Genomic DNA, 57,671 nt, shown 5'->3' with positions numbered 1-57,671 from the left:
TGCAGTTTGATCTGGAGGCGGTGCAATGATTGGGTTGCGCGAAGATCAGCAGATGAAAGCCAGGCTTGTCGATTATCTCAACCACGCCACCGGACAATGTGGGAGGGGGCTTGCCCCCGATAGCGGTGGGTCAGTTAGCCCATCTGGTGCAGATACACCGCCATCGGGGGCAAGCCCCCTCCCACATTTGATAGCGTTGGGCTTTAGGCCGGAGGCTGGGTCTGCTGCATCGAAGGCCGCTGGCTGACCTCGGCGTACCACGCCGCAAGCTTCGGGTTATCCAACCGCCATTGCATATCCGGATGGCGGAAATCCAGATAGCCCAATGCGCACGCGACGCTGATCGCGGCGATGTCGAAGTGGCTGGCCAGCTCGGCAATCGCGTCGGCTTCCAGTTCGGCGAGGGTGCGGCGGATCTTGTTGCGTTGCTCATCCAGCCATTGGTCCCAGTGTTTTTCCACCGGGCGCAACGCACTTTCATAGCGCACCAGCACGGCGGCATCCATGATGCCGTCGGCCATCGAGGCCAGGGTCAGGCGGCGCCAGCGCGCCGAGCCGTCGCGGGGGATTAGCGGGTTGCCGACGTGCTGGTGGTCGAAGTAATCGAGGATCACCCGGCTGTCATGCAGTACCGAGCCGTCGGCCAGGCGCAGGGCCGGGATCTTGCCCACGGGGTTGCCTTGTACCACGTTGCTGTCCGGGGTGACCGGGGTTGGCATGCAGGCGTGCAGGGCTACGCGGTCCTGCTGGCCGGTTTCCAGCAGCAGGACTCGGACTTTGCGTACGAAGGGGGAGGCGGGGTTGTGGAACAAGGTCATGGTGGACATGGGCATTCCTCAAGATGGGCAGCCGCTAGCCTAGAGGCATTGAGGGTGTTTTTGAAGGCCTCATCGGGGGCAAGCCCCCTCCCACATTGGATAGGCGCCGCGGTCAAAATGTGGGAGGGGGCTTGCCCCCGATAGCACCATCAGCCACGCCGCCGCAACAACCCCCATAAACCGATGACCGCCGGCACCCCCAACCCCACCCAACTCAACGAATCCCACCACCCATCCCCCAGCAGCGCCGCAAACAACCCGGCAGCACTGAGCAGGCCAATCCCCAGTGGAATGCCAAACACCTTCCAGAAACTCGACTGACGCGGCTTCATGTTTTACGCCTGACTATCCACAGGTAAACCCCGCTGCCCAGCACGATGATCGTCAGCACATCCAGCACCGCCCACAAAATCTTCATCGGCATGCCGCCGTAGTCGCCAAAGTGCAGCGGCTGGGACATGCCCATGGCGTCCATGTACCACGGCCGTTCGGCGATGGCGGTGACGGCCAGGGTGCTGGCGTCGATCAGCACCGGCGTGAGCAGATGAGAGGTCAAATGCGTGCTGCCCTTCATGAATACCGCGTAGTGATGCTCACTGGAAAACCGTGTGCCGGGGAAGGCGATAAAGTCCGGCTCCATGCCGGGCGCGGCCTTGGCGGCGATGGCCAGCAACTCGGTGGCCGGTGCGCGTTGAGTCAGCGGCGGCGCATTTTTGTATGGCTCGATCATCGCGCTGAGGCTGTCCTGGCGCCAGGCGGCGATGATCAGGTCGGCGCAGGCACTGATCACACCGGTCACGCCCACCACCAAGGCCCAGGTCAGGGTGACCACGCCGATCAGGTTATGCAGGTCGAGCCAGCGCAGGCGCGTGGACTTGTCCTGGCGCACGGTGGCGAACTTCAAGCGGCGCATAAACGGCAGGTACAACACCGTGCCCGAGACAATCGCCACCACAAACAGCAGGCCCATAAACGCCAGCAGCAACTTGCCCGGCAGACCGGCAAACATATCCACATGCAGGCGCAGCAAGAACAGCGTGAAACCGCCATTCGCCGAGGGCATCTCCACCGCCTCACCGGTGCGCGCATCCAGCATGAAGGTGTGGGACGCGTTGGGCTCGGTGCCAGCGGTAGCAGCCATGATCGCGATCACGCCGTTCTTGTCGTCCTCATCCCAGGCCAGGTACTGCATGGCTTCGCCGGGACGATGGGCCTGAGCCTTGGCCACAAGCTGTTCCAGGTTCAACTGTGGCGTGTCGGCCGGCATCTGCGCCAGTTGCGGCTCGTTGCCCAGCAGGTGATCGATCTCATGGTGAAACACCAGCGGCAGGCCGGTGAGGGCGAGCAACAGCAGGAACACCGTGCAGATCAGGCTGGTCCAGGTGTGGATAAAGGACCAGCGGCGGATGGTTTTGCTTTTCATTTTCCAGCCTTCAGATACACCAAAGCCGCCCCGGGTGGGCGGCCTGGTTGTTAGCTCAGCGGATTACCACTGGTAGGTGGCGCTGGCGACGACGCTGCGTTGATCGCCGAAGTAGCAATAGTTGCCGTCGCAGGTAGAAAGGTAGTCCTTGTTGAACAGGTTGGTGGCGTTGAGTTTCACCGAGGCGCCTTTGAGGCTGTTGTCCAGGCGGCCGAGGTCGTAGTGCACCGACCCGTCGAATACGGTGTAGGCGTTGGCCTTGCCGGTCCAGGTGTTTTCCTGGTTGCCGTAGGTGTTGCCGGTGTAGCGGGCGCCGAAGCCAATGCCGAAGCCGTCAAGCGGACCGGTATGCCAGGTGTAGTCAGTCCACAGCGAGGCTTGTTGGTTGGGTATCAGTTGCAGGCGGTTGCCTTTGTGGATACCGGTTTGCACCTCGGATTTGGCCAGGGTGTAGGCGGCGATGACCTTGAGGTTCTCGGTCACATCGGACACCGCTTCCAGTTCCAGACCCTTGACCTTCACTTCGCCGGCCTGGTCGGTAATCGACTCGCCACCCGAACCGATCCGGGTCACCAGCACGTTCTTCTGGGTCAGGTCATACACCGCAGCACTCAGTAGGGTGTTGGAGCCTGGCGGTTGGTACTTGATCCCCAACTCCCACTGTTTGCCTTCGGTGGGTTTGTAGGAGATGACCGGATCGACGCTGGCGTTGCTCGCCGGCTGGAACGACTCGGCATAGGACAGATACGGGACAAAGCCGGAATCGAACACGTAGCTGAGCGCTGCGTTGCCGCTGAAGTTCTTGCTGCGGTCGGTGTTGGTGGCGTCCTGCTTATTGAAGTAGGTGGTGCCCTGGTGCACCCAGTCTTCACGACCACCCAGGGTCAGGCGCCAGTTGTCCAGGGCCATCTGGTCTTGAACGTAAAGGCCAGTCTGGATGGTTTTCTGGTTGTAGTCGTAATACGGCGTGACGCCGACCGGGCGCAGGGTCGGTGTGGTGTTGATTGGGTTGTAGATGTTGATGTTGGAGGCCGTGCCGTAGATGGTCCGATAGGAGGTATCGGTGCGCTGGTGATCCAGGCCAAGCAACAAGGTGTGGGTGATGTCGCCGGTGGCGAAGTCTGCCTGGAAGTTGTTGTCCACGGCGAATTGACCGATGTTCTCGTCAACGTTGGTGGACGAACGGCTGATATCGCCCGCAGCGTTCGCCGGCGAGTAGATGAAAGAGCCCACGGTCAGTTGTTGGAACGACAACTCCGACTTGGTGTAACGCAGGTTCTGCTTGAACTGCCAGGTGTCGTTGAAGCGGTGCTCGAACGCATAGCCCAACGCATAGTAGGTACGGTCGTAGAACTCGTAGTCCGGGTCGCCCAGGTTTTTGTGGTGGGACACCTTGCCCAACGACGATTTGATCTTGGTGCCCTGGATCGGCATGAACTGGCTGGTAGCCCCGGTATCGTCACGGGTGAACTGCGAAAGCAGGGTCAGCTTGGTATCGGTATCGATGTTCCAGGTCAGGCTCGGCGCGATGTTGTAGCGCTTGTTGTCGATGTGATCGACCTGGGTGCCGGCATCGCGCACCACGCCGCTGACGCCGTAGAGGAATTCCCCCTCATCATCGATCTTGCCGGTGCTGGCGAAGTTGATCTGGCGGTAGTTGTCACTGCCGTATTGCACTTGGATCGCATGGCTGGACTCTTCGCTGGGACGCCGGCTGACCATATCCAGCAGACCGCCCGGCGGGGTTTGGCCGTACACCGACGAGGCCGGGCCACGCAGCAGGGCGATGCGGTCGAGGTTCCAGGTCTCGGCTTTCGGGTTGGCGTACACGCCGCGCGGCAGGGGCAGGCCGTCGAGGAATTGGGTCGGTTCGAAACCGCGCACGCGCATCCAGTCATAGCGGGTGTCGCTGCCGTAGCTGGCGGAGACGATGCCGGGCATGTATTTGACGGCGTCATCCAGGTTTTGGACGTTGCGGTCTTGCATCTGCTCGCGGGTGGCAACGGAAATCGAGCGCGGCGCTTCCACCAATGCGGTATCGGTCTTGGTGCCGGCGGCGGTGCGGCTGGCCAGGTAGCCTTGCACCGGGCCCCAGGCACTTTCCAGGTTGGCATCTTGCCCGGTGATATTGGTCACCGGCAGCGCCATCACGCCCTCCGGAACCGGCACCAACGTATAAGTCCCAGCACTGCTCTGCTCCAACTGCAAACCCGTACCCCGCAATGCTTCACGCAATGCGCCCTGTGGGTCGAACTGGCCCTGGACCGGGGCCGAGGTCTTGCCCGAGGCGAAGGCCGGGTTGAGGGTGAGTGCGATGCCGGCCTGGCTGGCGATTTGGTTCAGGGTGCTGGCCAATGGCGCGGCTGGCAGGTTGTAGGCGCGCACGCTGGAGGCCTGTTCGGCGGCGATCAGCGAGGTACTGGCCAACGGTGCGCTGAGGGCGATGGCCATGGCTAACAGGCTGGGGCGCAACAGGGTGTCTAGCGTGCGGGACATGAGGCGGCTCCTGAATGGAAATATTTCGCAATTGCCTAGGTGCCGGATGAGAATTGAAAAGTGATAGGGCGGGATGAAAATATTTTTTCTGGGGTGTTCTTGAGGGCCTCATCGGGGGCAAGTCGAATCGTCGCACCGCCCCTCCCACAGGAGAGCGCATTTCAAGTGTGGGAGGGGGCTTGCCCCCGATAGCTATTGCCCAGGCACCCCAGAACCTAAGGCTTGGCGCTGACCGTCACCCACCACGGCATACGCTGCTCAATCTGCACCGGCAACGTCGGCAGCAACGCATTCAACGCCAGTGTGGTGTCATGCAGTGGGAAACTGCCGGTAATGCGCAGGTCTGCCACGTTCTTGTCCACACCCAAATGCCCGGTGCGATAACGCGCCAACTCCGCCACCACATCCCCCAGGCGCGCGTTGTCCACCACCAGCATGCCGCGGGTCCAGGCATCGGTTGCCGGGGTGACCGCCAGCGTCGGCCCCAGGCCATCGCTGCGCATCAGCACTTGCTGGCCTTCCTTGAAGATCTGTTCTTTTTGCAGTGCCTCGGGCTGCGCGCCCACCGCCGATTGCAGCACGCTCAAGCGCGTGGCGTCGTCTTCGCGCTTGACGATAAACCGCGTACCCAGCGCCCGCAGGTTGCCGTCGCGGGTTTGCACATAGAACGGCCGCGCATCGTTGTGGCCGGTCTCCACCAGAATTTCGCCTTCCTGCAACACGATCAGCCGGCGTTTTTCATCGAACCGCACGTCGATGGCACTGTGGGTGTTGAGGTTGATCAGCGTGCCATCCGCCAGTTTCAACGTGCGTTGTTCGCCGGTGGCGGTGCGTTGATCGGCCAGCCAATAGTTGATCGGCACGTAGCGCTCACCGGCAAACAACGCCAGGCCGATGACCACTGCAATGCTTGCCAGGCCGCGACCCAGCTTGCGCACCCGCTGGCGAATGCCTTCGCGCGACTGCATCAGCGCCACCCGCGCCGGCCCTGCGGCCACGCTGAAACGCTGGTCGAGCATGCCCAATTGGCGCCAGGCGCGGGCGTGCTCTTCATCGCTGGCCAGCCATTTGCTGAATTCTTCGCGCTCAATCGGGCTGCCGTCGCCCGAGTCGAGGGACAGCTGCCAGGCAATCGCCGCATCCAGCACGCGGGATGAAACCGGACCGGAGCCCGTCACGACGGCTCGCCATACAGCGCGATGTAGCACTGGCGAATGCCCTGGGCCAGGTATTGGCGCACGCGAGGCACCGACACACCCAGGCGCTGGGCGATCTCGGCGTGGCCCATGCCATCGAGGCGGTTATAGAGGAAGGCGGCGCGGGCCTTGCTCGACAGCTTGCCCAGCAGGCGGTCGATGGCCTTGAGGTCTTCGAGGATCAGTTGCTGTTCTTCCGGCGAGGGGTGTTCGCTTTCCGGGATCAGCATCAGTTCGGTCAGGTAAGCCTGTTCCAATGCGGCGCGACGGAAGTAGTCGAACAACAGCCCCTTGGCGATGGCCACCAGGAATGCGCGCGGTTCGCGGGGTTCGCGCAGTTCGTCACGGCCCAGCAGGCGCATGAACGTGTCCTGGCTCAGGTCTTCGGCGCGGCTCGGGCAGGCCACATTGCGTCGCAGCCAGGCCAACAGCCAGCCACGATGGTCGCGATACAACGCGCCAACAAGCTCACTGTGTGGGTTCTGGATCGACGACAAAGCATCACCTGGCAAACAAAGCGTTTAAACTAACGAGAATTATTCGCGATTGTGTCAGAGCCGTGGGGTGGGCGCAATTGGCGTTTGTCGGGTGATCGTTCCCACGCTCTGCGTAGGAATGCCTTACTGGACGCTCCGGTGATCGTTCCCACGCTCTGCGTGGGAATGCCTCACTGGACGCTCCGCGTCCTCTAGAAAGTGGGCGCTTGTTTACGCCGTTTCCATTGGCTCAAACGCGCCTGCAACGTCTGCGGGGTGTCGATGTGTTGCTGGCGAGCTCGGCTAAACAGGATGAGCATCAGCTCCGCCGTGGCCAGGGCGTCGGCGCTGGCGTGATGGCGTTCACCGATGTGCAAGTGGAAGTGGTCGATCCAGTCGTCCAGCCCGGCTTCGCGGATAGACGCCTCTGGGCACACCAACGGAGCGATATCCGCAACATCCAGAAAAGGATGAGCCAGGCGATACCCCAGGCTGTCCTTGAGCGCCCGGCACAACATGTGTTGATCGAACGGCGCGTGGAACGCCAACAGTGGGCTGTCGCCGACAAACTCCATGAAGTCCAGCAGTGCCTCCACCGGATCGCTGCCGGCCGCAATGGCGCTAGGGCCGAGACCGTGGATCAACACGCTGGGGCTGAGCTTGGACTCGGCCCGCAGCAGGGTGCGTTCGAACATCTGCGAGAAATCCACCGCGCCGTCTTCAATCACCACGGCGCCGATGGACAGTACCTGATCGCGGTTGAGGTTCAAGCCACTGGTTTCCAGGTCTACCACCACCCAACGTTGAGCGCGCAAATCGCCGTCGCCCAGCACTGCGGGTTTCGGCAACTGGGCCAGGCGTTGCTGTTGAATGGCATCGAGGCCGGGTTTTTTCGCACGTAACCAACTGAACCAACTCACAGTTGATACCGCAACGTCAGGCTGCTTTGCAGGCGTTGGGCCTGACGCAGGGACTCACGCAGGATGCGCCGGTCCAGATGGTTGAGGCTGTCGGGGTCGACACGGTTGGAATACGCCTGGTTTTCACGGGTTTGCCGTTGGTGCTGCTGCATGCGGGTTTGCTGGATAAAGTGATACGCCTCTTCATACGCGGCGCCATCCAGGGGCTCGATGACTTCCTTGACCACCAGCTGGCGCAGGCGCTCCAGGGTGTTGTTGGCGTGGATACCGTTGGCCAGGGCCAGTAGGCGGGCGCCGTCGACAAAGGGCGTGAGGCCCTGCACTTTCAGATCCAGCGTGGCTTTTTCGCTGCCTTTACGCGTCAGCACGAATTCGCGGAAACGCCCTACGGGCGGTCGCTGGCGCAGAGCGTTCTCAGCCAGCATGCGTTGGAACAGGCGGTTATCCCCGACCTGATCGAGAATGCCCTGGCGCAACTGCTCGCATCCTCGTTCATCACCCCACACCACGCGCAGGTCGAAATAGATACTTGAACCCAGAAGATTCTCCGGCGTCGCCTCACGGATAAACGCCGCGAAACGCCGCGCCCATTCGCCCCGCGACAGGCACAGCTCGGGGTTGCCGGCCATGATATTGCCCTTGCACAGGCTGAACCCGCACAACGCCAGGCTTTGGTTGATCTGTTGCGCCAGCGGCAGCAGCCGGGCCCGGATCGCCGCCGCTTCGGCGGCATCCCTGGCGTCGAACAGGATGCCGTTGTCTTGGTCGGTGTACAGCGTCTGCTCGCGCCGGCCTTCGCTGCCGAAACACAGCCAACTGAATGGCACGCCAGGGTCACCTTTGTCGGCCAGCGTCAGTTCAATCACGCGGCACACGGTGTGATCGTTGAGCAAGGTAATGATGTGGGTGATCTGGGTGGACGAAGCGCCATGGGCCAACATGCGCTCCACCAACTGGCCGATCTCGCCGCGAATCGCCACCAGGTGTTCCACCCTTGGCGCATTGCGGATGGTACGGGCCAGGTGCACCAGGTCGACCCGTTGCAGGGAAAACAGATCGCGCTCGGACACCACGCCACACAGGCGCTGGTCTTTCACCAGGCAGACGTGGGCGATATGCCGTTCGGTCATGGCGATCGCCGCGTCAAAGGCGCTGTGGTCCGGGCTGAGGAAAAACGGTGCCTGGGTCATGTGGCTTTCGATGATCTGGTTGAAATCACTGGTGCCATCGGCCACCACCTGGCGCAGGTCACGCAGGGTGAAAATCCCCAGGGGCGCCTTGTGTTCATCGACGATCACGATGCTGCCGACCTGTTGCTCATGCATCAGCGTCACCGCTTCACGCAGCGGGGTGGTGGGGCTACACGTCACCGGGTGGCGCATGGCCAATTCGCCCAGGCGGGTGTTCAGCGAGTATTGGGTGCCGAGGGTTTCCACGGCTTTTTGCTGCACCTGCTGGTTGACTTGGTCCAACAGGCTACTGACCCCGCGCAGGGCGAAGTCGCGAAACGGGCTGGAAAGGGCGAACAGTTTGATAAACGCCGGTTTGTTCAGTTGCAGGCAGAAGGTGTCTTCGGCGGCCTTATGCTCGGTGCGGGTGGCCCGTTCACCGAGCAGCGCGGCGAGGGGGAAGCACTCGCCGGTGGTGATCTCGAAGGTGGTCTCGGTGGAGTCGGGGCGTTCGCCGACCACGCGGCCCTGCTTGACGATATAAAAGTGCTCAACCGGGCCGCCCGATGGTTTTAGGATGCTCTCGCCGGGGCCGAAGAAGCGCAGTTGGCATTGCTCGACCAGAAACGCCAGGTGCGCGTTTTCCATCTGGTTGAACGGGGGGAAACGTTGCAGGAACTGCAGGGTGCCGTGGATGTTCTGCAAAACAGCAGTTTTTCCCGCCTGGGCGAAGGCATCAGCTTTACTCATAACCATGACCGCAATTTTTTTGTCGTTATCGTGCCTCATGGTCGGCCCCTGCGCGGCAGGTGCCCATTGGACGTAAGTCTAGGTCGATACAAAGGGTCTAAACCTAGGGAAAAACCTTACATCACTATCGGCTAAAACCCGTAGAACGCCCACTAGGCAAACTTTCCGACGAAGTGCACATTGTTCGCCCTTCCGCAGATGTCTGACGAGTGTGCTGGGAGATTGATGAGAACTGCCGAGAACCGTATGTCCGACCACGATATTTTGAGTGATGCCGAGCGCGAGGCGCTGAGCGCCGTGATGCTGGAGCCTGATTTACCGCCGCAACGGGTGCTGATCGTCGACGACGACAAGGACGCCCGCGAACTGCTGGCGGAAATCCTGGGCCTGGACGGTATTCGCTGCATGACCGCCGACAGTGGTAAGACGGCGTGGGACCTGTTGGAGTCCAGCAGCTCGATTGGTTTGTTGATCACCGACTTGCGCATGGCGCCGAGCAATGGCCTGGAATTGATTCGTCAAGTGCGCAGTTCTACGCGGGCGGCGCTGCCGATCATCGTAATGTCGGGGGACGCGGAAGCACCGGATGTGATCGATGCGATGCATTTGAGCGTGGTGGACTTTTTGCTCAAGCCGATTGATAGCGTGAAGTTGGCGAAGTTGGTGAAGCGGGAGTTGGGGATGGCTTCCTGAATTTTGTGTTGTTGGTACTGGCCTCATCGGGGGCAAGCCCCCTCCCACATTTACTGTATTTACACATTCTGATTTGTGAACACATTCAAGGGTGGGAGGGGGCTTGCCCCCGATGAGGCCAGTCCAGCCACCACAAGCCCCAAAGAAAAAGCCCCGGTCTCTCAACCAGGGCTTTTTTCATTTACAGGCCATTCTTGGCCTTGAACTCCCGACGCCGACGGTGCAACACCGGCTCGGTGTAGCCGTTCGGTTGCTTGGTCCCTTCAATCACCAACTCCACCGCGGCCTGGAACGCGATGTTGCTGTCGAAATCCGGTGCCAGTGGGCGGTACAACGTATCCCCGGCATTCTGACGGTCCACCACCGGCGCCATGCGCTTGAGGCTTTCCATCACCTGGGCTTCGTTGACGATGCCATGGCGCAGCCAGTTGGCGATGTGCTGGCTGGAGATACGCAGGGTGGCGCGGTCTTCCATCAGGCCCACATCGTTGATGTCCGGCACCTTGGAGCAGCCGACGCCCTGGTCGATCCAGCGCACCACATAGCCAAGGATACCCTGGGCGTTGTTGTCCAGTTCGTTGCGGATTTCTTCGTCAGACCAATCGGTGTTGGTGGCCAGCGGAATGGTCAGGATGTCGTCCACCGATGCACGCTCACGCTTGGCCAATTCGGCCTGGCGCGCGAACACGTCAACCTTGTGATAGTGCAGCACGTGCAGGGCAGCGGCAGTCGGCGACGGCACCCAAGCGGTGTTGGCGCCAGCCAATGGGTGGGCGATTTTCTGTTCGAGCATCGCCGCCATCAGGTCGGGCATGGCCCACATGCCTTTGCCGATCTGCGCACGCCCTTGCAGGCCGGTGCTCAGGCCGATATCGACGTTCCAGTTTTCGTAGGCGCCGATCCATTTTTCCGCCTTCATGGCTGCTTTGCGCACCATGGCGCCGGCTTCCATGGAGGTGTGGATCTCGTCGCCGGTGCGGTCGAGGAAGCCGGTGTTGATAAACACCACGCGCTCGCTGGCCGCCTTGATGCAGGCCTTGAGGTTGACCGTGGTGCGGCGCTCCTCGTCCATGATCCCGACTTTGAGGGTGTTGCGCGGCAGATTCAGCACGTCTTCGATGCGACCGAACAGCTCGTTGGTGAACGCCGCTTCTTCCGGGCCGTGCATCTTCGGTTTGACGATGTACACGGAGCCAGTGCGGCTGTTCTTGCGGGTGCTGGTGTCGTTGAGGCTGTGGATCGCCGCCAGGCTGGTGATCAGCCCGTCGAGGATGCCTTCCGGTACTTCGTTGCCGTCTTTGTCGAGGATCGCGTCGATGGTCATCAAGTGACCCACGTTGCGCACGAACAGCAGCGAACGGCCGTGCAGGGTCACGTCCTGGCCATTCACGCCGGTGTAGACACGGTCGGCGTTCATGGTGCGGGTGAAGGTCTTGCCGCCCTTGGCCACTTCTTCGGCCAGGTCGCCCTTCATCAGGCCGAGCCAGTTGCGGTAGATCACCACTTTGTCATCGGCATCGACGGCGGCGACGGAGTCTTCGCAGTCCATGATGGTGGTGAGCGCGGCTTCCACCAGCACGTCTTTGACGCCAGCGGCGTCGGTCTGGCCGACCGGGGTGCTGGCGTCGATCTGGATTTCGAAGTGCAGGCCGTTGTGCTTGAGCAGGATCGCGGTCGGCGTGGCGGCAGCGCCGTGGAAGCCGATCAGTTGTGCGTCATCGCGCAGGCCGCTGTTGCTGCCGCCCTTGAGGCTGACAACCAGCTTGCCATCCACCACTTTATAGCCGGTGGAGTCCACGTGGCTGCCGGCGGTGAGCGGTGCGGCTTCGTCGAGGAAGGCGCGGGCGAAGGCAATCACCTTGTCGCCGCGTACCTTGTTGTAGCCCTGGCCCTTTTCGGCGCCGTTGGCTTCGCTGATGGCGTCGGTGCCATACAGCGCGTCATACAGCGAGCCCCAGCGCGCATTCGAGGCGTTGAGGGCGAAGCGGGCGTTCATCACCGGCACTACCAGCTGCGGGCCGGCCATGCGGGCAATTTCGTCGTCGACGTTTTGGGTCGTGGCCTGGAAATCCGCAGCTTCTGGCAGCAGGTATCCGATGTCTTGCAGGAAGGCCTTGTAGGCCACCGGGTCGTGGGCCTGGCCAGCGTGTGTCTGGTGCCAGGTATCGATCCGTGCCTGGAAGTCGTCGCGTTTGGCGAGTAGGGCTTTGTTCTTCGGTGCCAGGTCGTGGATGACCTTGTCGGCACCGGCCCAGAACTGCTCGGCAGTAATGCCGGTGCCGGGAATGGCTTCGTTGTTCACGAAGTCGAACAGGACTTTGGCGACCTGCAGGCCACCGACTTGAACGTGTTCAGTCATTGCTTGCCTCACTCTGCACAGCTTAAGCGCTTTTTAGATTTTCATTATGTAGTGCCAGGTTGCGCATACTACATGATGACTTGCGGTTGTGAAAATTAGACTAAATACGTCGTTTAGCGACCCACTTTGGTCGTACGGTCACAGCGGAGAACGGGATGTTCTCAAAAAACTATTGGATTGTTCCAGATAAATATAAAAATGGTACACGATTTGTTTTCGCGGGCTCCCCAGTCCACCTTGTAGATTGAATTCCAGAGGGCTTCGCCATGGACCATCTTGTACTCACAATTATTGCCGCCGACAAACCCGGCCTGGTTGAACGCATCGCGCAGAACATCGCCGCCCACGGCGGTAACTGGCTGGAAAGCCGCATGGCCCATATGGCCGGGCAGTTTGCCGGGATCCTGCGGGTCAGCGTGCCGACAGAGAGCCGCCAGGCCTTGGTGGGCGCGCTGGAGGACTTATCCACACACGGCATCCGCGTGCTGGTGGGCGAGGGCAGCAGCGGGCAGGCGTCGGCGTCCAAAGCCATCATGATGACGCTGGTGGGCAATGACCGGTCGGGCATCGTGCGTGAGATCACCGCGTTGCTGAGTCAGCAGGGCGTGAACCTGGAGAGCCTGAGCACGGATGTACGCCCGGCGCCCATGAGCGGTGACCCGCTGTTTACCGCCGAGGCGGTGTTGCAGGTGCCGGCCACGCTATCGCTGGATACCTTGCAGGCATCCCTGGAAACCCTGGCGGACGATTTGATGGTGGAACTGCACACCGAGGAATGATCTATCCACAGGGGTTATGCATGGAAAACCTGCATGAGCCTGTGGATAACCTTGGGGTGAATGCCTGCAAGCCACGCCAATTGTGGCTTGCAGAGAGTTGAGTGTTATTTGATCAGCTTTTCCGCACGCTCAGCCAGATATCCACGCTGTACACCACCAGGCCGGCCCAGATGAACGCGAAGGCGGTCAATGTGCTTGGCGCCAGGTGTTCGCCGAACAGCAACACTGCTTCCAGCAGCACCAAGGTTGGCGCGACGTACTGCAAGAAGCCCAGGGCGGTGTAGGGCAAATGCCGTGCGGCGGCGTTGAAACACACCAGCGGGATCAGCGTCACCGGGCCTGCGGCCACCAGCCACCAGGCTTCTGACGTGCTCCAGAACTCAAGCTGTGCGCTGTGGGCCGTGGGGTTGAACAGCAGCCACGCCGCCGCAATCGGCACCAGCATCCAGGTTTCCACCACCAGCCCCGGCAGGGCCTTGACCGGCGCTTGCTTGCGGATCAGCCCGTAGAAACCGAAGGTCAACGCCAGCACCAGCGACACCCACGGCAAGCTGCCCACTTGCCATACTTGCTGCGCCACACCCACCGCCGCCAGGCCGACCGCGACCCATTGCAGGCGGCGCAGGCGCTCACCCAGGATCAGCATGCCCAGCACCACATTCACCAGCGGGTTGATGTAGTAACCCAGGCTTGCTTCCAGCATGCGCCCACTGTTGACCGACCACACGTAGGTCAGCCAGTTGCCCGCAATCAACGAGCCGCTGAGGGCCAGGATCGCCAGGCGCTTGGGGTTGTCGCGCAGCTCGCGGAACCAGCCGGGGTGCTTCCACACCATCAACAGCAAACCGCCGAACAGTGCCGACCACAACACGCGGTGCACGATGATTTCGGCGGCGGGAACACTGGCGATGGCTTTGAAGTAGAGCGGGAACAGGCCCCAGATGACATAGGCGCTCAGGCCCAGGATGTAACCCTTGCGGGGGTTGGCGGCTTGCATTGCAGAATCCTTGCTTAGGCAGCTAACAAAGGCGTGATTGTAAGTACATTTGGTGGGCAATGTGATCTGCTTTGCTTTGCTTTGCTTTGCTTTGCTTTGCTTTGCTTTGCTTTGCTTTGGGTGGGAGGGGGCTTGCCCCCGATTGCTGTGTGTCAGTCACAGATGTATCAACTGGCAGACTGCAATCGGGGGCAAGCCCCCTCCCACATTTAACTCGACAGGTCAGAAGAGTTTCAGGGGTTCTTCGTTGAGGGCCGCCAATTGCTCGCGCAACGCCAACACCTGATCCCCCCAATACCGCTCACTGCCAAACCACGGGAAGCTGTGGGGAAACGCCGGGTCATCCCAACGCCGCGCCAGCCAGGCGCTGTAGTGCATCAGGCGCAGGGCGCGCAGCGGTTCGATCAGTGCCAATTCGCGCGGGTCGAAGTCATGGAATTCTTGATAACCGTCCATCAATTCCGACAGCTGCCCCAGGCATTCCTGGCGATCCCCGGCGAGCATCATCCACAGGTCCTGCACCGCCGGGCCCATGCGGCAGTCGTCCAGGTCGACGATGTGGAACATCTCGTCGCGGCACATCATGTTGCCGGGGTGGCAATCGCCGTGCATGCGGATGTTCGTGTGCGGGGTGGCGTTGTAGACATCTTCCACGCGCTTGAGCAGGTCGCGGGTGACAGACTCATAGGCGGGCAGCAGGCTCTTGGGAATGAAATTGCCTTCCAGCAACGTGGTAAGGGAGTCGTGACCGAAGTTCTTCACCCCCAGGGCTTCGCGGTGTTCAAACGGACGGGTGGAACCCACCGCATGCAAACGGCCCAGCAGCTGTCCGAGGCGATAGAGCTGATCGAGATTGCCTGGCTCCGGCGCACGACCGCCACGACGCGGGAACAGGGTGAAACGGAAACCCTGGTGTTCGAACAGGCTTTCGCCGTTGTGGATAAGGGGCGCCACCACCGGCACGTCGCATTCGGCCAGTTCGAAGGTAAAGCGGTGTTCTTCGAGGATCGCCTCGTTGGTCCAACGCTGGGGGCGGTAGAACTTGGCGATCAACGGTTCGGAGTCTTCGATGCCCACCTGGTAGACGCGGTTTTCGTAGCTGTTGAGCGCCAGGACGCGAGCGTCGCTGAGGAAACCGATGCTTTCGACGGCGTCGAGTACCAGGTCTGGGGTGAGTGTTTCAAACGGGTGGGCCATGGAAACTCCTGCGCGCAGCAGGGCGCCGCGTGTGGCCGGGTATGGTAACAGCATAGATAGGTGGTGGCTGTGCGGACGCCATCGGGGGCAAGCCCTCTCCCACATTTTGACCGCGCCGCCAATCAAGTGTGGGAGGGGCGGTGCGACGATTCGACTTGCCCCCGATGAGGCCCTATCAGGCGCCGACTATCCCACCATCATCCCGCCGAATCGCCATCACTGACGACCGCGGCTTGCCGTTCGGCAAATGCTCCGGCCAGGTCGACCCGCCGGTTTCGCCGGGATGCTGAATCCCCACAAACAGCGTCTTCTGATCCGGCGAGAAGCTGATACCAGTCACCTCACACGCCACCGGTCCTACCATGAAACGGCGGATTTCCCCGGTTTGCGGGTCGGCGCAGAGCATCTGGTTATTGCCCATCCCCGCGAAATCCCCGGCATTGCTGTAGTCCCCATCCGTCAGAATCCACAGGCGACCGGCCTTGTCGAAACCCAAGCCATCCGGGCTGTTGAACATATTCTGCGGGTTGATATTCGACGAGCCACCCTTCGGCTTGCCTGCATGCACCTCAGGATTGCCGGCCACCACGAACAGGTCCCAGGAAAACTCGCTGGAGCCATGGTTATCGGCATCGGCCTTCCAGCGCAGGATCTGGCCGTAGACGTTTTTCTCACGGGGGTTAGGCCCGCCGACTGGCTGGCCGTCTTCACCGCGCTTGGCGTTGTTGGTGAGGGTGCAATAGACCTGGCCGTCGATGGGACTGACCACGATCCATTCCGGGCGGTCCATGCGTGTGGCCTTCACCACGCTGGCGGCCATGCGCGCGTGGATCAGCACTTCGGCCTGGCTGTTGAACCCGGTACTGGCATCAATGCCATTTTTGCCATGGGTCAGCTCGACCCACTGGCCTTTGCCCTTGGGGTGGTCGGCGTTGCCGTCGCCCGCGTCGAAGATCGCTACGTACAAGGTGCCGTGATCGAGCAGGTCTTTATTGGCCTTGGGGTTGTGGTGGTTGATTTGATCGCGACTGACGAATTTGTAGATGAACTCACCGCGCTCGTCGTCGCCCATATACACCACGGCGCGGCCGTCGCGGGTTTCTGCCAGGGCGGCGTTCTCGTGCTTGAAGCGGCCCAGCGCAGTGCGCTTGACCGGTGTGGATTTGGGATCGAACGGGTCGATCTCCACCACCCAGCCGTGGCGATTGAGTTCGTTGGGGTTCTTGGCGATGTCGAATCGCGGGTCGTGCAGGTGCCAGTTGATCTCTTTGCTGGCGGCCACCACACCGTAGCGCTTTTGCCCGGCGTCGAAGGTCTGCTGTGGGTTGCTGCTGCCGAAGCAGTCAGTGAAGTTCTCTTCGCAGGTCAGGTAAGTGCCCCAGGGAGTCTGGCCATTGGCGCAGTTCTGGAAGGTGCCGAGGGCGTTCTTGCCGGCTTTATCGGCGCTGGTCTTCAGCCAGGCGTGGCCGGCAGCCGGGCCGCCGAGACGGATCGGCGAGTTGCCGTGGATGCGTCGGTTGTAGCGCGAGTCCTGCACGAACTGCCAGGTGTCGCCCTGGCGCCGCACTTCGATCACCGACACGCCTTCGCTGGCCTGGGCCTTGCGTACCTCTTCGGCCGATTGCGGCATGCCGCCGTGGGCGTAGAGGTAGCGGTAGTTGGTGTATTCGTTGTTGATCGCCATCAGCGCACGGTTGTTGTCACCGGGGAACGGGAACAGGCTCATGCCGTCGTTGTGGTCGCCGAACTGCTGTTCCTGGGCCTTGGCGGTGCCGTTGCCGGAGGGGTCGAAGGCCGGGGCGTGTTTGCTCAGCGGCTGGCCCCAGCTGATCAGCACCGAAGCGCTGTAGCCGGGCGGCAAGGTAATGGCGTCGCTGGTCGCGGCGGCGATGCTGGTGAAGCCCAACAACGGGCTGGCGCTGGCGGCGTTGACGGCCAGGGCGCTGCGGCTCAGCAGGTTGCCGCCGAGGAACATCGCGGCACCGCACAGGGCGCCGGCGCCGATGAAACGACGGCGGGTGAGGCCGACCATCTGTTCAAGGTCGGTGGCTTGGTTCTCTTCTAACAGGCTCATCTCAGGCTCCTTGAGTGCTTTTTGCGAACACCTTAAGGAGCGTGAGTGACGGAATTGTTGCAGTTTGACGGTGGGCGTTGGCTACACCGGCGTACCCAACAGCACATTGCTGGGGGCGAATTGCACCTGGATCGGCTGGCCTTCGCGGGCAGTCAGGGCGCGGAGCGCGGCAGGCTGCGCCAGGGCGCATAAAACCTGGTTGTTGGGCAGGGCGATGCGCACTTCGCTGGGGCCGTCGTCGGCGTCGAGAATCGTCTCGATCACGCCGCTCATGCAATTGTGTCCAGGTGTTGCTGCTTGCCCGATGGCGAGCAATTCCAGCCAGCCGGCCTTGATCAGCGCGACCACTTCCACGCCGGTTTCCAGTTCCAGCCGTTGCGTGCTGTCGTGGGTGATTTGTGCCGCCAGCGTCAGCCCACCGGCCAATTGCAGGCGGATCAGGTCGTTGCGGCCATAGCTTTCAATCGCGATGACTTGGCCGTGCAGTTGGTTGCGTGCGCTGGTGCGCAGCATCAAGCGGCCCAGCAGGTTGAAGTCGCTGGCGGCTTCGTCGGAGCCGAGTATTTCGGCCTGCAATACTTGCAGTCGCTGATAGAGGCGCAACACCCGCTCGCCCTCGGCCGTCAGTTTGGCGCCGCCACCGCCCTTGCCGCCGACGCTGCGTTGCACCAGCGGTTTTTGCGCCAGGTTATTCAGCTCATCGATGGCGTCCCAGGCGGCCTTGTAGCTCAGGCCGGCACTCTTGGCCGCGCGGGTGATGGAACCCTGTTCGGCGATATGCCCCAGCAGGGCAATGCGCTGGGGGCGGCGGATGATGTGTTGGCTGAGGGACGTGGGCAGAGACATGGCGATACGCTTTTATGAGATGGGCCAAACGTTGCGGGCAAGGTGATGCCCGCGTCAAGTCAGGTGCCCGGTTTGGGCGTGCGGGCTAGGCAGTACACATCGACCCGTCGCGCTCCCGCGTTCATCAGCAAACGCGCCAGGCTGTGGGCGGTGGCGCCGGTGGTGAGCACATCGTCCACCAACGCGAAGTGACGGCCTTGCACGGGTGCGTCGGGGGCCAAGGTAAAGGCGTTGAGCAGGTTACGTTTGCGGGTCTTGGCATCCAGGGCTTGTTGCGCGACGGTTTCATGGGGGCGTAACAACAGGTGTTCATCTTGGGCGATAGCGAGGTCTTCGCTCAGCCACTTCGCCAGCATCAAGGCTTGGTTATAGCCGCGTTCGCGCAGGCGCTTGCGGGCCATGGGCACCGGCAGCAGGCAGTCGGGGCGGGGGAGTGCGGTGTTGTCATAGCGATGTTGCAGGTGCCGCCCTAGCAAGCGCGCGAGTAGTTGCCCAAACGGCCAGCGTGCCTGGTGCTTGAAGCGGCTGATCAGGCTGTCGACGGGAAAGCTGTAGGACCAGGGCGCGATCACGTGTTTAAAAGAGGGCGGTTGTTTCACACATGGGCCACAGATTAAACCGTTCATCGGCAGGGGCAGGGCGCATACCTCGCATTGCTCCATCAACCAAGGCAGCTCGGTTTCGCAGACGTTGCACACACAATCGGTTGAATCTGTCGGTTCATCGCAGATTAAACAGGTGTGTTCGTTTTTTAACCAGATGTAAACCGGTTGTTTGCTGGTTGGTTGACAGTGCATGAATCTTCCTTAAATATGCCGAGCATCCGTGTCGTGCCTGTGGGTATTGCCCTTCCCGCAGCGCTTGCCAAAGCATAATCAAGGAATCGCCCATGAGCGCCAGCACCTCCGCCACCCTGCGTCACGATTGGTCTCTCGCCGAAGTCAAGGCACTGTTTGTGCAGCCGTTCAACGACTTGCTGTTCCAGGCGCAGACCGTGCACCGCGCGCATTTCGACGCCAACCGTGTGCAAGTGTCGACCCTGCTGTCGATCAAGACCGGCGCCTGCCCGGAAGATTGCAAATATTGTCCGCAGTCGGGCCACTACAACACCGGCCTGGAAAAAGAAAAGCTGATGGAAGTGCAGAAGGTCCTCGAAGAGGCTGCCCGCGCCAAGGCCATCGGCTCGACCCGTTTCTGCATGGGCGCTGCCTGGAAGCACCCGTCGGCCAAAGACATGCCCTACGTGTTGCAGATGGTCAAAGGCGTGAAGGCCATGGGCCTGGAAACCTGCATGACCCTGGGTCGTCTGGACCAGGACCAGACCGAAGCCCTGGCCCAGGCCGGCCTGGACTACTACAACCACAACCTCGATACCTCGCCGGAGTTCTACGGCAGCATCATCACCACCCGCACCTACAGCGAGCGCCTGCAAACCCTGGCCTACGTGCGCGATTCGGGGATGAAGATCTGCTCCGGCGGCATCCTCGGCATGGGCGAGTCCCTTGATGACCGCGCCAACCTGTTGATCCAACTGGCCAACTTGCCGGAGCATCCGGAGTCGGTGCCGATCAACATGCTGGTGAAGGTGGCCGGCACGCCGCTGGAGAATGCCGAGGACATCGACCCGTTCGACTTCATCCGCATGCTGGCCGTGGCGCGCATCTTGATGCCGCAGTCCCACGTACGCCTGTCGGCCGGCCGTGAAGCGATGAATGAGCAGATGCAGGCCCTGGCGTTTTTTGCCGGTGCCAACTCGATCTTCTATGGCGACAAACTGCTGACCACCGCCAACCCGCAGGCGGACAAGGACATGCAACTGTTCTCGCGCCTGGGGATCTTGCCGGAGGCTCGCGAAGAGCATGCCGATGAGGTGCATCAGGCGGCGATCGAGCAGGCGTTGGTGGAGCAGAAGAGCAGCGAGCAGTTCTATAACGCCGTTGTGTGATTGAAATGCGATTCAAATGTGGGAGGGGGCTTGTGTGGGAGGGGGCTTGCCCCCGATGGCGGTGGACCGGTCACTGTTGTATCGACTGATACACCCTCATCGGGGGCAAGCCCCCTCCCACATGGGGTCCCTGCCTCCTGTTTGACCGCGTTTACCCTGAATTCCGAGGCCTGCATGTCTTTCGATCTCTCCGCGCGCCTCGCTGCCCGCCGTGCCGAACATCTTTATCGCCAACGCCCACTGCTGGAAAGCCCCCAGGGCCCGCAAGTGGTGGTGGATGGCCAGCCGTTGCTCGCGTTCTGCAACAACGACTATCTGGGGTTGGCCAATCACCCACAAGTGATCGAAGCCTGGCGCGCCGGCGCTTCCCGTTGGGGCGTGGGCGGTGGGGCTTCGCATTTGGTGGTCGGGCATGCGACGCCGCACCATGAACTGGAAGAAGCCCTGGCCGACCTGACTGGCCGTCCCCGTGCATTGCTGTTTACCACCGGCTACATGGCCAACCTCGGTGCCGTCACCGCGCTGGTAGGGCAGGGCGATACGGTGCTGGAAGACCGTCTTAACCACGCCTCGTTGCTGGATGCCGGCTTGCTCTCCGGTGCGCGTTTCAATCGCTACCTGCACAACGACGCCGACAGCCTGGCCAAGCGCCTGGAGAAAGCCACCGGCAATACATTGGTGGTCACCGACGGCGTCTTCAGCATGGACGGCGACGTGGCCGACTTGCCCGCGCTGGCCCGTGAAACCCGGGCCAAAGGCGCCTGGTTGATGGTGGATGACGCCCACGGGTTCGGCCCGCTGGGCGCGAACGGCGGCGGGATCGTCGAGCATTTCGGCTTGAGCCAGGACGACGTGCCGGTTCTGGTCGGCACCCTTGGCAAGGCCTTCGGCACCGCCGGCGCATTTGTGGCCGGCAGTGAGGAACTGATCGAAAGCCTGATCCAATTCGCCCGGCCCTATATCTACACCACCAGCCAGCCGCCGGCATTGGCCTGTGCCACCTTGAAAAGCCTGGAGTTGCTGCGCACCGAGCATTGGCGCCGTGAACACCTCAATGGCCTGATCCGCCAGTTCCGCCAGGGCGCCGAGCAGCTCGGCCTGGATTTGATGGACAGCTTTACGCCGATCCAACCGATCCTGATCGGCGACAGCGCCAGGGCCGTGCGCCTGTCGCAGATGCTGCGCGAACGCGGGCTGATGGTGACCGCGATCCGCCCGCCGACCGTGCCGGCGGGTAGCGCCCGTCTGCGGGTGACATTGACGGCCGCCCACACCGACGCGCAGGTGCAGCTATTGTTAAACGCATTGGAAGAGTGTTTCCGCTTGTTAGGCGCCACGGAGCCCAACCATGCGTGATCGACTGATATTGCTGCCCGGCTGGGGCCTCGGCGTGTCGCCGCTGGAGCCTTTGGCCGCGGCATTGCAGGGTTTGGACGAGCATCTGCGGGTGCAGGTCGAGCCGCTGCCCGCGCTGGACGCCAGCGACCTCGATGAATGGTTGGACGAACTCGACGCCACGCTGCCGGACAACGCCTGGCTGGGCGGTTGGTCCCTGGGTGGCATGCTTGCGTCCGAGCTGGCAGCCCGACGCGGCGAACGCTGCTGCGGCCTGCTGACCCTGGCCAGCAACCCGTGTTTTGTGGCACATGACGGCTGGCCGAGCGCGATGCCGGCCGAGACGTTCGATGCGTTCCTTGCCGGTTGTCATGCTGACTCCCAAGTCACCCTCAAGCGCTTCGGCCTGCTGTGCGCCAAGGGCGCCGAGGACCCGCGCGGGCTGGCACGTTTGCTGGTCAGCGGTGCGCCGAATGCATCGCCCAGTGCGTTGATGGCCGGTCTTGAACTGCTGGCGCAACTGGACACCCGCGAAGCCTTGTTGGCCTATCGCGGGCCGCAACTGCATCTGTTTGCCGGCATGGACGAACTGGTGCCCGCCGAAGCCGCCAGCCACCTGCTGACCCTGCTCCCCGATGTAGAAATCGGTCTGATTGAACAGGCCGGTCACGCGTTTCTTCTGGAAGATCCCCACGGTGTTGCGGGGGCCATCCAGGCTTTTTTGCATGAGTGTGTTGATGACTGATCTATCCCATCCCTTGCTGCCGGGCGCCTTGCCGGACAAGCGCCAAGTGGCTGCATCGTTTTCCCGTGCGGCGGCCAGCTACGACAGCGTCGCCGAGTTGCAGCGCGCGGTGGGCGGTGAATTGCTGGCCCGTCTCCCGCCGAATATTGCGCCGCAACGCTGGTTGGATATGGGCTGTGGCACGGGTTATTTCAGCCGTGTGCTGAATGAATTGCTACCGGCCAGCCAGGGTGTGGCGCTGGATATTGCCGAGGGCATGCTCAATCACGCCCGCCCTTTGGGGGGCGCGGCGCACTTCATCGCCGGTGATGCCGAGCGTTTGCCATTGCAGGACGCAAGCTGCGGGTTGATCTTCTCCAGCCTGGCAGTGCAGTGGTGTGCAAACTTCGACGCGGTACTCAGTGAGGCCTATCGGGTGCTGCAACCTGGCGGGGTACTGGCCTTTGCCAGCCTGTGCGAGGGCACGCTGGATGAGCTGCGCGAAAGCTGGCGCGCGGCGGATGGGCTGGTTCACGTCAATCGCTTCCGCACCTTCGAGGCTTATCAGCAATTGTGCGCGGCGAGCGGCCTGCGGGTGGTGAGCCTGGAGCGCCGTCCCCATGTGCTGCACTACCCGGATGTGCGCAGCCTGACCCATGAATTGAAGGCGTTGGGTGCACATAACCTTAATCCGGGGCGGCCCGGAGGGTTGACGGGGCGCGCACGGATTGTTGCACTGGTGGCCGCTTACGAGCAGTTCCGTCAGGCCCAGGGCCTGCCCGCCACGTACCAAGTGGTGTACGCCGTACTGGAGAAACCGCTATGAGCGTCGCTTATTTCATCACCGGCACCGACACCGATGTGGGCAAGACCACCGTTGCCGCTGGCCTGTTGCATGCAGCACGGCAAGCCGGGAAAAGCACCGCCGCTGGCAAGCCCGTCGCCTCCGGCTGTCAGGTAACCCCCAAGGGCTTGCGCAATGCCGATGCCCTCGCGTTGCTGGCCGAATGTTCATTGCCGCTGAGTTACGCCGAGGTCAACCCGGTGGCGTTCGAGCCGGCCATCGCACCCCATCTGGCGGCACGGGAGGCGGGTGTGGCGTTGACGGTGCAGTCGTTGCTCAAGCCGATGCAGCAGATCTTGGCCAAGGACGCGGATTTCACCTTGATCGAAGGCGCTGGCGGTTGGCGTGTGCCGTTGGCTGATCAGGCAAACCTGTCGGACCTGGCCATGGCGCTCAAACTGCCGGTGATCCTGGTGGTGGGGGTGCGCCTGGGTTGTATCAGCCATGCATTGCTGACTGCCGAAGCCATTGCGCGCGATGGTTTGCAGCTGGCGGGTTGGGTGGCGAATATCATCGACCCCAAGACCTCTCGTCTGGAAGAGAACCTTGCCACCCTGGCCGAGCGCTTGCCTGCCCCGTGCCTGGGCCGCGTGCCGAAACTCAAGCAGGCCGGTGCTGAAGCGGTAGCGCAATACCTGCAATTGGACCTCCTTGACTAATTTTGGCTATCGCCAAGGCATTATGCCATTAGTGTTTTTGACGGGCGTTTTGCCAGGTTCTCTGCTTCAATCAGCGTTCACGATTCTCTAAAGGCAGGCTTACGCCATGGACATCTCTGGAAGCAGCGCGTTTTATTCGGGCCTGAGCACCATTCAGACCGGGCAGAACCGTGTCGACCAGGCCGCCGGTAAAATCGCCAGTGCGGCGACGAACCAGCCCTCGGATGCACAGGTTGACCGTCTTCGCGCCAGTGACAGTGCCCAACCTTCGAACTCGGCGAGCAATATGGTCGAGATGGCCGAAGGTAAATTTCAGGTGGAGCTGGGGGCAAAGGTCGCCAAGGCTTCGGATGAAATGCTGGGTACGTTGATCGATACCTACGCTTAAACCCAGGTCTGCGCTCTTAATGTGGGAGGGGGCTTGCTCCCGATAGCAGGGTGACAGTCAGTACATGCATGACTGACCCACCGCTATCGGGAGCAAGTCGAGTCGTCGCACCGCCCCTCCCACATTTGCCCAGCGTCGTCTTCTAGAACTTCTACACTCCCGTTGCTGTGGCAACCCACCGCAGGCGTAGCCGTGTGCGCCATGGATTCGTGGCATGACAAACGGCGTCTTGACATCCCTAGGTCGTAAACGTATGTTTCAAACACCTGTTTGACCGCCATAACAAATCCACGCGGTTGTTCATTCCAGATACATCAGCAGAGGTTTATCGCTATGCCTGACTACAAGGCCCCCTTGCGTGATATTCGCTTCGTTCGTGACGAACTGCTTGGCTATGAAGCGCACTATCAGAGCCTGCCGGCTTGCCAGGACGCTACCCCGGACATGGTTGACGCCATTCTTGAAGAAGGCGCCAAGTTTTGTGAGCAAGTACTGGCACCGCTGAACCGCGTGGGCGACATCGAAGGCTGCACCTGGAGTGAGTCAGGCGTTAAGACCCCTACGGGCTTCAAAGAAGCCTACAAACAATTCGTCGAAGGCGGCTGGCCAAGCCTGGCCCACGACGTGGAGCACGGCGGCCAAGGCCTGCCGGAGTCCCTGGGCCTGGCAGTCAGCGAAATGGTCGGCGCCGCCAACTGGTCGTGGGGCATGTACCCAGGCCTGTCCCATGGTGCGATGAACACCATCTCCGAGCACGGCACCCCTGAGCAGCAAGACGCCTACCTGACCAAACTGGTCTCGGGCGAATGGACCGGCACCATGTGCCTGACCGAGCCGCACTGCGGCACCGACCTGGGCATGCTGCGCACCAAGGCCGAGCCTCAGGCCGACGGTTCCTACAAAGTCTCCGGCACCAAGATCTTCATCTCGGCCGGTGAACACGACATGGCCGACAATATCGTCCACATCGTACTGGCCCGCCTGCCGGATGCACCGGCTGGCACCAAAGGCATCTCGCTGTTTATCGTGCCGAAATTCCTGCCCAACGCCGACGGTTCGGTGGGTGAGCGCAACGCGGTGACCTGTGGTTCCCTGGAACACAAGATGGGCATCCACGGCAACGCCACCTGCGTGATGAACTTCGACGCGGCCACCGGTTTCCTGATCGGCCCGGCGAACAAAGGCTTGAACTGCATGTTCACCTTTATGAACACCGCTCGCCTGGGCACCGCGCTGCAAGGCCTGTCCCACGCCGAGATCGGCTTCCAGGGCGGCCTCAAATACGCTCGTGATCGCCTGCAAATGCGCTCCCTGACCGGCCCGAAAGCACCGGACAAAGCTGCTGACCCGATCATCGTGCACCCTGACGTGCGCCGCATGCTGCTGACCATGAAAGCCTTCGCCGAAGGCAACCGTGCAATGGTGTACTTCACCGCCAAGCAAGTGGACATCGTCAAGTACGGCACCGACGACGAAGCCAAGAAGCAAGCCGACGGCCTGCTGGCGTTCATGACCCCGATCGCCAAGGCGTTCATGACCGAAGTCGGTTTTGAATCCGCCAACCACGGCGTGCAGATCTACGGTGGCCACGGCTTTATCGCCGAGTGGGGCATGGAGCAGAACGTTCGCGACAGCCGCATTTCCATGCTGTACGAAGGCACCACCGGCATCCAGGCCCTGGACTTGCTGGGCCGCAAAGTGCTGATGACCCAAGGCGAAGCGCTCAAGGGCTTCACCAAGATCGTGCACAAGTTCTGCCAGGCCAACGAAGGCAACGAAGCCGTCAAAGAGTTCGTTGCACCGCTGGCGGCACTGAACAAAGAGTGGGGCGAGTTGACCATGAAGGTCGGCATGGCCGCGATGAAAGACCGCGAAGAAGTCGGTGCCGCCTCGGTGGATTACCTGATGTACTCCGGTTACGCCTGCCTGGCGTACTTCTGGGCCGACATGGCGCGCCTGGCGGCGGAAAAACTGGCAGCCGGCACCACCGAAGAGGCGTTCTACACCGCCAAGCTACAGACTGCGCGTTTCTACTTCCAGCGCATCCTGCCGCGTACCCAGACTCACAAAGCCACCATGCTGTCGGGCGCCAATAACCTGATGGACATGAACGAAGAGCACTTCGGCCTGGCTTACTAAGCCTTACCGGGTTCCCTTCCAGAGCCGCCGCTTCTTGCCAGGAGCGGCGGCTTTTTTGTGTGCGATAAAAAACCGCAGTAAAGCGCTCAGGGATTGCGACGGGCTGCCGTTACAGTGATGGCAATGTGATACATGCACGGCAGGTTGTGCTTAACTGTCCGCATCAAGGCATATTGCCATCATTTTTTGCGGGTCGGAGTTTTACCCTTGTCGCGCGTGTCCGCTGTACGTCTAAGTCATTTTCTTCCTTCGTTGCTGCTTTTGCTGGCCGGGCTTTGCGCGGCGTACGTCAAGGACCTCAACGTTTTCTTCACCTCGCTGTTCAATGTCTTGCCGACCCTGGTGTTGTTGCTCGGCGGCTCGTACTGCGCGGTGTACCGGCGTCAGCGTGAACTGTTCCTGATGATCACGGTGTACATCGCCTACTTCCTGCTCGATACCCAGACTGACTACTACCGCGACAACGGGCGCGTGCGCGAAGACGCCGCCGTGGTCTTTCACCTCTGTTGTCTGTTGCTGCCGCTGCTGTTCAGCATCTACGGGGTGTGGCAGGAAAAAACCCACCTGTTCCGCGACTTTGTCGCACGCTGTGCGGTGCTGTTTGCGGTGGGCAGCGTGGCGTTGGCGCTGGAGCAAAGTTATCCCCAGGCGCTGTTGAACTGGCTGGCAGAGATCCGCTGGCCGGCGCTGCATGGCACCTGGATGAGCCTGATCCAGTTGTCGTACCCGATGTTCCTGATCGGTTTCCTGACCCTGGCGGCGCAGTATTGGTACCAGCCGCGCCCGCTGCATGCGGCGCAACTGGTGGGGCTGCTGGGGATGTTCTGGATGTTGCCGCAAACCTTCATCCTGCCGTTCACCCTCAACATCATGTGCAGCCAGGTCATGCTGATGATTGCCGCCGGCGTGGCCCATGAGGCGTATCAAATGGCGTTCCGCGATGAGCTGACCGGCATTCCGGGACGTCGCGCGCTCAACGAGCGGATGCAACGGCTGGGACGTAATTACGTGCTGGCCATGAGCGATGTCGACCACTTCAAGCGCTTCAACGACACCCACGGCCACGATGTGGGTGACCAAGTGTTGCGGCTGGTGGCGAGCAAGCTGTCGAAGATCAACGGTGGTGGCCGCGCCTATCGTTATGGCGGCGAGGAGTTCGCCGTGGTGTTTGCCGGCAAGACCCTGGATGAGTGCATGCCTTACCTGGAGGAGATCCGCGAGATCATCGCCAACTACGACATCAAATTGCGCAACCCGGACCGTCCCCAGGACGACCACCAAGGGCGCCAGCGCCGTGTGGGCAGTGGTGCGTCGAGTGTGTCGGTGACGGTCAGCATCGGTGTGGCCGAGCGCCAGGCCGAACAGCGCACCCCCGAAGAAGTGCTCAAGTCTGCCGACCAGGCGCTGTACGCCGCCAAGGGCGCGGGGCGTAACTGCGTGGTGGCAGCGGGGCAAACCCGGCGCGGCGCGGTGCGCATGGAAAGCGCTGCCGGTTGAGTGATGGCGCTGTATTCAGCAGCGCTACAGTGATTGTCCCGTGGCGTGCCCGGCAGTAGGTTGAACCCATCTGCTGCCGGAGACATGACCATGCCTGACTACAAAGCTCCCCTGCGCGACATGCGCTTTCTGATCGACAATGTGTTTGATTTCCACGGCCACTACGCTGCATTGGGCGCGACCGATGCCAGCCCGGATATGGTCAATGCGATCCTCGAAGAAGGCGCGAAATTCTGCGAAAACGTGCTCGCGCCGCTGAACCGCAGCGGTGATGAAGAAGGCTGCCATTTCGACAATGGCGTCGTCACCACACCCAAGGGTTTCAAGGAAGCCTTCGCCCAATATGTCGAAGGCGGTTGGCATGGCGTGGCGGCCGACCCGGCCTACGGTGGCCAGGGCTTGCCGCAGTCGCTGGGGTTGGTGCTGAGCGAAATGATCGGCTCCAGCAACACCTCCTGGGGTATGTACCCCGGCCTCACCCACGGCGCCATGTCGGCGATCCACGCCCACGGCACCGCTGAGCAGAAAGACACGTTCCTGAGCAAACTCACCGCCGGCGAATGGACCGGCACCATGTGCCTGACCGAAGCCCATTGCGGCACTGACCTGGGCCTGATCAAGACCCGCGCCGTGCCGCAGGCGGACGGCAGTTACGCGGTCACTGGCAGCAAGATCTTTATCTCGGCCGGCGAACATGACATGAGCGCCAATATCATCCACCTGGTGCTGGCCAAGTTGCCGGACGCCCCGGCGGGCACCAAGGGCATCTCGCTGTTTATCGTGCCCAAGTTCCACGCCGACTCCGGCGAGCGCAACGCGGTGCACTGCGGCTCCATCGAACACAAGATGGGCATCAAGGGCTCGGCCACGTGCGTGCTGAACTTCGACGGCGCCAAGGGCTTTTTGATCGGTGAGGCGAACAAAGGCCTCAACTGCATGTTCACCATGATGAACCACGCACGCCTGGGCACCGGCATGCAGGGCCTGTGCAACGGCGAGGCGAGCTTCCAGGGGGCGATCAAATACGCCAATGATCGCCTGCAAATGCGCTCGCTCACCGGCGCCAAGGCTCCGGACAAAGCCGCCGACCCGATCATCGTGCATGCCGACGTTCGCCGCATGTTGCTGACCATGAAAGCCTTCAACGAAGGCAACCGCGCGCTGACCTACTTCACTGCGCAACTGCTCGACACCGCACACCTGAGCGATGACGCCACCCAACGCCAGGACGCCGAAGACCTGCTGGCGTTCCTCACGCCGATCTGCAAAGCCTTTATGACCGACACCGGCCTGGAGGTGACCAACCACGGCATGCAGATCTTCGGCGGCCACGGTTACATCCGCGAATGGGGCATGGAGCAATTGGCCCGCGACGCCCGCATCGCACCGATCTACGAAGGCACCAACGGCATCCAGGCCCTCGACCTGCTGGGGCGCAAAGTGTTGGGCAGCCAGGGCAAACTGCTGCGCGGGTTTACCAAGATTGTGCATAAGTTCTGCGGGGCGAATGCCGAGCATCCACAGCTCAAGGCTTATGTGGCGCAGCTCAATCAGTTGAACCAGGAATGGGGCGAGCTGACCACCAAGGTCGGTATGGCCGCGATGAAGAACCCCGATGAAGTGGGCGCGGCAGCGGTGGATTACTTGATGTACAGCGGCTATGTGGTGCTCGCCTACCTGTGGCTGCGCATGGCCATCGCGGCGGCTGATCAGCAAGACGATGATTTCGCCAAGGCCAAGCTGGCCACCTGCGACTTCTACTTCAAGCGCCTGCTGCCACGCACCGCCACCCACCGTGCGGCGGTGGAGGCGGGCAGTGAATGCCTGATGAGTCTGCCTGCGGAGGCATTTGGCCTGTAGTGACTTAAAAATACCGATCAGTCACAAGTGGACCCTATGTGTCTGAAAAGTTGTTCGGGTACACTCTGAGCCTGTAAAACCGACTCTTACCGAATTACTTTTTACGTTCTCACGAGGTTTGCCATGGCTGATTACAAAGCGCCGCTGCGTGATATGCGCTTCGTCCTCAACGAAGTGTTTGAGGTCGCCACCACTTGGGCCCAATTGCCGGCGTTGGCAGACACCGTTGACGCCGAAACCGTAGAGGCCATCCTCGAAGAAGCCGGCAAGGTCACCGCCAAGTCCATCGCCCCGATCAGCCGCGGCGGCGATGAGCAGGGTTGTCGTTGGGAGGACACGGCGGTGTTTACTCCCGATGGTTATCCACAGGCCTACAAAACCTATGCCGAGGGTGGCTGGGTGGGTGTAGGGGGTGATCCGATCTTTGGCGGCATGGGCATGCCCAAGGCGGTGTCGGCTCAGGTCGAAGAGATGATCAACTCGTCGAGCCTGGCGTTTGGTTTGTATCCGATGCTGACGTCCGGTGCTTGCGTGTCGATCAACACCCACGCCAGCGAAGCACTCAAGGCTACTTACCTGCCGAAGATGTATTCGGGTGAGTGGGCCGGTTCCATGTGCCTGACCGAAGCGCACGCCGGGACGGATCTGGGGATTATTCGGACCAAGGCCGAGCCACAGGCAGACGGTTCCTACACGATCAGCGGAACCAAGATCTTCATCACCGGCGGCGAACACGACCTCACTGAAAACATTATCCACTTGGTGCTGGCCAAGCTGCCGGATGCACCGGCAGGCCCTAAAGGCATTTCGTTGTTCCTGGTGCCGAAGTTCATGGTCAATGCCGATGGCAGCCTGGGCGCGCGCAACCTGGTGAGCTGTGGCTCCATCGAACACAAGATGGGCATCCAGGCGTCGGCGACCTGTGTGATGAACTTTGACGGTGCCGTGGGTTATTTGGTGGGTGAGCCCAACCGTGGGTTGGCCGCGATGTTCACCATGATGAACTACGAGCGCTTGGGCGTTGGCATTCAGGGCCTGGCATCGGGCGAACGTTCGTACCAGAACGCGATTGAATACGCGCGTGACCGCCTGCAAAGCCGCTCGCCATTGGGGGCCCAGGCCAAGGACAAAGTCGCCGACCCGATCATCGTCCACCCCGATGTGCGCCGCATGTTGCTGACCATGAAGGCCGCGAACGAAGGCGGTCGTGCGTTCTCCACCTACGTCGCCACTCAATTGGATATCGCCAAGTTCAGCGACGATGCCGCCGCCCGTGAACGTGCAGACAATCTGGTTGCGCTGCTGACGCCGGTAGCGAAGGCGTTCTTGAGCGACCTGGGCCTGGAAACCACCGTGCTGGGCCAGCAAGTGTTCGGCGGCCACGGTTACATTCGCGAGTGGGGCCAGGAGCAACTGGTGCGTGATGTGCGCATCACCCAGATCTACGAAGGCACCAACGGCATTCAGGCGCTGGACCTGATGGGGCGCAAGATCGTGGGTAGCGGCGGGGCGTTCTACACCCTGTTTGCCGATGAGATCCGCGCATTTATTGCCAGCGCAGAGGCCACGCTGGCGGAGTTCACCAAGCCGTTGAGCGCAGCAGTGGATAACCTGGATGAACTGACTGCCTGGGTGCTGGATCGCGCCAAGACCAACCCGAATGAAATCGGTGCGGCTTCGGTGGAGTATCTGCACGCATTTGGATACATGGCCTACGCCTACATGTGGGCACGCATGGCCAAGGCGGCGTTGGGCAAAGAGGCCGAGGAAGACTTCTACGCGAGCAAGTTGGGCACTGCACGCTTCTACTTTGCGCGCCTGTTGCCGCGTATTCACTCGCTGAGTGCCTCGGTAAAAGCCGGTAGCGAATCGCTGTTCTTGCTGGATGAAGCATTGTTTTAAGGGTGGGGAGAGTATGTAAGCATTCTCTTACATGACGTGCTGCTAATCGTCCTCTATCGCCAGATTGGATCCACGGCTAATCTACTTCACATGGACGTCGCGCAGGAAGCGCAAAGCAACAACACGGACACGTAGGATTCTGCCAGGACGGCGGAGTGAAATGGATGTCAGGGAAACAGTCTGCAAAGCCCCGCTTCGGCGGGGTTTTCTTTTGCCCGCGAAAAAGTCAGGCGCCCGCCTGCGGGGCATTCATCACGTCTTCCAGCAACGTACGCAATAACGCCACCGTCGCTTGCTGGCGCTGCACATCACGGCAGACCAAGCCTACTTTCAACGGCACCCTGGGTTCACTCAAGGGTTTCCACAGCAGCGACTGGCTGTTGTGTTCGTCCTGGGAGCGGCCCGGTAATACGGTGGCCAGCTTGGTATGGGGCAGGCTGTCGAGAATCCCCACCATCGTATTCAATTCCGCTTGCACCTGCGGACGTCGTCCGAGGCTGGACAGTTGGCCCTGCCAAATCTGCCGGACTTGAAACTCTTCCCCCAACAGTAGCATCGGCAATTCGGCGGCCTGTTTCAGCGAGACCTTCTTGAATTCCCGCAGGGGATGGTCTTCGGGGATGACCACCTTCAACTCATCTTCATACAACAACACACCATGCAGCCCCGGCTGGCGCGGCGGCAGGTAGCTGATGCCGATATCCAGCGAACCATTCAGCAGTCGTCGCTCAATCTCAAGCCCCGTCAATTCATAGATCTGCACCACCAAGTGCGGCTGGGCCTTGCGCACGCGTTCAAGCATCTGCGGGACCAGGCTGGTGTGCACGGTTTGCAGCACGCCGATCGCCAACGTGCGCATGGCCTGGCCTTTGAAGTTGCCCAGGGCTTCGACGGCCTGCTGCATGCCATCGATCAGCGGCAGCGCGTGGTTGTACAACGTGTGCGCGGCCAGGGTCGGTAATAGGCGCTTACTGCTGCGCTCGAACAGGCTGACATCCAGGTTCTGCTCCAGCTGGCGAATCTGCTGTGACAGGGCCGGTTGGGAGATGGACAGGCGCTCTGCGGCACGGCCGACGTGGCCTTCCTCATACACCGCGACGAAATAACGCAGTTGCTTGAAATCCATAAGAGTTACTTATCGAAAAAGCTGGAAAATCGAAATGGCCGACGGCCCCCGAGGCGCCTAGTCTAGCGCCTATTCGCAGGGCTTACAGGGCCAGATCGGGCAATGAATAGCGTTTATCTTGATAGCGTTTACATAGGCAAGGCAAAAAACCTCAAGGCCCTACTGGCCTGCCGCACCGACCAAGGTCCGGTTGCTATTGGGGGTGAGCTGTGAATCTTTTCCGTCGCCCTGCGCCGAGTCTGGATGATCTGATCCTGGAGGCTTCCAGCGAGAACCCGTCCAATGAGTTCCTGATGCCCACCGTTGCGCGGCCTGCGCAGGTTTTCGTACGCGGCCAGGGCTCCTGGCTGTGGGATAGCGACGAGCGTGCCTACCTGGATTTCAGCCAGGGCAATGGCGCCAACAGCCTCGGCCACAGCCCGCAAGTGTTGATCAAGGCCCTGTCTGACCAAACTCAAGCGCTGATCAATCCAGGCAACAGCCTGCATAACCGCGTTCAACTCAACCTCGCCGAGCGCTTGTGCCATCGCACCGGCAGCGACCAGGCCTACCTGCTCAACAGTGGAACGGAAGCCGTCGAAGCGGCGATCAAACTGGCGCGCAAGTGGGGCCAGCTCCATCGCGGCGGTGCCTACCGCATCATCAGCGCCAGTGCCGGTAACCACGGTCGCAGTTTTGCGGCCATGTCGGCTTCGGCGGGCGGCCCGGAAAACCGCTTTGAACCGCAACTGCCCGGTTTCAGCCATGTGCCGTTCAATGATTTGCCGGCCCTGCATGCTGCCGTCGATGCACAAACCGTTGCCATCCTGCTCGAACCCGTCCAAGGCGAAGCCGGCGTGATCCCGGCGACCGAGCACTACCTCAAAGGCGTGGAGCGTTTGTGCCGCGAGCTGGGCATCCTGCTGATCCTGGATGAAGTGCAAACCGGTATCGGCCGTTGCGGCACCTTGCTTGCCGAACAGCAATACGGCGTACGTGCCGACATCATCACCCTTGGCAAAGGCCTGGGCGGCGGCGTGCCGGTGGCGGCGCTGCTGGCACGGGGCAAGGCCTGTTGTTTTGAAGTGGGTGAACTGGAAGGCACCCATCACGGCAATGCACTGATGGCATCCGCCGGGTTGGCGATAGTCGATACCGTTTTAGAGAATGGCTTTTTTGAGCATGTACGCGAATCCGGCCTGTACCTGGGCGAAGGCCTCGCCCGCCTGGCCTACCGCTACGACCACGGCCAATTGCGCGGCCATGGCCTGATGTGGGGCCTGACCTTGTCGGATGATTCTGCGGATGCGGTGGTAAAAGCGGCGCTGCATGAAGGCCTGATCCTCAATGCTCCGCAACCCAACTGCCTGCGCTTCACCCCGGCGTTGACGGTGAGCAAGGGCAACATCGACGAAATGCTCCTGCGCCTGGCGCGCGCCTTCTCCCGCGTGCGCACTGCACAGCTGCAATGCCGTAAGGGCATTGCTGTTTAACCCCTATTTCCTGAACCGTCTCGCGGTATACGCGGCGCCTCCGGCCTGATTCTTTTGGCTGGGGGCGTTTTTTTGTGTACACAACAACAGATGGCCCAACGCCAGATCCCACTGAACCCTCACGAACCCCCAAGGTCGATTAGCTACACGGCTCACACGAGCCGATTTTCTGGAGCTGATCCCATGGATTTCATTCGTATCATCATCGCGATTCTGTTGCCGCCACTGGGTGTGTTCCTCCAAGTGGGTTTCGCTGGCGCGTTCTGGTTGAACATCCTGCTGACCCTGTGCGGCTACATTCCCGGCATCGTGCATGCGGTGTATATCATCGCCAAGCGCTAGGGCCGTCAGCCTTTGGCGATGAGCCGTGAATTGCGCTCATTGCGAAAGGCCAGTTGCTCGATGGTCTGGGTGGCGTGTCCGGCTTCTTCCCGTGCCTTGAGGATGATGCCGTGCTGCTCGGACTTGCTGCACACCGGGTCGGCATTGCTTGCATCACCCGTGAGCATGAAGGCCTGGCAACGGCAGCCGCCAAAGTCCTTTTCCTTTTCATCGCAGGAGCGGCACGGCTCGGGCATCCAGTCGTAGCCGCGAAAGCGGTTGAAGCCAAACGAGTCGTACCAGATGTGCTGCATGCTGTGGTCGCGCACATTGGGAAATTGCACTGGCATCTGTCGGGCGCCATGACAGGGCAGGGCGGTGCCGTCCGGTGTGACCGTCAGAAAGATACTGCCCCAACCGTTCATGCAGGCTTTCGGGCGCTCCTCGTAATAGTCCGGGGTGACGAAGATCAGCTTGCACGGGTGGCCTTCGGCTTCGAGCTTGGCGCGGTATTCGTTGGTGATGCGTTCGGCGCGCACCAACTGTTCCTTGGTCGGCAATAGCCCGACACGATTAAGCTGGGCCCAGCCGTAGAACTGGCAGGTGGCGAGCTCGACGAAGTCTGCTTCAAGCGCAATACACAGCTCGATGATGCGGTCGATCTTGTCGATGTTGTGCCGGTGGGTGACGAAGTTCAGCACCATCGGATAGCCGTGGGCTTTCACCGCGCGGGCCATCTCCAGTTTTTGCGCAAACGCTTTTTTCGAGCCGGCCAGCAGGTTGTTCACCTGTTCGTCGCTGGCCTGGAAGCTGATCTGGATATGATCCAGGCCAGCCTTCTTGAAGTCGCTGATTTTTTGCTCAGTGAGACCGATGCCCGAGGTAATCAGGTTGGTGTAGAACCCCAGCTTGCGCGCTTCGGCGATCAACTCGGCAAGGTCCTGGCGCACCAACGGCTCACCGCCGGAAAAACCCAACTGCGCGGCGCCCATTTCCCGGGCCTCGCGAAACACCTTGAACCACTGCTCGGTGCTCAGCTCCTTGCCTTGCTCGGCAAAATCCAACGGGTTGGAGCAATACGGGCACTGCAACGGGCAGCGGTAGGTCAGTTCCGCGAGCAACCACAGCGGCAAGCCGATGGGCGGTTTCTCAGGCAAGGGTGATCCAGTGCTCAGCACGGGCGACCTCCATGAATTGCTCGATGTCGTCACCCAGCTCAGGCACGCCGGGAAATTGCTTATCCAGCTCGGCAATGATCGCGGCCACATCACGTTGACCGTCGATCAAGCCGCCGATCAACGCGGCGCTGTCGTTGAGCTTGATCATGCCCTCGGGGTAGAGCAACACATGGCCTTTTTGCGCCGGTTCGTACTGGTAGCGATAGCCCTGGCGCCAGGTGGGTTTTTTGCTGCGATCAAAGCTCATAGAGGGATCCCTTTATGCCAGACCCGTTGGTCGGTGACGCTGTGGTACGGCGGGCGTTTCAGTTCGTAGGCCATGCTCATGGCATCCAGCATGCTCCACAAAATATCCAGTTTGAACTGGAGAATTTCCAGCATGCGCTCCTGGCCTTCGCGGGTGGTGTAGTGCTGCAACGTGATCGCCAAACCATGCTCCACATCGCGGCGGGCCTGCCCCAGACGGGTGCGGAAATATTCGTAGCCAGCCGGGTCGATCCACGGGTAATGCTGCGGCCAGCTGTCGAGGCGTGACTGGTGGATCTGCGGCGCGAACAGTTCGGTCAACGAGCTGCTGGCAGCTTCCTGCCAACTGGCGCGACGGGCGAAATTGACGTAGGCGTCCACCGCAAAACGCACGCCGGGCAATACCAGCTCCTGGGAGCGCAACTGGTCTGGATCGAGGCCCACGGCCTGGCCCAGGCGCAGCCAGGCTTCGATGCCGCCGTCTTCGCCCGGCGCGCCATCGTGGTCGAGCAGACGCTGAATCCACTCGCGGCGGATCTCGCGGTCGGGGCAGTTGGCCAGGATCGCCGCGTCTTTCAGGGGAATGTTCACCTGGTAGTAAAAACGGTTGGCGACCCAGCCCTGGATCTGCTCGCGGGTGGCGCGGCCTTCATACATCGCCACGTGGTACGGGTGATGGATATGGTAGAAGGCGCCCTTGGCCCGCAGGGCCTGTTCGAATTCGGCGGTTGTCAGCGGTGTGTCGGACATTTCGTCTGCTCCTACAATTCGATGCTCATGCCGTCGTAAGCCACTTCGACATTGCGTCGCAGCAGTTCCGCTCGCTCGGGGGAGTCTTCATCGAGGATCGGGTTGGTGTTGTTGATGTGGATAAGCACTTTGCGCTGCTCGGGCAACTGTTCCAGCACTTCCAGCATGCCGCCCGGGCCGTTTTGCGCCAGGTGGCCCATTTCGCGACCGGTGCGGGTGCCGACGCCACGGCGCTGCATTTCATCGTCATCCCACATCGTGCCGTCCACCAGCAGGCAGTCGCTGCCGGCCATGATCTCCAACAGCGGCGCGTCGACCTTGCCCAGGCCGGGGGCGTAGAACAGTTTGCCGCCGGTACGCAGGTCTTCGACGATCAGGCCGATGTTATCGCCGGGGTGCGGGTCGAAGCGGTGTGGCGAGTAGGGCGGTGCGGCGCTGCGCAAGGGCAGCGGGGTGAACCGCAGGTTGGGGCAGGCCGGCACGGTGAAGCTTGTGTCCAGCTCGATGCGGTTCCAGGCCAGGCCACCGTTCCAGTGGGTGAGCATGGTGAACAGCGGGAAACCGGTGCTGAGGTCTTCATGGACCATGTCGGTGCACCACACCTGGTGCGGGCAGCCTTCGCGCAGGCTCAACAGGCCGGTGGTGTGGTCGATCTGGCTGTCCATCAGGATGATCGCGCTGATGCCGGTATCGCGCAGGGCGCGGCCGGGTTGCATCGGTGCGAAGCTCTGCAGTTGTGCGCGAATGTCGGGAGAGGCATTGCACAGCACCCAGTTCACACCATCGTCGGAGATCGCGATGGACGACTGGGTACGCGCCTGGGCCCGCAGGCTGCCATCGCGAAAACCTGCGCAGTTCACGCAGTTGCAGTTCCACTGCGGGAAACCACCGCCGGCGGCGGAACCTAGAATCTGGACAAACATGGTCGCTCCATCAAGCAAAGCTCAAAACAAAAACGCCCCGGGCGAACCGAGGCGTTGTATTACCCAGCGGATTAACGGCTGGCGAAGTACATGGTGACTTCGAAACCGATACGCAGATCAGTGTAAGCAGGTTTGGACCAGGACATATTCTTACTCCTACGAAGGGATGGGACTTCCACTACCAACTAATACATTTAGTCCATCTCCGGTCAGAGATGTTCAGGCAGGTGCGTAGGAATAATACTCAGTTCTGGGCGAGTTAGCGCTGTCCGAGTGGAAAAAGCCTGTTGCAAGGTTGGCAATGATCAATTCGTCGGATACCTGGATTCGCTGATCGCCGGGCCGTTGGCGACGTACAGCCAGCCGCCTGCAGCGTCGTTTACCTGCTGGACGGCGTTCAGTAAGTCTGCGTGCGTACGGGTTTGGATCAGTTGTTGAAGCTGGCCCAGATAGCCCGACGAATGGCCAGCCAACTGCGCCTGCCACAGCAACTCGGCGGCTTGGGCCAGCGGGAGCACTTGCGCGGCAAACTGTTGAGCCAGGGCCTGGTTGCCCAGTTCAGTGCTACGGCTGATCAACGCAGGCAATTGCTGTAGGAAGGCTTGCACGTGACCCACGATCCCTTCCAAAGACTCGCTGGGTGACTGCACGCCGAACAGCAGGCCGGTTTGCCCATTGATTTGTCGGATACCGCTGAACACGGCGTAGCCGATTTGCAGCTCTAACCGCAGACGTTGGTAGAACGGGCCCTGAAGCAGATGCCCCAGCAGTCGCCATGCCGCTTCATCTTCCAGGGACGGGCTGGGGGTTGGGCAAAACAGCAGCAGTGCGGCTTCACCGGAAGCCGTTTTCACTTCATGCCAGATACGTTGGGTGCTGAAAACGGGCAGTACGTGCTCGATAGTCGAGGGTTGCCCAGGCAGGCGTGCCGCTGCCGTTTTGATTGCCGCTTCAACCGTGGCGGGAAAACCCAGCCCCAGGCCGTGCCAGCGTGCGGTCGACCACGAGGCTTCGCTGTCCGGGGAAGGCGTGGCCGCACAGCAGGCAGGCAGCGCCTTGAGCAGTTCTCGGATGGGAATCATCGGCGTCGAATCTGCGGGTGCTTGCTGCGCCTGGGCCAGGCTTTGTGCCAACGCATCCAGCACCGCTGGCATGGGCTCGTGCAGACCGACCATTTTTACCCGCCAATCACCGCCCACCGTTTCGAATGACACGTCGACACCCGCCTGGCGTGCCAGCTCGCACAACGGTTGCAACGCGTTTTCCAGGCCGCACGGCGCGAACCGCCATTGCAGGTACAGCGCACTTTCATCGCCATCAGTGGCCAAGGCTTGGCTGAAGGTCAGCGCCGTAACGTCCTTGCGCCCCCGTGAACGGTCTTGCGCAAAGGTACGCAAGCCCCGGTGGGCACTTGTCTGCCCGCGAATCAGGCCGGCACGCTCTTCCTTCACGGGTGCGCGCAGGAAGGGGTTGCTCGGCGGCAACTGCCAAGCGTGTTGGGACGGTGACAGAGGCAACGCGTCAAACATGGCCTTGAGGGCGACGACAGCCGTTTCCGACAAGTCCTCGCTGTCGTGTCGGGCCAGCGCCAGTGCGCCTTGGATTTGCAACTGGCGGGCCGTCAGCAGGGCGTACTCCTCCCGCAGTGAAGTCCAGTCGCTCTGTGCGAAAAAGCTCAGCCAGTCGTACAGCAACGCCTCAATTGCTGTCGCCGATTCATCTTGGGTGCCGAGCGTAACGTCGATATCCAGCACCGCTTGTCCGGCGTAGTGATACAGCACCGTCGCTTGCAGGGCGCTGGCGAAGTGCTGGGCTTGCAGTTCCGCCAGCAGCCCGCCCGGCGCCGAGGCGTTGAGCCAGGTGCAGAGGAACTCCAGGGCTTCCCGTGGCGCATCGCAGGTGATGACGTGATGCAGGTGATTGCCGGCCAGGTGCTGATAACCCCGCGCCTCGCCGGGCATCAATGCAGGTGGCGCGGCTTGCGGGCGATGGGGGCCGGGCGTCAACATCTCGCTGAACGGCTGCGCCAAGGCTTGCAGTGCTTCCAGCGATTGTGGACCGGCGAGGCTCAAGGTCATCTGCCCGCTTTGGTAGAACTGTTGATGAAATTCCCGCAACGCCTGCTGAAAGGCCTCACGCTCCACCGGTAGGCTGTCGCGGTTACCCGCATGAAAGCCTCGCAGTGGATGATCCGCCGCCAAACCTTCGAGCAATGCGACTTGCTGCTGTGCCTTGGCGTCCTGGGACCAGGCGACAAATTCCGCCTGCAGCACTTCGCGCTCGCGCAGTTGGTCTTCCTGCGTGAGGCGCGGATGGGTGAGCATGTCTGCCAGCCGCTCCAGCCCATCGGCAAAAGTCGGCTCCGGTAGCTCAAAGAAAAAGTCCGTCGTGCGCTCACGGGTGCTGGCATTGACCTGGCCACCCTGGCGTTGCACGTAGGCCATCAATCCCTCACCCGTGGGGAAACGCTCAGTCCCGAGAAACAGCAAATGCTCAAGAAAATGTGCCAGCCCCGGCCAGGCCAGCGGCACGTCATGACTGCCCGCAGCGACCCGCAACACAGCGGCGCAACGCTTTAGATGCGGCGCATGGTGCAGGGAAACCCGCAGGCCATTGGCCAGGGTCAGATGAAGATGATGAGGGTGGGCCGGCGCAGGCATGGGCACTTCCGAAACGTAGGAAGCGCCTATGCTAACAAACCCGTTGATTCAGGGCTTGTGCAGCGCCGTACAGTTCGGGGCGACGGTCTTGCAGGTAGTGGTTGGCTGCGCGGGCGTCGAGGATCGATTGGCGCTCCAGTGTGCCGACAATCAACGCTTCATCCAGGCCCGCCTGGGCGATGCGCTGGCCATCCGGTGCGGCAATGCTGCTCTGCCCGCAATAGTGAATCTCGTCTTCGCGCCCACAGTAATTGGCGTACGCTACGTAGCACTGGTTTTCGAAGGCCCGCGCCCGCACGGTGACATCCGCGACAAAGTCGAACGGCACCATATTGGCGGTGGGCACCAGGATCAACTCCGCACCGGCCAGGGCCAGGCGGCGCGTGTTTTCCGGGAACTCCAGGTCGTAGCAGATCAGGAAACCGAGCTTCCAGCCGTTGAGTTCCGCCAGCGGGAAATCATCGTCTCCGGCGCTGAACATGGAGCGATCCAAATCGCCGAACAGATGGGTCTTGCGATAGTTGCACAGGCGCTGGCCGTGGGCATCGATCAACTGCACGGCGTTGTAAATCTGCCCGTCCTCGGCCCGCTCCGGGTAGCCGTACAAAATCGCCAGGCCAGCGCTTTGCGCCAGTTCAGCGATGGCCTGCGCCGAGGGCCCATCCTGCGTTTCGGCCAATGCCCCCACGGCTTCGGCGCCGATGTTGTAGCCGGTGAGAAACATCTCCGGCAGCACCAGCACATCGGCGCCGGACGCCTCATGCGCTACTTGATGCAGGCGCTTGAGGTTGCCGGCCACGTCCAGTGGCAGCGGCGGGCATTGGTACAGGGCGACACGCATGGCTTTACTCCTTACTCGGCCAGGGCGATGGGGCCGATTTCATCAAAAACATCGCCGGGGCCTGGGTTCTCCGAGTGGGTGCTGCCACCGAAGTGGGTCATGATGCCCCACACCGCATTCAGCGAGGTCTGCACCGCGCCTTCCACCCAGGCCGGGGTCCAGGATACGTCGTCCCCGGCGATAAAAATCCCACGTTGTTCGGCGGGCATGTCCTTCTGCATAAAGTGCGCATACATACGCTGGTTGTAGCGATAGTGACCCGGTAACGCGCCTTTGAACGCGCCAAGGAAATGCGGATCGGCCTCCCACGACACGGTGATCGGATCGCCGATGATCCGCGCCTTGATGTCGACGTTCGGGTAGATCTTCTTCAAGGCATCCAGTGCCAGCTTCACGCGCTTATCGATGGGTTGCGGCAGCATTTTCAGCGCATCGCTCATCCATGAATACGACAGGCAAATCACACCGGGTTTGTCGTCACCGTTATCGAACAGGTAGGTGCCACGGGTCAGGCGGTCGGTGAGGGTCATGCTCATCAGGTCGCGGCCGGTTTCCGGGTCTTTGTCTTTCCAGAACGGGCGGTCAACCATCACGAAGGTTTTGGAGGACTGCATGTAGCGGGTACGGTCGAGGGCCATCCACATTTTTTGCGAGAACAGGGTTTCGTCGCATTCGATCTGCGTAGTCAGCAGCCAGCTTTGGCAGGTGGTGAGCACGGCGGCGTATTCACGGGTGTCGCCGTAGTTGTCGGTGACGGCAAAGCGGCCATCGGCGGCGTGGGCGATACGTTTCACACCGGCCCGTGGCGCGCCGCGGTGCAGCGAACTGAGGCTGGTGCCGGCGGGCCAGTGAGCGCAACGCTCCGGCACATGGCGCCAGATGCCCATGGGCACTTGGGCTACGCCGCCGACGACCAGATGTTGGTGGTCATCGCAGTTGGTCATCACTACGCGGAAGATCTCCAGCATGGAGTTGGGGAAGTCCGAGTCCCAGCCGCCGGTGCCGAAACCGACCTGGCCGAAGACTTCACGATGCAGGAACGACAATTTGGCGAACGCCTTGGAGGTGGCGACAAAGTCATAGAACGTGCGGTCGTCCCACAACGGCACCAGCTTGTTCCACAGTTCTTTGAGGCGCGGCACGTCGCGGTCACGGATGGCCTGCTGGATATCGCCGAACTGCGAGCCGGCCTCCAGCGCATCGGCCCAGGCGTCGGCGACTTCCTGGAACAGCACCGGCAAGTCCGAGAGTTTCTGTGCGTAGTGGGTTTGGCCTTCAAGGTCGATGACGGTACTGCCGGAGGCCGGGGTCAGCGGGTTGGGGAAGGGTTTGGTTTCCAGGCCGAGCTTGTCGACATAGTGATAGAACGCAGTGGACGACACCGGGAAACGCATGCCGCCCAGCTCGGCGATGATGCCTTCGGCGCCTTCAAACGCCTGGGAACGCAGGCGGCCACCCATTTTCGAGGCTTCGTATACCACCGGCTTAAGGCCCAGTTTCATCAACTCGTAGGCGGCCACCAGGCCGGCGATGCCCGCGCCGACAATCGCCACTTCGGCGCCATGGTGGGCGGCGGGGATACTGCCCAGGCCTGCCGGGTGTTCGATCCAGTCATCAAAGGCAAACGGGAAATCCGGGCCAAAGATGGTGATGGGTTTTTTACCGTCTGCAGGGTGGCGATTGTTTTTCTGGGATGGGTTCATGGCTGACCTGGCTGGTAACTCGGCGGGGCACGACCCGCTGAGTATAGGAAAAGATGGCAGCCAGTTTAGGGAGCGTAGCGTTCGTTAATAAGACGCAAAGTGTCGTCGGATTGAATTGTTTTTGGTCAAAATGACGAGGTAGTTGGTCAGACTGGCTGGCCACGGTCCAATTTGCTGCTGAGGATGATCGAGGTGGTGGTTTTCTCCACGCCGTCGACGCTGCCGATCTGGTCCAGCAACTGATCAAGTTGTTCCGGCGAGTCAGTGCGCAGCCAGGCCACGTAATCGAACTCGCCGCTTACCGCGCACAACTGCTGGACCTGGGCCATGGCACTGAGCCTGCGCAGCACTTCCTTGCCGGAGCGCGGTTGCACCGTGATCCCCACGTAGGCTTGCAAGCCACCATCGGCCACCCGGTGCCCGAGGCGCACGCCGTAGCCGGTGATGACCTGGGTTTTTTCCAGGCGCGCGAGGCGCGAGGTCACCGTGGTCCGCGCGATACCCAATTGCCGAGCCAGCATGGCCACGCTTTCGCGGGCGTTGATCTGCAAGGCGGCGATCAGTTGGCGGTCGATTTCATCTAGGGCAGGCAAGGGAAGCTCCGGTACGGGCGGCGATGGGTTGGCATGTTACAGGCTTGCGTCGGCCAACAGGCAGCGCGCGAACAGCTGCGGCACCGGCAACTGGCGCTGGCTGTAGCGGCTGAGCAAGATGATCTCGCGGTAAAAAGTCAGATTTCCCAAGGGGATGATTCGTACCTTGGCGGCGTGTTCAAGCCACAGGCCAGCCTGAGGAATCAGCGACACGCCCAGGCCACACTCGACCATCTTGACGATGGCCTCCAGCTCGTCCAACTCAAGCGCTACCTGTACTTCAAGCTTTTGCTCACGCAGAAACCGGCTGACCAATCGCCCGCCAAACGAAGCGCGGTCGTAGCGCACATGGGGCTGCGTGCCGAGCAAGTGCAGCGGATCATCGCCCTCCAGCGAGTCCGGCACGATCAGCACGAATGGCTCCTTGCGCACCTCCTGCACATGCAATTCCTTGGGCAGATCAAACGGTGGGCGAATGATGATCGCCGAGTCCAACTCACCGGCATCCACCTGGCTGAGCAGTTCAAGGGATACGCCCGGCACCAGTTTGCACTCCACGGCGGGCGCGGCCTGACGCAAGCGCAGCAAGGCCTGGGGCAGCAGGCCGGTCTGGGCGGTGCCGATGGCGCCAACTTTCAGCTCGCCGCGGTACTCATTGGCATCCACCGGCACGCCCATGCGGTTGAAGGTTTCCAGGATGTCCCTGGCCAGCGGCAGTGCCCGCAAACCAGCGGCATTCAACGTAGCCTGGCGCCCGGTGCGGTCGAACAACTGCACGCCGAGCGCCTGTTCCAATTGGCGAATCTGCGCACTCACCGCCGACTGCGTCAGCCCGATATGCATGCCCGCCGCCGCAAACGTGCCGTGACGGCTTACCGCGATAAAAGTCTTCAATTCACGCAGCATGGGCGTCCCGATTGATCGAAATAATTTGAGCTCGGCGCAAAAACTATCGTCTTTTCATCACCTGGAGCAAGGCTAAACTCGATGCACTTAAATGCCCTTAGAGGTTTGACCTGATGACACTTGCACCTTTTCACCTGGCAATTCCGGTGTATGACTTGGCCGCCGCCCGGCACTTTTACGGCGAGGTCTTTGGCCTGGAGGAAGGGCGGTCCAGCGACCACTGGGTTGACTTCAACTTCTTCGGCCACCAACTGGTGATTCACGAACACCCGAAAACCGTCTCTCAGGAATCGGCGCATACCAATGCGGTGGACGGCCACGACGTGCCTGTACCGCATTTTGGTGTAGTGCTGGGCTGGGACGATTGGCAGGCCTTGGCAGATCGCTTGCAAGCACGGGACACGAAGTTTGTGCTGGAGCCGCACATTCGCTTCAAGGGGCAAGTGGGGGAGCAGGCCACGTTATTTCTGTTTGATCCGTGCGGCAATGCGCTGGAGTTCAAGGCGTTCAGGGATATTGGGCAGTTGTTCGCTAAATAACTGTAAGCGGCTGAAGCATACAAAGCCCCGGCTCTATGAGTCGGGGCTTTTTGCATTTTCGGCGGAGGGTTATAGGTCGCAAACAGACTTGGTGAGGTCGTACTAGGTCGGTTCATGCCCCGGGTTGGGACCTACCGTGGCCGCAGTTTTATATGGAAATCAATAAAAACAAAAAGCGAGGTTCCCTATGTCTACGCATTCGCCGCACCCGGGAAATGACAACCTGGCGCAAGGTTTCAAGCAGCGCCATGTCACCATGCTGTCTATCGCGGGCATTATCGGCGCGGGATTGTTTATCGGTTCCGGTCACGCCATCGCTGCCGCCGGCCCGTCCGCCATCATCGCCTATACCCTGGCCGGGCTGCTGGTGGTAATGGTGATGCGCATGCTCGGGGAAATGGCGATTGCCAGCCCCGACACCGGCTCGTTCTCCACCTATGCCGATAAGGCCATCGGCCCCTGGGCAGGGTTCACCATCGGCTGGCTGTACTGGTGGTTCTGGGTGCTGGTGATTCCGCTGGAGGCCATTGCCGCCGGCGTGGTGCTCAACACGTGGTTTCCTGGGGTTGAGACCTGGGTGTTCGCCTTGGCGACCATTGCGGTCCTGACGGTGACCAACCTGTTCAGCGTGGCCAAATATGGTGAGTTCGAGTTCTGGTTTGCCATGCTGAAGGTCATCGCCATCGTCTCGTTTATCGTGCTGGGGGCCTGCGCTTTGCTGGGCCTGCTTCCGGGGCGTGAAGTCAGCGGTGTAACGCGTCTGGTGGCCGAATACGGCGGCTTTATGCCCAACGGCTGGGAAGCGGTGATCGGTGCATTGCTGACCACCATGTTCAGCTTTGTCGGCACGGAAGCGGTGACCATCGCCGCCGCCGAATCCAAAGACCCGGCGCGCAATATCGCCAAGGCCACCAAGTCGGTGATCTGGCGCATCTGCTTGTTTTACATCTGCTCGATCTTCGTGATCATCTCGGTGGTGCCGTGGAACGACGCATTACTGCCGGTACAGGGTTCCTATCAGCGGGCGCTGGAGATCATGCACATCCCCAACGCCAAGACCCTGGTTGACCTGGTGGTATTGGTGGCGGTGGCCAGTTGCCTGAACTCGGCGATCTACATTTCTTCGCGGATGGTCTACTCGCTGAGCAAACGCAGCGAAGCGCCGGCGCTCCTGCAACGCACATCAAAGGCCGGCGTGCCACGGGCGGCGGTGATTGCCAGCACTGCCATTGGCCTGATGACCACCGCATTGAATTTTTTTGCCCCATCCGCCGTGTTCGCCTTTTTGCTGGCCAGCTCCGGCGCAATTGCCCTGCTGGTTTACCTGGTGATCGCGGTTTCCCAACTGCGCATGCGCGGCCAATTGTACAAGGACAACGCCCAGATCAAATTCAAGATGTGGCTGTTCCCCTGGCTGACCTGGTTGGTCATTGTCTTCATCGTCTTTGCTTTGGGCGTGATGCTGGTGATGCCGGCGCACCGCAGTGAAGTAATGGCAACGGGTGGGCTGACGCTGGGGATTGTGTTGCTGGGGATATTCAACGCGCGAGGGCATGGGCAAAAGGCGCAGGGCGTGGCACGAGGGAGTAAAGTGCCGGTGTGAGTCCCAGACACACAAAAGCCGCGCAATGCGCGGCTTTCTTGTTTGGTGGGCCCACACGGACTTGAACCGTGGACCAAAGGATTATGAGTCCTCTGCTCTGACCAACTGAGCTATAGGCCCTTAACAGGTCGCGGATTATAGCGATGGTTTCTCCGCTGTGCTATCCGAAAAATCCTCAAGGCGCATACGAAGGAAGGTAGCGGCAAACAACTCCGGCGGCAGCGGCAGGCTGACGATGTAGCCCTGCATCTGTTCGCAGCCTTCGGCGGCGAGGAAGGCTTGCTGCGCAGGGTTCTCCACGCCCTCGGCGATGATGGTGAATTGCATGCTGTGGCCCAGGGCGATGATGGCGCGCACGATGGCGGCGTCGTGGGGGTCGTCGGGCAGGCCGCGGACGAAGGACTGGTCGATCTTCAGGAAGTCCAGCGGCAGGCGCTTGAGGTAGCTGAGGGATGAATAGCCGGTGCCGAAGTCATCAATTGCCAGTTGTACGCCGAGGTGTTTGAGCTGGTGCAGCACCTCCAAGGCTTCCTCGGCCTGGCTCATGATGAAGTTTTCGGTGATCTCCAGTTGCAGGCGACCGGGTTCCAGTCGGTAGTCGCGTAACAATTGTTCGATGCGTGATAGCAAGTTCGGATGCCGCAGTTGCGCGCCGGCGAGGTTGACGGACAGTGGACCGAAATCTTCGAAGACGCGTTGCCAGGCCTGCATTTGCCGGCAGGCCTGTTCCAGTACCCAGTCGCCAATCTGCAGGATCATGCCGTTCTCTTCGGCCAGGGCGATGAAGTGTTCGGGTGGCACGTCGCCAAAAGTCGGATGACGCCAGCGGATTAATGCCTCGGCGCCGATCAGTTCCTGGGTGCTGAGGCTCAGTTTGGGTTGGTAGTACAAACTCAATTCGTCGCGCTCGATGGCGCGGCGCAGTTCGTGTTCCAGCGCCACGCGCTCGTTGGCCTGGGCAGTAAGGTCGCGGGTGTAGCTTTCCACGCGGTTGCGGCCTTTGGCCTTGGAGCGGTACATCGCGGCGTCGGCGTTCTTGACCAGGGTGGCCACGTCGGTGCCGTCCTGGGGGTAGAGGCTGGTGCCGATGCTGGCGCTGATAAAAAACTCGTGCTCGCCGGCCTGGAACGGTGGGGTGAAACAGGCCAGCAGCTTATTCGCCAGGTTCTCGGCGTCGCTGGCGTGTTGCAGGCCGGGAAGCAGGATGATGAATTCATCGCCACCCAGGCGGGCCACGGTGTCGATGTCGCGCAGTTGGTCTTTGAGACGCACGGCAATGTCTTTAAGCAGCAGGTCGCCAATCGGATGGCCGAGGCTGTCGTTGATGTGCTTGAAGCGGTCCAGGTCGAGAAACAGCACGGCGCCTTGCTTGCCGGTTTCCTGGTGACCGTTGAGGGCAGCCTGCAATCGGCTTTCGAACAGCGTGCGATTGGGCAGGCCGGTGAGCGGGTCGTGGTGCGCCTGGTAGTCGAGGCGAGCCTGGGCCAGCTTGAGGCTGGAGATATCGGCAAACACGGCGACAAAGTGCGTGATCAGGTGTTCGCGATTACGTACGGCGCTGATGGTCAGCCAGCTGGGGTACACCTCACCGTTCTTGCGGCGGTTGGAGATTTCACCTTGCCAATGCCCTTGGGCGGTCAACTGATGCCACATCGCCGCGTAGAAGGCGCTGTCGTGCAGGCCCGAGGCAAGCAGGCGAGGGGTATGACCGAGGGCTTCGGCTTCGCTGTAGCCGGTGATTTCGCTAAAGGCGCGGTTGACGGCGCTGATGTTCTGCCGGGTGTCGGTGATCAGCACGCCTTCGGCGGTGCTTTCGAACACGGTGGCCGCCTGTTGTAGTTTTTCCTGCATCAACTGACGTTCGGTGATGTCTCGGGCGATGGTGAGCATGCAGTCTTCGTCGCCAATCGGCAGGGGGCGGCTGGACAGCTCGCACAGGCGAATCTGGCCGTCGGCGCGGCGGATGTGGCAGATGAAATCGCGCACAAACCCATCGCGCTGCATCAGTTCCAGCATGTGTTTGCGTTCGTTGAGGTCGACCCAGATTCCCAGGTCCAGGGATGACTGGTCGAGGGAGATGGCGCTGGTGAAACCGGTCAGGCGGCTGAACCCTTCGTTGACCTCAATCAGCAGGCCATCCCGCTGGCGGCTCAGCAGCAAACCGTCCGGGGACGCGTGGAAAGCCTTGGCGAATTTTTCTTCGGAGGTTTGCAGCAGTTGCTGGGTTTCCTTGAGCTGGGTGATGTCGCGCACCACCACTACCAGGGCTTCGGTGGTGTCGAGCTGGAACGGCTCGGCCGAGATCAGGCCGGTAAAGGCCTGGCCGTTGCTGCGTAGAAAGGGCATCTCGAGGTTACGAATGCTGGTGGTTTGCACGCGCTGTAGCAGGTCGGGGCCGACGCCGTGGATGCCCCAGATATTCAGGTCGGTGGCGGTTTTGCCCACGACATCTGCGGCGCTGAGCCCGATCTGGTCTTCAAAGGCTTTGTTCACCTCCAGCAGGCAGCCATCCGACAACCGTGCGATCACCAGGATGTCCGGGCATTGCTGGAACACCGAGGCAAACTTCTGCTCGGACAGTTGCAAGGCTTCCTCAGTGCGCTTGGCCTCGCTGATATCGATCATCAGGCCGCGCAGTACAGGTTCATGGCCGTGCTCGATCAGGCTGACGATGTCCCGCACCCACAGGCAGCGCCCGTCGGCGGTGATCACCCGGTAGTCGACGCTGTGATCACGATTGGCGCGGGTCTCGCGGTAGCAATAGGCCTCGGTGCGCGTGAGGTCGGCGGGGTGGATGATATTGCGCCAGAAGCCTGGGATCAGCCAGTGCGCGCGGGGGTAGCCCAGCAACTCCTCGGCATGGGGCGACACGTAGCTGTAGGTGAAGTCGGTAACGTTGGCTTCCCAGGCGATGGCAGACAAACTCTCCACCAGGCCGCGATAGTGGTATTCGCTGCTGCGCAGCTCCTGTTCCAGGGCCACCCTGCGGGAAATTTCCGAGCTGAGGCGGCGATTGATCCGAATCACGATGGCCAATACGGTGCTCAGCAGCAATACCGCCGGCAGGCCATAGGTCAGCAGGTCGGTCCAGAATTCGCGGTGGTCGGTGAAACTGCCGACCCAGTGCTGCTGAATGGCGTCGGTTTCGTCCGGGCTGAGGTCGGCCAATACCTTGTCCAGGATGCCCACCAGCATTTTGTTGTCCCGTGGCACACCCATCGCCAGTTGGTAGCGGTAGGGTGTTTCGCCACTGACGTATAAACCATCGAGCTTGAGCTGGCGCAGGCTCCAGACGCTGGACGCCAGGTCGCCGACGACGGCATCGACTTCATCGGTGGCCAGGGCTTGCAGTGTGGAGCTGACATTGGGCATGGCCACCAGATTGAGGTCGGGGTGGTGAGTGCGCAGTAATTCATGGGGGGCGTAATTCTCTACTACGGCAATTTTCAGTCCGTAGAGGTCCTTGAGATTACGCGGTCGGGCGCCGCCCTCGTGGGCGAGGATCACGATGGGGAAATCCAGATAGGGCCGAGTGAACGCCATATAACCCTGGCGTTCGGGGGTGGACATGACGCCAGGCACCAGGTCGAGTTGATTGTTTCGGGCTTGCTCGAGCACCGCGCTCCAGTTGATGGGCTCGATAAGTTTGATCCGCACCCCCAGGCGCTCCTGAATCAGGCGCACATAGTCTGCGGAAAGGCCTTGATAGTGACCCTTTTCATCACGGTATTCGAAGGGGGGCCATGAGGCATCCACCCCCAGCCGCAGCTCCTGATGGTCCGCCAGCCAGCTACGCTCATCATCGGAAAGAGTCAACGCGCCAGCCGTTGCGGTCCAGGTCAGCAGCGACAGCAGCAACACAGTCGGCAATCTGGGCATAACGGTCTCGTTATGGCACGGGGAATGGTTCGAGTGTAGACGGGCATTGCGGGGGAGGGGTGTTGCTGAAGATTTTATCGATATAAAACAAAACCCCCGGCCTGGGCCGGGGGTTCTGGTATCACTCGTCGAGGAAGGAGCGCAGATGCTCGCTTCGCGTCGGGTGGCGCAACTTGCGCAGCGCCTTGGCTTCGATCTGACGGATCCGCTCGCGGGTCACGTCAAACTGCTTACCGACTTCCTCAAGGGTGTGGTCGGTATTCATGTCGATGCCGAAACGCATGCGCAGTACCTTGGCTTCACGGGCAGTGAGGCCGGACAGTACGTCGCGAGTCGCTTCTTTAAGGCTCTCAACGGTGGCGACATCGATTGGCGACTGCATGGTCGAGTCTTCGATGAAGTCACCCAGATGGGAGTCTTCGTCATCACCAATCGGGGTTTCCATGGAGATCGGCTCTTTAGCGATCTTCAATACCTTGCGGATTTTATCCTCAGGCATTTCCATGCGTTCGCCCAGCTCTTCCGGGGTCGGTTCGCGACCCATTTCCTGCAACATCTGCCGGGAAATACGGTTGAGCTTGTTGATGGTCTCGATCATGTGCACCGGAATACGGATGGTGCGGGCCTGGTCGGCGATCGAGCGAGTGATCGCCTGACGGATCCACCAGGTGGCATAAGTCGAGAACTTGTAGCCGCGACGGTATTCGAACTTGTCCACAGCCTTCATCAAGCCGATGTTGCCTTCCTGGATCAGGTCGAGGAATTGCAAGCCACGGTTGGTGTACTTCTTGGCGATGGAGATCACCAGACGCAAGTTCGCTTCAACCATCTCTTTCTTCGCGCGGCGGGCCTTGGCCTCACCGATCGACATACGACGGTTGATGTCCTTGATCTCGGCAATCGTCAGACCGGTTTCGGTCTCCAATGCTTGCAGCTTCTGCTGGCAACGGATGATGTCCGGCTGCAGGCGACCAATGGCTTCGGCGTACTTCGCCTTGCCTTTGGCCAGGGCGTCGGACCAGCTCTCGTCAACTTCGTTGCCCGGGAACTGGCGCAGGAAGTCGGCACGCGGCATGCGCGCATCACGGACACAGAGCTGCATGATCGCACGCTCTTGTGCACGCAAACGCTCAAGGGCGCTGCGAACCCGCTCAACCAGGCCTTCGAATTGTTTCGGCACCAGCTTGATCGGCATGAACAGCTCGGCCAATGCCAGCAGCTCGGCGATTGCCTGCTTGTTGGCGCGACCGTGCTTCTTCAACGCCTTGCGGGTGATTTCCATTTGATCGGAAACCGCACCGAAACGCTGGGCAGCGACGATCGGGTCTGGACCGCTTTCAACTTCTTCTTCGTCGTCACCGCTGGATTCAGCGTCGTCGTCGTCGGAGTCATCGTCCGCTTTCGCGGCCTTGGCATCGACAGGCGGCGGTACTTCGGCGGCCGGTGGCGCAATGCCGTCGTCCGGGTCGATGTAACCGCTCAGGACGTCGGACAGGCGGCCACCTTCGGTGGTGACGCGATTGTACTCGGAGAGAATGTGGTCAACCGTGCCAGGGAAGTGCGCAATGGCGCCCATCACTTCACGGATACCCTCTTCGATACGCTTGGCGATTTCGATCTCGCCTTCGCGTGTCAGCAGCTCGACGGTACCCATTTCACGCATATACATGCGAACAGGGTCGGTGGTACGACCGATATCGGTCTCCACGGCAGCCAGCGCGGCAGCCGCTTCTTCAGCGGCAGCCTCGTCGGTATCGGCGTCCGCCAGCATAAGGGAATCCTTATCTGGCGCAGCTTCGAATACGTTGATCCCCATGTCGTTAATCATGCGGATGATGTCTTCCACCTGCTCTGGATCTGAAATATCCTCAGGCAGGTGGTCGTTGACCTCCGCGTAAGTCAGGTAACCCTGCTCACGACCGAGAACGATCAACTCTTTGATACGAGACTGCTGTTGCGCTTTTCCGGACATAACACCCTATCCACTGAAGGTCTTGGCGGGCAAAAAACAAGCCGAGGATTATACCCGAGCTATGACCTCACACGCCAGCTGAGGTCGGGTTTGATGCGGAAACATTCTGTTTTAAGAGGTCGCGCATCTGTTTTGCTATCTGAATTTGCTCTTCAGCCGACAATCCCGGCTGCCTTGCTTTCTTGATGAGTTCATCGAGGGTCTGCGTGTGCTGACCCGCGGATAACCTAGTAATGGTGTCTAAAAACTGTTGTTCAAGGTTATCGCCGTCAATTAGCCACTCCTTTTCTGCGAGTGCCTTCAACAGCCGGCCTTGTTCGGTGCCATGCCAACGAGCCATGAGCTGAATGGAGTTTAGCTTAGGATTTTTCTGCACGGCTTCGATCAAGGCGATCAGTACTTGTGCATAGGTGTTGCTTTCGTTGGCAAAGTGATCGGCACTTTCGACTTTGCTGGCCAGTTGTGGATGGTGGATCAACGTGCGTAATGCAATCAGTGTCGGTGCTTCTACCGCTACCGGAGTGCGGGGCGCGTAGTTTTCGTCGCGGTCACCGCGCTTACCGTTTTTGCTCCAGGGTTTCTTGTCCCACTTTTTGCCGCCAGCCCCCGGCTTTTTCGGCGTCCACTCCTGCTGGGGCGCGTAGGCCTCCTGCGGTTGGTGGAAGTCGGAATAGTCCGGCATGGCGTCGTAATCCATGCCTGGATCGTAGGCCGGTGGTGGTGCATCGTGCGGGGCGCTATGCACCAGCTGGGCGACGGCTTCGCCACTTAATCCAGTGATTTCCAGCAAGCGCATGCGCATCAGTGATTTCAGGTTCGCGCCGGGGACTTTGTCGATCAGCGGCGCTGCGAGGGTGGCCATATGGGCCTTGCCTTCGAGGGAGCGCGGGTCGGCTTCTTCGGTCAGTTGCTGGAAGAAATAGTCGGCCAGCGGCTGAGCGTGCTGGTTGATGCGTGCGCGGAATGCGTCAGTGCCTTCGGCGCGTACCAGAGAGTCCGGGTCTTCGCCTTCGGGCAGGAACAGAAAGCGCGCGCGGCGCCCGTCCTGCAGGCTCGACAGCGTGGCTTCCAGTGCGCGCCAGGCGGCGTTGCGGCCGGCCTGGTCGCCGTCGAAGCAGAACAGTACGCTTGGGACTACGCGAAACAGGCGCTTCAAATGTTCTTCGCTGGTGGCGGTACCCAGGGTGGCCACGGCGTTGCGCAAGCCTTGCTGGGCCAGGGCGATTACGTCCATATAGCCTTCAACCACGATAATCTCATCGAGGTTGCGGTTGTTCTTGCGTGCTTCGAACAGCCCGTAGAGTTCTTGGCCTTTATGGAAGACCGGGGTTTCCGGGGAGTTCAGGTACTTGGGTTTGTCGTCCCCCAGCACGCGACCACCAAAGGCAATGATGCGGCCACGGCTGTCGCGAATCGGGAACATCACCCGGTCGCGAAAGCGGTCGTAGCGCTTGCCGGACTCGGTGTTTTCTACCAGCAGGCCGGCGTCGATCATGGCTTTTTGCTGCAGGGTGTCGCTGCTCAAATGCTTGTACAGATTGTCCCAGCCGGGCGGGGCAAAGCCGAGGCCGAAGTCACGAGCGACTTCGCCGGTGAGGCCGCGGCCCTTGAGGTAGTCGACAGCAGCCTTGCGTTGCGGATGGCTTTTAAGCGCCTGACGATAAAAGTCGGCAGCGGCCGTCAGCAGCGGGTACAGCGGCGAGTCGGTGGGCTGTCGCGGTTTGTGCGGGCGGCCACTTTCTTCGCGGGGGATTTCCATGCCGGCGGCTTTGGCCAGGTCTTCGACAGCCTGGGGGAAGTCCAGGTTGTCGTGGTCCATCAGGAAGCCGAGGGCATTGCCGCCTGCGCCGCAGCCGAAGCAATAGTAGAACTGCTTGTCGGGGCTAACGCTGAACGACGGGGTTTTTTCCTTGTGGAACGGGCAGCAGGCGGTGTAGTTTTTGCCGGCTTTTTTCAGTTGCACGCGCGAACTGACAACATCGACGATGTCGGTGCGGTTCAGAAGGTCGTCAATAAAGCTCTGTGGAATCAGCCCGGCCATGGCGTTCTCGTCATCACTGCGTGTAAATGAGGGCCCGTGAAGTGTTCAAGCCAACGTGTCGTCGGGCTCGATCAGCAATCGTCTGCTTGGGTTGCATAGAAGTGTATCTGCCGAACATTCACTGACGTTAGTTTCTGGTCAGTCTTTGGCAAGGAAGAAAAGGGGGTGTGCTCGTCAGTAGCCTTGGCAGGCTCGTCAGAAGAGACGTGCACGCTGGCAAAAGAGCCAGTTCTGACGTGTGAAGCAGTTGTCTCGGTCGCGTGTGCGGCGTCGACAGTGAAGCATCAAGCGATATCCGCAAATGCCAATAGCCCGGCTGAGGGCCGGGCTTGGCAGAAGCTTGCTACGAACGTCTGTGTATTAGTACAGACGAACGGCGCGGCGCTGTTCGCGCTGAACTTTCTTGGCGTGACGCTTAACAGCGGCTGCTGCTTTACGCTTACGCTCAGAAGTTGGCTTCTCGTAAAATTCGCGGCTACGAACTTCAGCCAGTACACCGGCTTTTTCGCAGGAGCGCTTGAAACGACGCAGAGCTACGTCGAAGGGTTCGTTCTCTTTAACTTTGACGGCTGGCATCCAGAGCTACCTTCTTTCATTACCGGGATCAACGTTCTCGTCGCAAACAATTCGCGGCTGAGGTCGTCGGTTTTTAAGGGTTGCGGATGTTAACCCCTCATTGACCGGAATGCAAAGCCTCTGATCGAAAACCGCTAGTCGGGAGGGGGAGTGGCGACTATTATGCGCGCCTTCGAATTTAGCCTCTACAAGGCGCAAACCCATGCTAGTACTGGGACTTGAAACCTCCTGCGACGAAACCGGTGTCGCACTATACGACAGTGAACGCGGGCTCTTGGCCGATGCACTGTTCAGTCAGATCGACCTGCACCGCGCCTATGGCGGCGTGGTGCCGGAGCTGGCCAGCCGTGATCACGTCAAGCGCATGCTGCCGCTGATTCGCCAAGTGCTGGACGAGGCTGGCTGCGTGCCGACCGAGATCGATGCCATTGCCTACACTGCGGGCCCCGGATTGGTCGGAGCCCTGCTGGTTGGGGCCTCTTGCGCCCAGGCACTGGCCTTTGCCTGGGGCATTCCGGCCCTCGGTGTGCACCATATGGAAGGCCATTTACTGGCGCCCATGCTGGAAAAAACACCGCCTGAGTTCCCGTTCGTCGCTTTGTTGGTTTCCGGCGGCCATACGCAGTTGGTTCAGGTCGATGGCATCGGCCAATACACGTTGTTGGGCGAATCTTTGGATGACGCCGCCGGCGAAGCCTTCGACAAGACTGCGAAAATGATGGGCCTCAATTATCCCGGTGGCCCGGAAATCGCCCGGCTGGCCGAAAAAGGCGTGGCGGGTCGCTACACCTTCCCGCGCCCGATGTGCGATCGCCCAGGCCTGATGTTCAGTTTCAGTGGCTTGAAAACCTCCGCGTTGAACACCTGGCAGCAGAGCGTCAGCGCCGGGGACGACAGTGAGCAAGCCCGTTGCGACATCGCGCTGGCGTTCCAGCAGGCCGTGGTGGAGACTTTGACCATCAAGTGCAAGCGTGCCCTGAAACAGGCCGGCATGAAGCGCCTGGTGATCGCAGGCGGCGTCAGCGCCAACAAGGCCTTGCGTGCCTCGCTGGAAAAAATGCTCGGCGACATGAAGGGCGATGTGTTCTACGCGCGCCCTGAATTCTGCACCGATAACGGCGCAATGATCGCCTACGCCGGGTGCCAGCGCTTGCAGGCCGGGCAGCACGAAAGCCTGGCAATCAGCGTGCAGGCCCGTTGGCCGATGGAGCAGTTGTCGCCGTTGTAAGGCGCGATGTGAGCGATGCTCAACGGGTGAATTTAAAAATGCCGTTCGCGCCCGGCAAACAGGTCGCGTAAATTGCCGCGATGGCGCCAGACGATCAGCAGTGTCAAAACGCTCATCGGCAACAGCGCCGCGGGTTCCTGCCAGGCCAGCAAGGGCAGGGTCAGCGGGGTGGCGATCAACGCGGCAAGTGAGCTGGTGCGGGTCAGGTAGAACGTCAGCAGCCAGGCGAGTACCGCCAGCAACGCTGCCGGTGGGTAGATCCCCAGCAACATGCCGGCCGCCGTGGCGACACCCTTGCCACCGCGAAAGCGGAAGTACAGCGGAAACAGATGGCCGAGGACGGCACAGACGCCGACCCAGGCCTGCTGTTGCAGGGTAAGGCCGGCGAGGTTGGCGATCAGCACGGGCAGCAAGCCTTTGCACAGGTCGCCGAGCAACGTCAGCACGGCAAGTTTCTTGCCGGCCAAGCGCAACATATTGGTGGCGCCGGCATTGCCTGAGCCACTCATTCGCGGATCGGGATTTCCCGTGAGGCGGCTGAGCAGAATGGCGAAGGACAGCGAGCCGAGCAGGTAGGCGAGAATCGCCAGTGACCAAAACATGCTAACTATTCCGGGCGAGGACGCCCTGATTCTAACGGGGCATCGCGCCCTTGTCGTGCTGCGGAGAAGAGTGCTTGGACAGAGTGTTTATCGAAGGCCTGGAAGTCGACACCGTGATCGGGGCCTACGACTGGGAGCGCGGAATCCGCCAATGCCTGCGCCTGGACCTGAGCTTCGCCTGGGACAACCGCCCGGCCGCTGCTGGTGACGACCTGACCCTGGCGCTGGATTACGCCAGTGTGTCTGCGCGTATCCAGGCCTTTGCCGAGCAATCCCAGTACCAACTGGTGGAAACCTTTGCCGAGCGTTTGGCCGAAGTGTTGATGAGCGAGTTCCAGATTCCCTGGCTGCACCTCAAGTTGACCAAGCCAGGCGCCGTGCCGGCCGCCAAAGGCGTGGGTGTGGAGATCGAGCGCGGATGTCGCTAACTCAGGTTTACCTTGGCCTTGGCAGCAATATCGAGCGCGAGTCCCATCTGCGTGCCGGGCTTGACGCGTTGGCAAGTTTCTTGACGGATATGCGCTGCTCGCCGGTGTTCGAAAGCCAGCCAGTGGGTATCAAGAGTGGGCCGTTCTTCAATCTGGTGGTGTCGGCCAATACTGACCTGCCGTTGATGGAGCTGGACCGCCGCTTGAAATTCATCGAGGCCGATAACGGTCGTTATGCGCCGGACCGCAAGGGCCTGCCGCTGGATATCGACGTGCTGCTGTATGGCGACCTGGTGGGTAACTTTGACGGCCTGGTCCTGCCGCGTGCAGAAATCCTGAAAAACGCCTTCGTGTTGTGGCCGTTGTCGTTGATGGCACCGCAGCGTGTGCATCCCGAGGCGGGCAAGAGCCTGGCCGATCTGTGGCGCGATGCGCAGATCGACCAGGTGCTGGCGCCTGTAGGATTTGAGTGGCAAGGCCAGCAACTTACACCGGCGGATCTCCTGTAGTCACCGATTCTCTTGGCTTGACCGGATTCAAATGTGGGAGCGGGCTTGCCCTAATGCCTGTTAGTTAAGAGATGACAGGAGCAACACCG

General features: G+C 61.0%; 50 protein-coding genes and 1 tRNA gene (1 of these 51 running past the window's edge). 20 read left to right on the top strand and 31 right to left on the bottom strand.

Annotated elements, in window-relative coordinates; all coding sequences use genetic code 11:
* Positions 1 to 29, top strand: partial view of a cell envelope integrity protein CreD gene (gene creD / locus DYL61_RS01720; RefSeq protein WP_135306953.1) — the 3' portion only. The gene continues 1,342 nt to the left of window position 1, outside the view; only the last 29 of its 1,371 coding nucleotides appear in the window; the start codon falls outside the window, past its left edge; it ends in the stop codon at positions 27 to 29.
* Between the two features lie 174 nt (positions 30 to 203).
* On the opposite strand, the gene DYL61_RS01715 is transcribed toward creD, so the two are convergent.
* The 8 genes from DYL61_RS01715 to DYL61_RS01680 all read right to left on the bottom strand — a co-directional run bounded on the left by DYL61_RS01715 (position 204) and on the right by DYL61_RS01680 (position 9,248).
* A complete protein-coding gene (locus DYL61_RS01715; RefSeq protein WP_135306952.1) occupies positions 204 to 833 on the bottom strand; it encodes a glutathione S-transferase N-terminal domain-containing protein in 630 nt (209 codons plus the stop codon).
* Positions 834 to 967: 134 nt separating this feature from the next.
* Positions 968 to 1,150 carry a hypothetical protein gene (locus tag DYL61_RS01710; RefSeq protein WP_135306951.1) on the bottom strand — a complete coding sequence of 61 codons (183 nt, stop codon included), beginning with the start codon at positions 1,148 to 1,150 and terminating at the stop codon, positions 968 to 970.
* Entirely contained in the window at positions 1,147 to 2,241 is a 1,095-nt protein-coding gene (locus DYL61_RS01705) for a PepSY-associated TM helix domain-containing protein (RefSeq protein ID WP_135306950.1), read from the bottom strand. The genes DYL61_RS01710 and DYL61_RS01705 overlap by 4 nt, the downstream gene beginning before the upstream one ends.
* Positions 2,242 to 2,304: 63 nt before the next feature.
* A complete protein-coding gene (locus tag DYL61_RS01700) occupies positions 2,305 to 4,737 on the bottom strand; it encodes a TonB-dependent siderophore receptor (protein ID WP_135306949.1) in 2,433 nt (810 codons plus the stop codon).
* A gap of 215 nt (positions 4,738 to 4,952) precedes the next feature.
* The gene (locus DYL61_RS01695; protein ID WP_135306948.1) at positions 4,953 to 5,915 is read right to left on the bottom strand and encodes a FecR domain-containing protein; all 963 of its coding nucleotides are present in this window, start codon (positions 5,913 to 5,915) and stop codon (positions 4,953 to 4,955) included.
* Positions 5,912 to 6,430, bottom strand: a complete 519-nt coding sequence (locus DYL61_RS01690; RefSeq protein WP_135306947.1) for an RNA polymerase sigma factor — start codon at positions 6,428 to 6,430, stop codon at positions 5,912 to 5,914. The genes DYL61_RS01695 and DYL61_RS01690 overlap by 4 nt, the downstream gene beginning before the upstream one ends.
* Positions 6,431 to 6,621: 191 nt before the next feature.
* Positions 6,622 to 7,329, bottom strand: a complete 708-nt coding sequence (locus tag DYL61_RS01685; RefSeq protein ID WP_135306946.1) for a 3'-5' exonuclease — start codon at positions 7,327 to 7,329, stop codon at positions 6,622 to 6,624.
* Positions 7,326 to 9,248 (bottom strand): putative nucleotidyltransferase substrate binding domain-containing protein, encoded by a 1,923-nt coding sequence (locus DYL61_RS01680; protein WP_193559418.1) that lies wholly within the window; start codon positions 9,246 to 9,248, stop codon positions 7,326 to 7,328. Before DYL61_RS01680 ends, DYL61_RS01685 begins: the two co-directional genes overlap by 4 nt.
* Positions 9,249 to 9,494: 246 nt before the next feature.
* On the opposite strand from DYL61_RS01680, the gene DYL61_RS01675 reads away from it, so the two are divergent.
* Positions 9,495 to 9,941: a response regulator gene (locus DYL61_RS01675; protein ID WP_135306944.1), complete on the top strand. Its 447-nt coding sequence runs from the start codon at positions 9,495 to 9,497 to the stop codon at positions 9,939 to 9,941.
* A gap of 181 nt (positions 9,942 to 10,122) precedes the next feature.
* Here DYL61_RS01675 and DYL61_RS01670 read toward each other — a convergent pair whose 3' ends face one another.
* A complete protein-coding gene (locus DYL61_RS01670; RefSeq protein WP_135306943.1) occupies positions 10,123 to 12,300 on the bottom strand; it encodes a malate synthase G in 2,178 nt (725 codons plus the stop codon).
* Positions 12,301 to 12,566: 266 nt separating this feature from the next.
* On the opposite strand from DYL61_RS01670, the gene DYL61_RS01665 reads away from it, so the two are divergent.
* Positions 12,567 to 13,079, top strand: coding sequence for a glycine cleavage system transcriptional repressor (locus DYL61_RS01665; protein WP_135306942.1), 513 nt, complete (start codon positions 12,567 to 12,569; stop codon positions 13,077 to 13,079).
* Positions 13,080 to 13,191: 112 nt separating this feature from the next.
* Here DYL61_RS01665 and rarD read toward each other — a convergent pair whose 3' ends face one another.
* The 5 genes from rarD to DYL61_RS01640 all read right to left on the bottom strand — a co-directional run bounded on the left by rarD (position 13,192) and on the right by DYL61_RS01640 (position 18,990).
* Entirely contained in the window at positions 13,192 to 14,076 is an 885-nt protein-coding gene (gene rarD / locus DYL61_RS01660; protein ID WP_105698188.1) for an EamA family transporter RarD, read from the bottom strand.
* A 222-nt stretch (positions 14,077 to 14,298) separates the two neighbouring features.
* Positions 14,299 to 15,273, bottom strand: a complete 975-nt coding sequence (locus DYL61_RS01655) for a serine/threonine protein kinase (RefSeq protein ID WP_135306941.1) — start codon at positions 15,271 to 15,273, stop codon at positions 14,299 to 14,301.
* A gap of 175 nt (positions 15,274 to 15,448) precedes the next feature.
* Positions 15,449 to 17,347, bottom strand: a complete 1,899-nt coding sequence (locus DYL61_RS01650; protein WP_135306940.1) for a PhoX family protein — start codon at positions 17,345 to 17,347, stop codon at positions 15,449 to 15,451.
* 81 nt (positions 17,348 to 17,428) lie between these two features.
* Positions 17,429 to 18,193: a TOBE domain-containing protein gene (locus DYL61_RS01645; protein WP_135306939.1), complete on the bottom strand. Its 765-nt coding sequence runs from the start codon at positions 18,191 to 18,193 to the stop codon at positions 17,429 to 17,431.
* Between the two features lie 59 nt (positions 18,194 to 18,252).
* Positions 18,253 to 18,990, bottom strand: a complete 738-nt coding sequence (locus tag DYL61_RS01640) for a ComF family protein (protein WP_135306938.1) — start codon at positions 18,988 to 18,990, stop codon at positions 18,253 to 18,255.
* A 92-nt stretch (positions 18,991 to 19,082) separates the two neighbouring features.
* On the opposite strand from DYL61_RS01640, the gene bioB reads away from it, so the two are divergent.
* The 10 genes from bioB (at position 19,083) to DYL61_RS01590 (ending at position 31,486) form a co-directional block, all read left to right on the top strand.
* A complete protein-coding gene (bioB, locus tag DYL61_RS01635; protein WP_016974158.1) occupies positions 19,083 to 20,138 on the top strand; it encodes a biotin synthase BioB in 1,056 nt (351 codons plus the stop codon).
* Between the two features lie 174 nt (positions 20,139 to 20,312).
* Positions 20,313 to 21,494, top strand: a complete 1,182-nt coding sequence (gene bioF / locus DYL61_RS01630; RefSeq protein WP_135306937.1) for an 8-amino-7-oxononanoate synthase — start codon at positions 20,313 to 20,315, stop codon at positions 21,492 to 21,494.
* Positions 21,487 to 22,218, top strand: a complete 732-nt coding sequence (locus DYL61_RS01625) for an alpha/beta fold hydrolase (protein ID WP_135306936.1) — start codon at positions 21,487 to 21,489, stop codon at positions 22,216 to 22,218. Before bioF ends, DYL61_RS01625 begins: the two co-directional genes overlap by 8 nt.
* Positions 22,211 to 23,023, top strand: coding sequence for a malonyl-ACP O-methyltransferase BioC (gene bioC, locus DYL61_RS01620; protein ID WP_135306935.1), 813 nt, complete (start codon positions 22,211 to 22,213; stop codon positions 23,021 to 23,023). Before DYL61_RS01625 ends, bioC begins: the two co-directional genes overlap by 8 nt.
* Positions 23,020 to 23,700, top strand: coding sequence for a dethiobiotin synthase (gene bioD / locus DYL61_RS01615; protein WP_135306934.1), 681 nt, complete (start codon positions 23,020 to 23,022; stop codon positions 23,698 to 23,700). Before bioC ends, bioD begins: the two co-directional genes overlap by 4 nt.
* 106 nt (positions 23,701 to 23,806) lie before the next feature.
* Positions 23,807 to 24,088, top strand: a complete 282-nt coding sequence (locus DYL61_RS01610) for a pyrroloquinoline quinone biosynthesis protein PqqE (protein ID WP_135306933.1) — start codon at positions 23,807 to 23,809, stop codon at positions 24,086 to 24,088.
* Positions 24,089 to 24,421: 333 nt separating this feature from the next.
* Positions 24,422 to 26,227 (top strand): phenylacyl-CoA dehydrogenase, encoded by a 1,806-nt coding sequence (locus tag DYL61_RS01605; protein ID WP_105698177.1) that lies wholly within the window; start codon positions 24,422 to 24,424, stop codon positions 26,225 to 26,227.
* Positions 26,228 to 26,434: 207 nt separating this feature from the next.
* Positions 26,435 to 27,724, top strand: coding sequence for a GGDEF domain-containing protein (locus DYL61_RS01600; protein WP_135306932.1), 1,290 nt, complete (start codon positions 26,435 to 26,437; stop codon positions 27,722 to 27,724).
* 90 nt (positions 27,725 to 27,814) lie between these two features.
* Positions 27,815 to 29,584: an acyl-CoA dehydrogenase C-terminal domain-containing protein gene (locus DYL61_RS01595; RefSeq protein ID WP_135306931.1), complete on the top strand. Its 1,770-nt coding sequence runs from the start codon at positions 27,815 to 27,817 to the stop codon at positions 29,582 to 29,584.
* Positions 29,585 to 29,707: 123 nt separating this feature from the next.
* Positions 29,708 to 31,486 carry an acyl-CoA dehydrogenase C-terminal domain-containing protein gene (locus DYL61_RS01590; RefSeq protein WP_135306930.1) on the top strand — a complete coding sequence of 593 codons (1,779 nt, stop codon included), beginning with the start codon at positions 29,708 to 29,710 and terminating at the stop codon, positions 31,484 to 31,486.
* Between the two features lie 226 nt (positions 31,487 to 31,712).
* Here DYL61_RS01590 and DYL61_RS01585 read toward each other — a convergent pair whose 3' ends face one another.
* A complete protein-coding gene (locus tag DYL61_RS01585; RefSeq protein WP_105698173.1) occupies positions 31,713 to 32,612 on the bottom strand; it encodes a LysR family transcriptional regulator in 900 nt (299 codons plus the stop codon).
* A gap of 209 nt (positions 32,613 to 32,821) precedes the next feature.
* Here DYL61_RS01585 and DYL61_RS01580 point away from each other — a divergent pair, with 209 nt between their 5' ends.
* Together DYL61_RS01580 and DYL61_RS01575 are read left to right on the top strand one after the other, a co-directional pair.
* Positions 32,822 to 34,084, top strand: a complete 1,263-nt coding sequence (locus tag DYL61_RS01580) for an aspartate aminotransferase family protein (protein ID WP_135306929.1) — start codon at positions 32,822 to 32,824, stop codon at positions 34,082 to 34,084.
* Positions 34,085 to 34,267: 183 nt separating this feature from the next.
* Positions 34,268 to 34,426 carry a YqaE/Pmp3 family membrane protein gene (locus DYL61_RS01575; RefSeq protein ID WP_007904205.1) on the top strand — a complete coding sequence of 53 codons (159 nt, stop codon included), beginning with the start codon at positions 34,268 to 34,270 and terminating at the stop codon, positions 34,424 to 34,426.
* Positions 34,427 to 34,431: 5 nt separating this feature from the next.
* Here DYL61_RS01575 and pqqE read toward each other — a convergent pair whose 3' ends face one another.
* The 10 genes from pqqE to DYL61_RS01525 all read right to left on the bottom strand — a co-directional run bounded on the left by pqqE (position 34,432) and on the right by DYL61_RS01525 (position 44,205).
* Positions 34,432 to 35,562 carry a pyrroloquinoline quinone biosynthesis protein PqqE gene (gene pqqE / locus DYL61_RS01570; protein WP_135306928.1) on the bottom strand — a complete coding sequence of 377 codons (1,131 nt, stop codon included), beginning with the start codon at positions 35,560 to 35,562 and terminating at the stop codon, positions 34,432 to 34,434.
* Entirely contained in the window at positions 35,555 to 35,830 is a 276-nt protein-coding gene (pqqD, locus tag DYL61_RS01565) for a pyrroloquinoline quinone biosynthesis peptide chaperone PqqD (protein WP_135306927.1), read from the bottom strand. The genes pqqE and pqqD overlap by 8 nt, the downstream gene beginning before the upstream one ends.
* On the bottom strand, positions 35,827 to 36,579 hold the full coding sequence (gene pqqC, locus DYL61_RS01560; protein WP_135306926.1) for a pyrroloquinoline-quinone synthase PqqC: 753 nt from the start codon (positions 36,577 to 36,579) through the stop codon (positions 35,827 to 35,829). The genes pqqD and pqqC overlap by 4 nt, the downstream gene beginning before the upstream one ends.
* Positions 36,580 to 36,590: 11 nt before the next feature.
* On the bottom strand, positions 36,591 to 37,502 hold the full coding sequence (pqqB, locus tag DYL61_RS01555) for a pyrroloquinoline quinone biosynthesis protein PqqB (protein WP_135306925.1): 912 nt from the start codon (positions 37,500 to 37,502) through the stop codon (positions 36,591 to 36,593).
* Positions 37,503 to 37,573: 71 nt separating this feature from the next.
* Positions 37,574 to 37,648: a pyrroloquinoline quinone precursor peptide PqqA gene (gene pqqA / locus DYL61_RS01550; protein ID WP_009045898.1), complete on the bottom strand. Its 75-nt coding sequence runs from the start codon at positions 37,646 to 37,648 to the stop codon at positions 37,574 to 37,576.
* Positions 37,649 to 37,807: 159 nt separating this feature from the next.
* On the bottom strand, positions 37,808 to 40,162 hold the full coding sequence (gene pqqF / locus DYL61_RS01545; protein ID WP_135306924.1) for a pyrroloquinoline quinone biosynthesis protein PqqF: 2,355 nt from the start codon (positions 40,160 to 40,162) through the stop codon (positions 37,808 to 37,810).
* A 31-nt stretch (positions 40,163 to 40,193) separates the two neighbouring features.
* The gene (locus DYL61_RS01540) at positions 40,194 to 41,003 is read right to left on the bottom strand and encodes a carbon-nitrogen hydrolase family protein (RefSeq protein ID WP_135306923.1); all 810 of its coding nucleotides are present in this window, start codon (positions 41,001 to 41,003) and stop codon (positions 40,194 to 40,196) included.
* Positions 41,004 to 41,014: 11 nt separating this feature from the next.
* The gene (locus tag DYL61_RS01535; RefSeq protein WP_135306922.1) at positions 41,015 to 42,706 is read right to left on the bottom strand and encodes a flavin monoamine oxidase family protein; all 1,692 of its coding nucleotides are present in this window, start codon (positions 42,704 to 42,706) and stop codon (positions 41,015 to 41,017) included.
* A 146-nt stretch (positions 42,707 to 42,852) separates the two neighbouring features.
* Entirely contained in the window at positions 42,853 to 43,299 is a 447-nt protein-coding gene (locus tag DYL61_RS01530; protein WP_135306921.1) for an Lrp/AsnC family transcriptional regulator, read from the bottom strand.
* A gap of 36 nt (positions 43,300 to 43,335) precedes the next feature.
* Positions 43,336 to 44,205 carry a LysR family transcriptional regulator gene (locus tag DYL61_RS01525; protein WP_135306920.1) on the bottom strand — a complete coding sequence of 290 codons (870 nt, stop codon included), beginning with the start codon at positions 44,203 to 44,205 and terminating at the stop codon, positions 43,336 to 43,338.
* A gap of 113 nt (positions 44,206 to 44,318) precedes the next feature.
* On the opposite strand from DYL61_RS01525, the gene DYL61_RS01520 reads away from it, so the two are divergent.
* A complete protein-coding gene (locus tag DYL61_RS01520; RefSeq protein WP_135306919.1) occupies positions 44,319 to 44,744 on the top strand; it encodes a VOC family protein in 426 nt (141 codons plus the stop codon).
* Between the two features lie 187 nt (positions 44,745 to 44,931).
* Positions 44,932 to 46,347 carry a GABA permease gene (gene gabP / locus DYL61_RS01515; RefSeq protein ID WP_135306918.1) on the top strand — a complete coding sequence of 472 codons (1,416 nt, stop codon included), beginning with the start codon at positions 44,932 to 44,934 and terminating at the stop codon, positions 46,345 to 46,347.
* A 43-nt stretch (positions 46,348 to 46,390) separates the two neighbouring features.
* Here the strand turns inward: gabP and DYL61_RS01510 are convergent.
* From DYL61_RS01510 to rpsU, 5 genes are all read right to left on the bottom strand, one after another.
* Positions 46,391 to 46,467, bottom strand: a tRNA-Ile gene (locus tag DYL61_RS01510).
* A 15-nt stretch (positions 46,468 to 46,482) separates the two neighbouring features.
* A complete protein-coding gene (locus tag DYL61_RS01505) occupies positions 46,483 to 50,226 on the bottom strand; it encodes a bifunctional diguanylate cyclase/phosphodiesterase (RefSeq protein WP_135306917.1) in 3,744 nt (1,247 codons plus the stop codon).
* Between the two features lie 121 nt (positions 50,227 to 50,347).
* Positions 50,348 to 52,198 carry an RNA polymerase sigma factor RpoD gene (gene rpoD, locus DYL61_RS01500; protein ID WP_135306916.1) on the bottom strand — a complete coding sequence of 617 codons (1,851 nt, stop codon included), beginning with the start codon at positions 52,196 to 52,198 and terminating at the stop codon, positions 50,348 to 50,350.
* Between the two features lie 67 nt (positions 52,199 to 52,265).
* Entirely contained in the window at positions 52,266 to 54,239 is a 1,974-nt protein-coding gene (gene dnaG / locus DYL61_RS01495) for a DNA primase (RefSeq protein WP_135306915.1), read from the bottom strand.
* A 360-nt stretch (positions 54,240 to 54,599) separates the two neighbouring features.
* Positions 54,600 to 54,815 (bottom strand): 30S ribosomal protein S21, encoded by a 216-nt coding sequence (gene rpsU / locus DYL61_RS01490; protein WP_002551877.1) that lies wholly within the window; start codon positions 54,813 to 54,815, stop codon positions 54,600 to 54,602.
* Between the two features lie 202 nt (positions 54,816 to 55,017).
* On the opposite strand from rpsU, the gene tsaD reads away from it, so the two are divergent.
* Positions 55,018 to 56,043, top strand: a complete 1,026-nt coding sequence (tsaD, locus tag DYL61_RS01485) for a tRNA (adenosine(37)-N6)-threonylcarbamoyltransferase complex transferase subunit TsaD (RefSeq protein ID WP_105698159.1) — start codon at positions 55,018 to 55,020, stop codon at positions 56,041 to 56,043.
* Between the two features lie 32 nt (positions 56,044 to 56,075).
* Here tsaD and plsY read toward each other — a convergent pair whose 3' ends face one another.
* Positions 56,076 to 56,645: a glycerol-3-phosphate 1-O-acyltransferase PlsY gene (plsY, locus tag DYL61_RS01480; protein WP_065938231.1), complete on the bottom strand. Its 570-nt coding sequence runs from the start codon at positions 56,643 to 56,645 to the stop codon at positions 56,076 to 56,078.
* Positions 56,646 to 56,719: 74 nt separating this feature from the next.
* Here plsY and folB point away from each other — a divergent pair, with 74 nt between their 5' ends.
* Entirely contained in the window at positions 56,720 to 57,073 is a 354-nt protein-coding gene (gene folB / locus DYL61_RS01475; protein WP_015886183.1) for a dihydroneopterin aldolase, read from the top strand.
* Positions 57,064 to 57,582, top strand: a complete 519-nt coding sequence (gene folK, locus DYL61_RS01470) for a 2-amino-4-hydroxy-6-hydroxymethyldihydropteridine diphosphokinase (protein WP_135306914.1) — start codon at positions 57,064 to 57,066, stop codon at positions 57,580 to 57,582. Before folB ends, folK begins: the two co-directional genes overlap by 10 nt.
* Positions 57,583 to 57,671 lie beyond the last annotated feature (89 nt).

It is taken from the genome of Pseudomonas nabeulensis (assembly GCF_004682045.1).
GTDB classification, from domain to species: domain Bacteria; phylum Pseudomonadota; class Gammaproteobacteria; order Pseudomonadales; family Pseudomonadaceae; genus Aquipseudomonas; species Aquipseudomonas nabeulensis.
This window is presented reverse-complemented; position numbering and strand designations above follow the sequence as displayed.

Bases quoted from the DNA above. Each gene is read 5' to 3' on its own strand.
- DYL61_RS01715 (WP_135306952.1), bottom strand. From the start codon at position 833: ATGCCCATGTCCACCATGACCTTGTTCCACAACCCCGCCTCCCCCTTC.
- DYL61_RS01710 (WP_135306951.1), bottom strand. From the start codon at position 1,150: ATGAAGCCGCGTCAGTCGAGTTTCTGGAAGGTGTTTGGCATTCCACTG.
- DYL61_RS01705 (WP_135306950.1), bottom strand. From the start codon at position 2,241: ATGAAAAGCAAAACCATCCGCCGCTGGTCCTTTATCCACACCTGGACC.
- DYL61_RS01700 (WP_135306949.1), bottom strand. From the start codon at position 4,737: ATGTCCCGCACGCTAGACACCCTGTTGCGCCCCAGCCTGTTAGCCATG.
- DYL61_RS01680 (WP_193559418.1), bottom strand. From the start codon at position 9,248: ATGAGTAAAGCTGATGCCTTCGCCCAGGCGGGAAAAACTGCTGTTTTG.
- DYL61_RS01675 (WP_135306944.1), top strand. From the start codon at position 9,495: ATGTCCGACCACGATATTTTGAGTGATGCCGAGCGCGAGGCGCTGAGC.
- DYL61_RS01670 (WP_135306943.1), bottom strand. From the start codon at position 12,300: ATGACTGAACACGTTCAAGTCGGTGGCCTGCAGGTCGCCAAAGTCCTG.
- DYL61_RS01665 (WP_135306942.1), top strand. From the start codon at position 12,567: ATGGACCATCTTGTACTCACAATTATTGCCGCCGACAAACCCGGCCTG.
- rarD (WP_105698188.1), bottom strand. From the start codon at position 14,076: ATGCAAGCCGCCAACCCCCGCAAGGGTTACATCCTGGGCCTGAGCGCC.
- DYL61_RS01655 (WP_135306941.1), bottom strand. From the start codon at position 15,273: ATGGCCCACCCGTTTGAAACACTCACCCCAGACCTGGTACTCGACGCC.
- DYL61_RS01650 (WP_135306940.1), bottom strand. From the start codon at position 17,347: ATGAGCCTGTTAGAAGAGAACCAAGCCACCGACCTTGAACAGATGGTC.
- DYL61_RS01645 (WP_135306939.1), bottom strand. From the start codon at position 18,193: ATGTCTCTGCCCACGTCCCTCAGCCAACACATCATCCGCCGCCCCCAG.
- DYL61_RS01640 (WP_135306938.1), bottom strand. From the start codon at position 18,990: ATGCACTGTCAACCAACCAGCAAACAACCGGTTTACATCTGGTTAAAA.
- bioB (WP_016974158.1), top strand. From the start codon at position 19,083: ATGAGCGCCAGCACCTCCGCCACCCTGCGTCACGATTGGTCTCTCGCC.
- bioF (WP_135306937.1), top strand. From the start codon at position 20,313: ATGTCTTTCGATCTCTCCGCGCGCCTCGCTGCCCGCCGTGCCGAACAT.
- DYL61_RS01625 (WP_135306936.1), top strand. From the start codon at position 21,487: ATGCGTGATCGACTGATATTGCTGCCCGGCTGGGGCCTCGGCGTGTCG.
- bioC (WP_135306935.1), top strand. From the start codon at position 22,211: ATGACTGATCTATCCCATCCCTTGCTGCCGGGCGCCTTGCCGGACAAG.
- bioD (WP_135306934.1), top strand. From the start codon at position 23,020: ATGAGCGTCGCTTATTTCATCACCGGCACCGACACCGATGTGGGCAAG.
- DYL61_RS01610 (WP_135306933.1), top strand. From the start codon at position 23,807: ATGGACATCTCTGGAAGCAGCGCGTTTTATTCGGGCCTGAGCACCATT.
- DYL61_RS01605 (WP_105698177.1), top strand. From the start codon at position 24,422: ATGCCTGACTACAAGGCCCCCTTGCGTGATATTCGCTTCGTTCGTGAC.
- DYL61_RS01595 (WP_135306931.1), top strand. From the start codon at position 27,815: ATGCCTGACTACAAAGCTCCCCTGCGCGACATGCGCTTTCTGATCGAC.
- DYL61_RS01590 (WP_135306930.1), top strand. From the start codon at position 29,708: ATGGCTGATTACAAAGCGCCGCTGCGTGATATGCGCTTCGTCCTCAAC.
- DYL61_RS01585 (WP_105698173.1), bottom strand. From the start codon at position 32,612: ATGGATTTCAAGCAACTGCGTTATTTCGTCGCGGTGTATGAGGAAGGC.
- DYL61_RS01575 (WP_007904205.1), top strand. From the start codon at position 34,268: ATGGATTTCATTCGTATCATCATCGCGATTCTGTTGCCGCCACTGGGT.
- pqqD (WP_135306927.1), bottom strand. From the start codon at position 35,830: ATGAGCTTTGATCGCAGCAAAAAACCCACCTGGCGCCAGGGCTATCGC.
- pqqC (WP_135306926.1), bottom strand. From the start codon at position 36,579: ATGTCCGACACACCGCTGACAACCGCCGAATTCGAACAGGCCCTGCGG.
- pqqB (WP_135306925.1), bottom strand. From the start codon at position 37,502: ATGTTTGTCCAGATTCTAGGTTCCGCCGCCGGCGGTGGTTTCCCGCAG.
- pqqF (WP_135306924.1), bottom strand. From the start codon at position 40,162: ATGCCTGCGCCGGCCCACCCTCATCATCTTCATCTGACCCTGGCCAAT.
- DYL61_RS01540 (WP_135306923.1), bottom strand. From the start codon at position 41,003: ATGCGTGTCGCCCTGTACCAATGCCCGCCGCTGCCACTGGACGTGGCC.
- DYL61_RS01535 (WP_135306922.1), bottom strand. From the start codon at position 42,706: ATGAACCCATCCCAGAAAAACAATCGCCACCCTGCAGACGGTAAAAAA.
- DYL61_RS01525 (WP_135306920.1), bottom strand. From the start codon at position 44,205: ATGCTGCGTGAATTGAAGACTTTTATCGCGGTAAGCCGTCACGGCACG.
- DYL61_RS01520 (WP_135306919.1), top strand. From the start codon at position 44,319: ATGACACTTGCACCTTTTCACCTGGCAATTCCGGTGTATGACTTGGCC.
- gabP (WP_135306918.1), top strand. From the start codon at position 44,932: ATGTCTACGCATTCGCCGCACCCGGGAAATGACAACCTGGCGCAAGGT.
- DYL61_RS01505 (WP_135306917.1), bottom strand. From the start codon at position 50,226: ATGCCCAGATTGCCGACTGTGTTGCTGCTGTCGCTGCTGACCTGGACC.
- rpoD (WP_135306916.1), bottom strand. From the start codon at position 52,198: ATGTCCGGAAAAGCGCAACAGCAGTCTCGTATCAAAGAGTTGATCGTT.
- dnaG (WP_135306915.1), bottom strand. From the start codon at position 54,239: ATGGCCGGGCTGATTCCACAGAGCTTTATTGACGACCTTCTGAACCGC.
- rpsU (WP_002551877.1), bottom strand. From the start codon at position 54,815: ATGCCAGCCGTCAAAGTTAAAGAGAACGAACCCTTCGACGTAGCTCTG.
- tsaD (WP_105698159.1), top strand. From the start codon at position 55,018: ATGCTAGTACTGGGACTTGAAACCTCCTGCGACGAAACCGGTGTCGCA.
- plsY (WP_065938231.1), bottom strand. From the start codon at position 56,645: ATGTTTTGGTCACTGGCGATTCTCGCCTACCTGCTCGGCTCGCTGTCC.
- folK (WP_135306914.1), top strand. From the start codon at position 57,064: ATGTCGCTAACTCAGGTTTACCTTGGCCTTGGCAGCAATATCGAGCGC.